Origin of the sequence: Paludifilum halophilum, assembly GCF_002245355.1 — a bacterium.
Taxonomy (GTDB): Bacteria; Bacillota; Bacilli; order Thermoactinomycetales; family DSM-45169; genus Paludifilum; species Paludifilum halophilum.
In genome coordinates, this window is the sequence record NZ_NOWF01000010.1 from 1 (window position 1) to 57671 (window position 57671).

Consider the following 57671-nt stretch of genomic DNA (forward strand, 5'->3'; position numbering starts at 1 on the left):
ATTGAGGGGAGTATGGGGGGGGACCGTGGCGTGTTCATGGGGGAGTATCGGCATTCCGTCGATGAAAAAGGACGCCTCATTATTCCGTCCAAATACAGAGAGGATTTGGGACCGTCCTTTGTCGTCACCCGTGGACTCGATCACTGCCTGTTCGTCTACCCTCAGTCGGAGTGGAGAAACCTGGAACAGAAATTGAAGGCTCTGCCCTTTACCAGAGCCGATGCCCGCGCTTTCACCCGTTTTTTCTTTTCCGGTGCAATCGTTGTGGAACTGGACAAGCAAGGACGCATCACACTGCCGAGCCATTTGAGAGACTTCGCCAAACTGGAAAAAGAGTGTGTCATCATCGGAGTCTCCAATCGTGTGGAAATCTGGAGTAAAGAAGCGTGGGCAGCGTATTATGAAACCTCGGAGGATTCCTTTAACGAAATCGCTGAAAAAATCGTGGATCTGGACTTGAACTTGTAGAGAGGTTGAAAAAGGTTGTTTCGTCATGAAACGGTATTGAAACAGGAAGCGGTGGACGGGCTGAAGATCCGGTCCGAAGGGATTTATGTGGATTGTACACTGGGTGGGGCGGGTCACAGCCGGATGATTGCGGAACAGTTGGGGCCGGCGGGAACGCTGGTCGGATTGGATCAGGACGATCAGGCCATGGCTGTCGCCGGTAAAAGGTTGGAAGGGTCATCCTGCCGTCTCAGTCTGGTGAAGAGCAATTTTCGCCACCTGGAGAATGTGTTGGACGGTTTGGGAATCGGAGAGGTGGATGGTGTGCTGTTCGATCTGGGTGTTTCCTCCCCCCAGTTGGACGAGGAGGAGAGGGGATTCAGCTACCATCAAGACGCCCCTTTGGATATGCGGATGGATCGATCGGGTGAGCGAACGGCTTTCGAAATTGTTAACCGGTGGTCGGTTGACGCGATTTCCCGCATTCTTTCCCAGTATGGGGAGGAGAAATTCGCTCGGCGGATCGCCCGGCGCATCGTCCAAGCCCGGGAGCGAAAGAGCATCGATTCCACCCGGGAGCTGGCGGAGATCATCAAGGACGCCATCCCTGCTCCGGCCCGGAGGAAGGGGCCCCATCCCGCTCGGAGGAGCTTTCAGGGAATCCGCATTGCGGTCAACGATGAACTGAACGCTTTTGAAGAAGCGTTGGAGCAGGCGATCCGCCGGTTGAAGCCTCAAGGCCGGTTGAGTGTGATCACCTTTCATTCCCTGGAAGATCGGATCTGTAAGCGAATGTTTCAAAAGAAAGCGCGCGGGTGCGTTTGCCCGCCGGATTTTCCCGTCTGCACTTGCGGCCGGACGCCAATCCTTCAAATCATCAATAAGAAACCGGTACTGCCGTCAACGGAGGAGGTGGAGAATAACCCTCGGGCCCGGTCGGCCAAGTTGCGGATTGCGGAGAAGCATGAGGAGGGTCAAATATAAATGAGAGAGAACCGGGGAAATGTTTCGGTTGCTTACCAACTGGAGCAACCGGATCGAGCGGCGAAGAGAGAGAAGCAGCCGCTTCGACGAGGACTTCCCGCCGGAGAAAAACTGTTGTACCTGTTGAGTGTGTGCCTCTGCGTGGCGATCGCTTCTCTCGTGTTATCCCGTTACGCGGTGATGACGGAGTTGAATATGCGGGTTTCCGACTGGGAGCAAAAGACCGTACAGCTTCAAGAGGCGAACCGGCAATTAGAGACTGAGCGGAAAGAGCTGGCCAGTGCCGAGCGGATTCGTCGGTTCGCCGAGGAGAATGGAATGATTCTGATGGAACAAACCCGAACCCTGTCAGATTCGCCGAGAGCGGAGGGACCGAAAGAAAAGGCGGCTCCCCGGGATGAAAGAGGGTGAGGAGTGGGGGAAGTGGGTTTAACAAGAACGAGAAAAATGCGATCACTGGTCGTCGGCATGATCTTTGTTGTGTTCCTGGCAGCAGTGGTCGTTCGGTTATTCTGGATTCAAACGGTTGATGCTTCTTTTCTGAGGGACCGTGCGGAAAAGACCTGGGAACAAAATGAAGTCATCAAGCCGGAGCGAGGAATGATCACGGACCGCAACGGCAAGACATTGGTGGAAGAGACGGATGCCTATATTATCGCCGCCGATCTGAGTCAGGTGAAAAATCCGAAGCAGACGGCGGAAAAACTGGCTCCTCTGATGAAGATGCCGAAAGAGGTCATCTACAACCGGTTGACAAAAAAGGATGTTGACCAGGTGGAATTGCGGGACGGCGGTCATTTCAAGATGTCCCGGAAGACCAAAAACCGAATCATGAACCTGGATTTGGACGGGATTTACGCGATCCGGACCTCTGACCGAAACTATCTGGAGGGAAAGTTGGCCGCCCATGTACTGGGGTTCGTCAACGAGGCCGGGAAGGCTGCCGGAGGAGTGGAGCATCAGTATGACAAGCTTCTGCGAGGAAAAGCGGGGGCTCTTCGCTTCAAACAGGATGCCTACGGGAATAAAGTGCCCAACGGCACCGAGAAATTTCATCCTCCGGATCAGGGAAAGGACCTGGTACTGACATTGGACAGCCGCATTCAATACCAGGTGGAGCGGATCCTGGACCGTGTGACGGCCCAACACCGAGCGAAAGGAGCTACGGCGATCGTGGCCGATCCCCGTACGGGAGAGGTTTTGGCCATGGCCAACCGTCCGTCCTTCAATCCCGATCAATACAGAACCACGTGGAAGGCCGGTTCCAATGATACGAATACCGCGGTCAGCTCCCAGTACGAACCCGGATCTACCTTCAAGATCGTGACGTTGGCGGCGGCGATCGAAGAGGGGAAATTTGACCCCGATAAGAGATTTCAATCCGGTTCGATCGAGGTTGGGGAGAAGACGATCCGCGATTGGAACGATTGGGGTTGGGGGGAGATTTCCTATGCGGAGGGGATTTATCTCTCCAGCAACGTCGCTTTTGTCCGTCTAGCCGAAAAATTGGGAGCGGAAAAGCTGATCCGGTATATCGAGCGGTTTGGCTTCGGACGAATCACCGAACAGACGGGACAGCCGACAGGGATCGACCTACCTGCTGAAGGGCGGGGCTATTTCTTCGGTCACGAACCCCTTCATGAACTGGAGTTGGCTTCCACGGCCTTCGGTCAAGGGATCGCAGTCACACCGATCCAGCAGGTGATGGCCGTTTCCGCCATCGCCAACGGGGGTACGCTGTATCGGCCCCATGTATTGAAGGAGGTACTGGAGCCGGATTCGGACCGGGCGATCAAAAAAGTGAAGCCCTATAAGATTCGATCCGGGGTGGTCTCTCCGCAAACCGCCCGACAAGTGAGAGAACTTCTGCGTGGTGTTGTCGTTCAGGGAACGGGGAAAAAAGCGGATGTACCGGGTTATCCCGTCGCCGGAAAGACGGGAACGGCCCAAAAGCCGAAGACGGATGGACAAGGCTATGCATCCGGACAATACATGGTTTCCTTCATCGGATTTTCTCCCGCTGACAATCCCCGAGTCGTGGTGTATGTGGCCGTTGATGAGCCTCAGGATTCGAGCCACGGAGGGACGGTGGCCGCTCCGGCGGCACGGGAAATCATCAAGGACTCCCTTCGGTTGATGGGGGTGAAGTCCCGCTCATCCAACGGTAAAAAGGAAAAGAGGACGGATACCGACCCCTCCGCCGCTATTGCCGGTGATTGGGTGAAAAAATCCGTCGATGAAGTCAAAGAGAAGCTGAAGGAGACGGACATTCAAGTGGAAGTATTGGGTGGCGGGAAAGAGGTGAGCGCACAATACCCGACCCCGGGAGCCCAAATAACCCATGGGAGGGTTTATCTCCTCACGGAGTCTTCCAAATCTGTGAGCATGCCCGACCTGCGGGGAAAATCCCTCCGGGAGGCGATGGATCTATGTCGGCTGCTTGAGCTGAACCCGCAAGTAGACGGCGAGGGGTATGTTGACTCGCAATCCATCCCCCCGGGGGACCGGATCATGGACAAAAAGGAGATCCAGCTCCGGTTACAATCGGATCCGCCTTCGTAAAACAGGTTCCCGGGAGAGGAACCTGTTTTCCTTTTTGGTTGAAGGCCGGTTTGTTTCCTGGCGAAGTTCTCTCCCGGTTTTCTTTCGGGCGGCTTGTTCTATTCGCGATCCAGTGGGAATAGGTTGGTCAATAGAAAACCTGTCTCACGGGAGGAGTGCGGTCATTGCCTGTTGCCGGCAATCGGGTGCGGAAGCGCCTTTTTATCGCTTTGCTGGTCGGTTTGTTGTTGTTTGCCGGCCTGCTCGCCCGGTTGGGCTATGTTCAGTTGGTCCAGGGAGAATGGCTGAACGACAAGGCCCAGGATCTGTGGAACCGTGATATCCCTTTTGAGGGCAAGCGGGGTCGGATGCTGGATCGGAACGGAGAGGTTTTGGCCTATAATATCAGCTCTCCGTCGGTTCTGGCTGTTCCGGCGCAGATCAAAAATCCGGCGGAAACGGCCCAAAAGTTGGCGGGTGTATTGTTAGCACCGGAAGAAAAAGTGTACCGGCAGGTTACCAAAAAACAACTGATTGTTCGGATTACGCCGGAAGGAAGAAAGATCTCTGAGGAGAGAGCCCGACAGATCCAGGGGCTCCACCTTCCCGGGATCGTGGTGGCGGAGGACAATAAACGCTATTATCCCGAAGGGAGTATGGCGGCCCATGTCTTGGGATTTGCGGGGATCGATAACCAGGGATTGGCCGGTTTGGAATTGGTGTATGATGAGTATCTGCGGGGCAAGCGGGGACATGTTTCCTTTGGAGCGAATGCCAAAGGGGAGCGCTTACCCGGGGGAAAAGACCAGTATACACCGCCGAAGGACGGGATGGATCTCGTCCTGACACTGGACCGGGAGATTCAGGGCATTCTGGAGAGGGAACTGGATCAGGCGGTGGAACAGTACGACCCGGAAAATGTGCTGGGAATCGCAATGGATCCGAAAACGGGGGAAATTCTGGGGATGGGCAGTCGCCCCACCTTTCAACCGGATCAGTACAGGAATGTCGACCCCGAGATCTACAACCGGAATCTGCCCATCTGGCGAACGTATGAACCGGGCTCCACCTTCAAGATCATTACTTTGGCTGCCGCTTTGGAAGAGAATCAGGTCAACCTGAACGATTCCTTCTTTGATCCCGGCTATGCCAAGGTCGGTGGTGCCAGGCTCCGGTGCTGGAAGCACGGGGGGCATGGGAGTCAGACCTACCTGGAGGTGGTGGAGAACTCCTGCAACCCCGGCTTCGTCAACCTAGGGCAGCGTCTGGGAGAGGAAAAACTCTTTTCCTATATTCGGAAGTTCGGATTCGGTCAAAAAACGGGGATCGATCTGAACGGGGAGGCTAAGGGTATTTTGTTCCGTCCGGAGCAGGCAGGACCCGTGGAGTTGGCCACCACTTCCTTCGGTCAAGGGGTTTCCGTTACCCCTCTGCAACAGGTGACGGCGGTAGCGGCGGCCGTCAACGGCGGCAAGCTGATGACCCCGCATTTGGAAAAAGCGTGGAAGGATCCGGAAACGGGAGAGACGGTACAGGAATATCAACCGAAGGTAAAGCGGAAAGTGATTTCAGAGTCCACTTCCCGGCAGGTGCGCAGAGCCTTGGAAAGCGTGGTAGCCCGGGGAACAGGGCGAAAGGCGTTTATCGACGGTTACCGGGTTGGCGGGAAGACGGGTACCGCTCAAAAGGTAGGGCCTGATGGCCGCTATCTGCGAAACAATCACATCGTTTCCTTTATCGGATTCGCTCCGGCGGATGATCCGCAGGTGGTGGTTTATGTAGCTGTTGACAATCCCAAAGGGATCCAGTTCGGAGGTGTGGTGGCGGCGCCAATCGTCCGAAATATTATGTATGACAGCCTTCGCCATCTGAAAGTGAAAAAGCGAAAAGATCAAATTTCTCCGGAAAAGACCCCCACATCGACACCGATTGTGGAAGTGCCTGATCTGATCGGTCGGGAAGTGGACGATCTTCGAAACAGTCTTTACGATTCTCAGCTTCAGGTATACGGAACAGGGAAAACGGTGATCAATCAGGCGCCCAAACCCGGAGAGCGTGTAAAAAAGGGGACACCGATCCGGATCTATCTGGGTGACAAATCAACCAAAGCAGATTAAAATAGGGATGATAAACGTATCGATGCCAGGAGGTTCCCTGGCATTTCTCGTGTCTTTTCCCCATTTTTTACGATGGGAAGGTGCGCTGAAGGAGGACTTCGCATGAAACTGAGCACACTGATCGACTCTCTCGTACTGGCCAGAGTAACAGGTGATGCAGAAGTTGAAATCACTGGAATAGAAACGGATTCCCGGAAACTGAAGCCGGGGGATTTATTTATTGCGTTAAGGGGTTTTTCTGTCGATGGGCACCGGTTTGTTTCCCAGGCCGTTGAGCGGGGAGCGGCGGCCGTCATGGTGGAGGAAGATGCGGAGGTCCCGGCGGATGTACCCCAGGTTTGCGTGCCGGATACGAGGCGGGCGATGGCGGTAGTCGCTGCTGTCTTTTTTCGCCATCCGACCCGGGATTTGAAATTACTCGGAGTGACCGGAACCAACGGCAAGACGACGACGGCCCACTTGATTCGGCATCTTCTTCAAAGCGGGGGGGATGACACGGGGTTGATCGGCACGATCCATATGCAGATTGGAGAGGACATTTATCCAGTAAAAAACACAACGCCGGAATCGGTGGATCTGCAGAGGAGTTTTCGGAAGATGGCCGATGCCGGCTGCCGGTATGCGGTGATCGAAGCTTCCTCCCACGCCTTGGATATGGGTCGGACATGGGGATGTGAGTTTCGTACCGCTATTTTCACTAATTTGACACAGGATCATTTGGATTATCATGAGACGATGGAAAGGTACCGGGATGCCAAAGGATTGCTCTTCAGCCAGCTGGGCAATCGGTATGAGGACAGCGGCGATGACGGGAACCTGGCCGTTCTCAACGCCGACGACCCGGTATCCGCTCACTACGCTCGGATGACGCCGGCCCAGGTTATTACATACGGCATCGAGAAGAAAGCCGATGTCCGGGCGGAAAATATTCGTTTTCACCCCGGGGGGACTTGCTTCACCCTGAGCACTTGGATGGGGGATGTCGAGATCGATATGAAGCTGATGGGGACATTCAGCGTCTACAATGCACTAGCCGCTTCCACTGTCGCACTGGCCGAGGGGATGACCCCGGATGCGGTGCGCGACGCTCTCCAGCGGATGGAAGGGGTGGACGGCCGGTTTCAGCGAGTGGATGCCGGACAGTCGTACACCGTGCTGGTGGATTACGCTCATACGCCGGACAGCCTTAAAAACGTTCTCGCTACCATTCGTGAATTTGCGGAGGGAGCAGTCACCTGTGTGGTTGGCTGCGGCGGTGATCGGGATCGAACCAAGCGACCGCTGATGGCGTCGATCGCCGCTGAGTACAGCGATAAGGTGGTCATTACCTCGGATAACCCCCGCACGGAAGATCCCCAAAGGATTATTGAGGATATGATGGAAGGGTTGAAAGAGGTACCGGAGGAAAAGTACACGGCGGTTTTGGACCGAGAGGCGGCGATCCGCCGGGCGGTCGAGGAAGCAGAAGACCGGGATGTGATTCTTATCGCCGGGAAAGGACATGAGACTTACCAGGAAGTGAACGGGGTCCGCTACGATTTTGACGATCGGGAAACGGCCCGAAAAGCGATTCAACAGAGGGGATCGAGGCGAACATGATGCAAATGACCTGTCAGTCTATCTGTCAGTCGGTTCAAGGGAAACTCCAGGGGGAAGTCTCCGATGCTTATCGGCTCGTGCAAGGAGTTTCTACGGATACGCGGACGATCCGGGCCAATCAGCTTTATGTCCCCTTAGTGGGTGAGCGTTTTAACGGCCACGATTTTCTGCAGGATGCGGCCCAGGCAGGAGCCGCAGCGGCCCTGTGGCAGGCCGATCATCCCTTGCCCGCTTCTTTTCCGATCCCCCTCCTGGTCGTGGAAAACACCCTGAAGGCCCTTCAGAAGTTGGCCGCCGATTACCGGCGGGAAACGGGGGTTCAAGTGGTGGCCGTTACCGGAAGTAACGGTAAGACAACGACCAAGGATCTGATCGGAGCTGTTTTGGGGGAGAGGTTTCGGGTTCATCGCACCCGGGGCAATCTGAACAACCACATCGGAGTACCTCTGACCTTGCTGTCCATGCCGCAGAATGCGGAAGTGGCTGTATTGGAGATGGGGATGAACCACGCCGGGGAGATTGCTCGGCTTTCCCGGATCGGGTTGCCGGATTTGGCGGTGGTGACCAATATTGGAGAAGCCCATCTGGAGTTTTTGGGAAGCAGGGAAGCCATTGCTGACGCGAAACTGGAAGTACTTGAGGGGTTGTCCCGGTCGGGGGTTCTCCTGATCGACGGAGACGAACTGTTACTCCGGAATCGGCTTTCCGGGGAGAATCGCAGGGTCGTCGGCGTCGGCTGGGAGGAAGGCAACGAGGATGTCATTCAGGATATCGAGCTGAAAGGAACAGAAGGGATTGCTTTTACTTCTTCGATGTCCGGAATTCGTTTCCAATTGCCGCTGATCGGGCGGCATAACGCCTTGAACGCCCTTCTGGCCGCCAATGTCGGCCGTTGCTTCGGCTTGACGGAAGCGGAAATTCAACGGGGGCTGGGCAGGGTGGAACAGTCGGGGATGCGCCTGGAAACCCTGACCGCCGGCAATGGTATGATGGTGATCAACGATGCGTATAACGCCAGTCCCACAGCGATGCGGGCTACCATCGATCTGCTGATGTCCTTGCAGGAGGGAGCGGAAAAATGGGTCCTCCTGGGCGATATGTTGGAGATGGGGCCCGAAGAGGCTGCTTATCACCGAGAGGTGGGCCGTTACGCCGCTGAACAGGAAGTCTGTCGGGTCTATACGATGGGGGACCGGGGACGGTGGATCGCTGAGGGAGCGAGACAGGCGAAGGAAAGCTTGCCGGTCCGTCATTTCGAATCCGCCGAAGAGGCGGCGGCCGTCCTGTCCGATGAGGGGGGAGAAAACGCGATTCTCCTGGTGAAAGCTTCCCGGGGGGCGCATTTGGAAACGGTCGTTGAGCTTTTAATAAAAGGAGAGAGTAAGGGCTAAATGGATATGCGGATCATATTGGTCCCTCTGGCTGTAGCTTTCGGGCTCGGCGTGTTACTGGGGCCCTTTGTTATTCCGATATTGAGAAGGTTGAAGTTTGGTCAGGCCATCCGGGAGGAAGGACCCAAAACTCACCAAAAAAAGGCCGGTACTCCCACCATGGGGGGGACCATCTTTCTTACGGCCCTGGTTTTGGCCGCTGTACCGCTGAGCAATCCGTTGAGCAATATTCTGCACTTTAATAGTCAACTTCAGTTGTCGGATTTATTCTTTCTGCTCTTCGCTACGTTAGGTTACGGGATTCTCGGCTTTTTGGACGACTATATCAAAGTCGTCATGAAGAGAAACCTGGGCCTGACTTCGAAGCAGAAGCTGTTGGGCCAGCTTTTTATTGGTCTGGTCCTGTTCTGGGTTTTGCTGGAGGTCCGGGTGTATCGGGGGGAGTATTCATCCATCTCCACGATCAGTATCCCGGGAACCGAAATCCAGTTTGAACTCAATTGGATGTACCTTCCCCTTCTGGTTTTGATCATGATCGCCGCTTCCAACGCCGTCAATCTGACTGACGGGCTGGATGGTCTGGTAGCGGGAACCGCCGCAATCGCTTACGGTGCTTATGCCGTTATCGGATTGGTGCAGAGCAACTACATGGTTGTCATCTTCGCCGCCTCTGTTGTCGGAGCCTTATTGGGCTTTCTGGTCTTTAACGCTCATCCGGCGAAAGTTTTTATGGGGGATACCGGCTCTCTCGCTCTGGGCGGTGGACTGGCCGCATTAGCGGTGATTACCAAAACAGAGCTTTTATTGGTGATCATCGGCGGGGTGTTCGTGATTGAAACACTGTCTGTCATGATCCAGGTAAGCTCTTTCAAGTTGAGGGGGAAGCGAATGTTTCGGATGAGCCCTCTTCACCACCATTTTGAACTGATCGGTTGGTCGGAGTGGCGGGTGGTTTCTACCTTTTGGATAATCGGTTTTCTTTGTGCCGGGTTGGGTATCTATCTGGAGGTGTTTCTGCGTTGATCGCTGAAGATTGGTCCGGCCGTTCCGTCATCGTTCTGGGATTGGCCCGGAGCGGAGTCGCCGTCACCAAACTGCTTCATCAGTTGGGAGCCAAGGTGACAGTGAACGATCGCAAACCGCGTTCGGAAAGTCCGGAGGCGGAAGAACTGGAACGAATGGGGATTTCCGTTGTTTGCGGCGGTCATCCCGAGAACCTGATCGGAGAGGGAGTCGATCTGTTGGTGAAGAATCCCGGAATTCCCTACTGGGTTCCCCCGGTGCAACAGGCGATCCAACAGGGGATTCCGGTGGTGACGGAGGTGGAGGTCGCCTATCGAACAACTGCATCTCCGATGATCGGAATCACGGGTTCCAACGGGAAGACCACGACGACCGCTCTGGTCGGTCGTATGCTGTCGGCCGGCGGTGTCAGATCCAGAGTCGCCGGTAATATCGGAAGGGCTTTAACGGAGCTCGTCCGGGAAATGGATCCGAATGAAAGGTTGGTAGCAGAGCTTTCCAGCTTTCAGCTGAAGGGTGTGGAAACATTCCGCCCCCGGATCGGGGCCTTGCTCAATGTGGTTCCGGCCCACCTGGATTACCACGGGACGATGGAGGACTATGTCCGGTCCAAAGAAAAGATGTTTGTCAATCAAACCACCGATGATATTGCGGTATTAAACCGGGATTCCACCGAATGCCGTGAGACTGCGCGACGGCTGAAGGGCAAGGTCTGGTGGTTTAGCCGTCGGGAACCGGTGGAATGCGGTGTTTTCATCCGGGACGGCTGGGTGATTCACCGGACGCCGGAGGCGGTTGAGCGGAAGGTTATCCACTCGTCGGAGATCCGGTTGCCCGGGGTCCATGTGGAAAACGCTCTGGCCGCCGCCACGATCGCTTTGGCCGCCGGTTGTCGCTTGGAGGCGGTGCGCCAGGAACTTCGCACTTTTTCCGGGGTGGAGCATCGTCTGGAATATGTGACCGACGTCAACGGCGTTCGCTATTACAACGATTCCAAGGCGACCAACGCCAAAGCAACGATCGCCGCCCTGGAGTCCTTTGAAGAGCCGATCGTGCTGATCGCCGGGGGATTGGATCGAGGGACGGACTTCCGAGAGTTGATCCCCGCTTTCGGACAACGTCTCAAAGGGATTGTCACTTATGGTCAGGCGGCCACTGTCCTCTCCGCCCGGGCCGAAGATGCCGGAATCTCCCGGCGAATCCGGACGGAGGATGTGACGGAGGCGCTTCATGCCGCTTCCCGGATGGCCGAAGCGGGAGATATTGTTCTCTTGTCACCGGCCTGTGCCAGTTGGGATCGATACACCTCTTTCGAAGAGCGGGGGAGCATTTTTAAACAGGCTGTGCATAGTCTGTAGAAAGGGCTTGCCCCAAACTTCTTTTCGAGGTGAAACGCCCATGCCGAAACCGCGGAACTCGCCGGATCCGGTGATCATTGCCGTGATTCTTTTGTTGCTCACGATCGGAGTTATCATGGTGTACAGCGCAAGCGCCGCTTATGCCCAAGATAAATTCGGCGACAGTTTTTTCTACGCGAAGCGGCAGATGTTGTTTGCCGCCCTGGGCGTTTTTTTGATGATGCTCATTTCCAGGTTGGACCCGGAGCTGTTTTACCGCTGGGCCAAGCCCGGTCTGTTCATCTGTTTTGCGCTTTTGGTATTGGTATTGATTCCCGGAGTGGGAGTTCTGCGCAACGGAGCTCGAAGCTGGTTGGGGATCGGTGCCTTCGGCATTCAGCCGTCGGAGTTTACCAAACTGGGAATCATCCTGTTTCTTTCCCGATATCTCTCCATCCATGCAGACCGTGTTCAAACCTTTTCCAAAGGGTTACTCGCTCCGCTGGGGATTGCAGGGGCGGCCTTCGTCTTGATTATGCTACAGCCGGATTTGGGAACCGGTACGGTCATGATGGGAACGGCGTTGGTTTTGGTTTATGCCGCAGGGGCGCGGATCAAGCATTTAGTCGGATTGTCCCTGGCCGGTGTGCTTGCTTTTGCCGGTCTGGTACTGGCGGCGCCCTACCGGATTGCCCGGATCACCGCCTTTCTCAACCCGTGGCAAGATCCCCTCGGTGCCGGATATCAACTGATCCAGTCCCTCTTTGCCATCGGCCCCGGCGGTCTGGTTGGTTTGGGTCTGGGCATGAGCCGACAGAAGCATTTATACTTACCTGAGCCTCATACGGATTTTATCTTTTCCATCCTGGCTGAAGAATTGGGTTTTCTCGGTGCAGGTACCGCCATCGTCTTGTTCGCCGTTTTGGTGTGGAGGGGTTTGAAGGTGGCCATTACCGTACCCGACCTGTTTATGAGTCTCATTGCTGCAGGGGTCACCGGTATGATTGTGATCCAGGCGGTGATCAACATCGGTGTCGTTTCCGGAGCATTTCCGGTGACGGGGATTACGTTGCCCTTCCTCAGCTATGGAGGCTCTTCCCTGACGTTGACCCTGATGGCGGTGGGTCTGCTGCTCAATCTCTCCCGCTACTCCGAGTAGAATCGACACTTCAGAATAGAACGGGTGATCGAATGATGAAAAAAGTGTTACTCTCCGGGGGAGGGACGGGAGGACATATCTACCCGGCTCTCTCTATTGCAAAGGCTTTTCGCGGACGTTTTCCGGAAGCGGAGATCGGATACATCGGAACCAAGAACGGATTGGAATCCCGTATTGTCCCCAAAGCCGGGGGCATCACCTTTTTTGATGTGGAAATTCAAGGATTTAAGCGGAAACTGTCCCTGGACAACCTCAAGACCGTCTCCAAATTTATCGGTGCGGTCAGGGACTGTAAGGAAATTATCCGTCGCTTTGAGCCGGATGCGGTGGTGGGAACCGGCGGGTATGTGAGCGGTCCCTCCCTCTATGCTGCAGCCCGGCTGGGGGTTCCGACCCTGATTCTGGAGCCGGATGTGCTGCCGGGATTGACGACACGTTTTTTATCCCGGTATGTGAATGTTGTCGCCATCAGCTTGAGCGGATCTGAACAGTATCTGTCCAAGGCGAAGCGGGTTCTCCATACCGGCAATCCCCGGGGAACGGAAGTTGTCCGGGCTGATGGACAGGCGGGCCGGAAATCGTTGGGGCTGGAGGGATCTGACAAACCGATCATCCTTTTCGTCGGGGGAAGCCGGGGAGCCAAACCTCTCAATGACGCGGTGTTTCAGCTTTTGCCCCGACTGGCGGAGGCACAGCGGTGGCACTTCGTTTATGTAACGGGAGAGGTGCATTACGAAGAAGTAATTGCTAAACTGAATAAGGAACAGTATCCGAATCTGACGGTAAAACCGTTTATCTATAATATGCCGGATGTACTCGCGGCCACTTCCTTGGTCGTGGGTCGTGCCGGTGCGTCGACCCTGGCGGAGCTGACGGCTCTCGGTGTACCTTCCATCCTGATTCCTTCCCCTTATGTCACGAACAACCATCAGGAAGTGAATGCCCGCTGGATCGAAGAACAAGGGGCGGGTCGCATGATCCTGGAACGGGATTTGACAGGGGACGGGCTTTGGTCCGTCATATCGGAAATGACGGAAGACGACGCGGGGCATGAGAAGATGAGCCAGGCGGCCCGCGAGTTGGGTCGACCGGATGCAGCGGAGGTGATCATCGATGAACTGGTTCAATTATCCCGTTCCAAGCAATGATTCCGACAAGGCTCCGGCTGGGCTTCCGTCACACAAAAACAGCAGGGGCATAGACTATCATATACCGCACCCGGATCGGACACTCAGGCGCGGTGTCCCGGAAAGGAGGTCCCGACTGTGGAGGAAATCGCTCGCGAACTGAAAAGAGCCGGTGTGGAAGACGTGCGAATCGGTGAACCCCTTTCCCGGCACACCACGTGGAAAGTGGGGGGACCGGCGGATGTGTTGATCTATCCGCACGCCAAAACCGAGCTGGAACGAGCGATGGCGGTCGTCTCCAAGCACCGGATTCCTTGGCGTATAATCGGACGCGGATCCAATTTGTTGGTCCGTGATGGAGGGATTCGGGGAGCTGTGATCAAGATGGGTTCCGGTCTGGACGGTCTGAAGGTGGATGGGGACCGTGTCACTGCAGGCGGGGGCTATTCCTTTGTTCGGTTGTCGGTGATGGTGGCCAAATACGGTTTGACCGGTTTGGAATTTGCCGGAGGCATCCCCGGAACAGTGGGCGGGGCGGTATTCATGAATGCCGGCGCCCACGGATCCGAAGTATGCAAAGTGTTGGAATCGGCTGAGGTCCTTTTGCAAGAGGGGAAATGGGTTCGCCTGACCAATGAGGAGTTGCGGTTTAGTTACCGCACTTCCGTCCTTCAGTCGGAGATGAAAGGGGTCGTCGCGGAGGCCACCTTCCAACTGAAAGAGGGCGATCGGGAAAAAATAAGTACTTCACTGGCTCAGTTTAAAGACCGGCGCAGGCAGACACAGCCCCTCCAATTTCCGTGTGCGGGAAGCGTCTTTCGTAACCCGACCGGTGATCATTCCGGTCGGTTGATTGAAGAGGCCGGTTTAAAGGGGTACCGAATCGGCGGCGCCGAGGTATCTACCCAACATGCCAATTTCATCATCAATCGAGGGCATGCCACGGCAAACGATGTTCTCACCCTGATTCATCACATCATTCGGACCATCGAAGAAAAATACGGCGTTTCATTAAAGCCGGAAGTACAGGTGGTGGGCGAAGGGTAGACGGAGGTGGAACATTGGAGCAGTTTGTCATCAAAGGCGGAAAACCTCTGTACGGAACCGCTCGTGTTCAAGGTGCCAAGAACTCGGCTCTTCCCATCTTGGCCGCCGCTCTACTGGTGGAAGGTGTCCATGAGATCCGGGATGTTCCCCATCTTTCGGATACGGATGTCATGGGCAAAATCCTGAAAACACTCGGTATCAGGCTGAGATGGGATGGAAATACAGTCCGGCTGGAGACGTCCACCCTGAAAAGCTCCCGTATTCCGGAGATCCTGATGCGGCAGATGCGTTCCTCTATTTTTTTGATGGGTCCGCTTTTGTCCCGGTTGGGTGAAGTAAGTATTTCCCGTCCCGGGGGGTGCGCGATCGGAGCCCGGCCGATCGATCTCCACCTGAAGGGGTTGATTCTGCTCGGAGCCGACATCGAAGAGAAAGACGGATGGATACACTGTTCGGCCCGAAAACTGACCGGGACCGAAATCCATTTGGACCTGCCCAGTGTGGGGGCGACGGAAAATATCATGATGGCTGCGGTTCGGGCCGAAGGGGAGACGGTGATCAAAAATGCGGCTCGTGAACCGGAAATTATCGATCTGCAGCACTTTCTCAATCGGATGGGCGCCGAGGTAAAAGGGGCCGGAACAGATCGAATCGTGATTCGCGGTGTGAAACGCCTTCATCCCGTTTCCTACGAGGTGATTCCCGACCGGATCGTGGCCGGCACCCTGGCCGCTGCGGCTGCAACGACAGGCGGGGAAGTCCTTCTGACCCATGTGAACCATGAACACATGGCCTCCACGCTGGACCTTTTGCGAAAAGCGGGAACGGAATTAAGGTCCGAAGGAGATGCTCTCTGGGTGCGGGGAAAGCCCCGCTTGAAAGCGGTGGGCGACGTGGTTACGAAGCCTTACCCCGGGTTTCCTACGGATATGCAGCCACAGATCATGACCTTGCTCTCCTTGACAGAAGGCAAAAGTTCTATTTCCGAGGAAATTTTCGACGGGCGGCTCAGGCATGTGGGTGAGCTGATTCGTATGGGCGCTGATTTGTCAGCTAAAGAGAGCCGTGTTGAAATCCGGGGGGTTCCGTGTTTGACAGGGACGACGGTAGAGGCGACCGACCTGCGGGCCGGGGCGGCGTTGGTTATTGCCGGACTGGCGGCTCAGGGAACGACACTTGTCAGAGGTTTGTCACACATCGATCGGGGATATGAACGGTTGGATCAAACCCTGCTCCAATTAGGCGGTCAAATCCAGCGCTATTCCGGAAAAATCGCATCCTGTTAGCGACAGCAGCACCTCGGTGCCGCTGTTTTTTTATGTAAAGGGAGACCGGTATTCGGCAGAGATGGGTGCAGTAAAACACGCATTTCGACAGACGTTATGTTGGATCCCGGAAAGCGAAGGTTTGGAGGTTATCTGGTCAATCGCCGAAAAAAGCTGGGGCACTGATTCCAGCATAGCGACGTTTACACAGGGGGGCACATGTCTCGCCTTGGTCGCTTCGCTCCCGGGTCTCGCTATGCACCCATAGGGCACAAGTCTCGCCTTGGTCGCTTCGCTCCCGGGTCTCGCTATGCCCGACAATCTAGCGGAGTTTTCGGAGGAGCGGAACTGTTCGGCGGCCATCTTGTTTTTCCTCATGTATGCTGGTTCGATCCGAAGAAAGGTCGCGAACCGTTTTGCATCTACAGGAGGGCAATCCGGCGCGGAGTCGGGAAATCGGCTCCTGCCAGGTATCCTTCATTACAGACACCCTACGCTCTTTCATCGAGGAGTCGTTCACGTGATTTCTATCACGGTTTCCGCGGTTTTTGTGGTATCATAGATGAAGATTCCTAGGAAGAACCGCTTCAATCGACTGGTATTGGAAGGAGATGTCGCCATCGATGGAGCAACGGGTGCCAACCTACCGACCTTCCACCCGTTCCATAAAGCCACCTTCGCGCAAGGCGATCTTCTTCATCCTTATCTTTTTTCTCGGGGTCCTGTTTGTCTTGTTTTTAGAGTCCCCGCTGGGTGAAATCAAGAAGATACGCGTCACGGGCAACGAATGGGTCCCGGATCAAGAGCTCTTGGAGAAGTCCCGTTTGGCGAAGGGGAGCTCTTATTTTCGTTGGGACGCGTCGGAAGCGCAAAAGCGATTGCGGCGTCTGCCCGAAATCCGCGAGGTGAAGGTGACCAAATCTTTTCCGGGGGAAGTTCATATCCAAGTCTGGGAAAAGGATCGTGTCGGCTACTGGCTCGATGACAAGAAGATGCATCCGGTATTGGCGGACGGAACCGTTCTTACCGACCGGCTGTGGACGGGATCTGTCGACCGTCCCCTGTTGAAGGGCTGGTCCAGGCGGGAACTTAAAGATGCCTTGATATCGGGATTGGCTCGAACTCCAAAAAAAGTGCTGGCTGACATCTCCGAAATCCGTCCCGGTAAGGATGAGTCTTATCCAGACCTGGTCAAGGCATACACCCGGCAAGGACATGTTGTTCGGGTTCGTGCCGGTGATTTCGGTCGTAAGATGAAATACTATTCCGCTTTTCGAAATCATCCTCCGGGAACGCTCAACCTGCTTGAGAGCACTTGGTTTGTGCCCGAGAACAATGAATCTGGATGAAGCAGGGCGCCCCCTTTCCTTCCAAGAAAAAGTTGGGTGGGAAAAAGGGGAAATCTCCCCGGATGTTGAATATTTGTGGTACAAGCGAAATTTTCCCTTCGCTTCTCCCCTCACGATAGAGAGAAACACCATTTCCACCACAGGTAAAAGATTCTCGGGCAAGGAGGTGCCCAGGATTTGAGCAGTGGAGAGTTTATCGTCAGCTTAGATATAGGAACATCCAAGGTTCGTGTGATCGTCGCCGAGGTGACGGAGGAAAGTACGCAGATTGTCGGCGTCGGATCGGCGGTCGCCAAGGGGACGAAGAAAGGGGCTATCATTGACATCGACCAGGCTGTCCAATCAATTCGCGAGGCGGTTGACCACGCGGAGCGGATGGTCGGCATCGAAATATCGAAGGTATTTGTGGGTATCTCCGGTAACCATGTTTCCTTGCAACCGAGCCACGGGGTGGTGGCTGTCTCCAGCGAAAACCGGGAGATCGGCATCCAGGATGTGGAGCGGGTCATGCAAGCGGCTCGGGTGGTGGCCCTGCCTCCGGAGCGGTCGATCATCGAGGTGGTGCCGAAACAGTTCGTTGTCGACGGATTGAGCGGTATTCAAGATCCTCACGGGATGATCGGGGTCCGTTTGGAAGTGGAGGCGATCATCGTTACCGGATCGAAAACCATTATCCATAATATGCTTCGTTGCGTCGAAAAGGCTTCCTTAAGAGTGGCAGGAATTATTTTGCTTCCTCTGGCGGCCAGCGAGCTCTGTCTTTCGACGGACGAAAAAAACATGGGCGTGGTGTTGGCGGATATCGGAGGTGGCGCTACCTCTTTGGCCGTTTTCCAACAGGGGCACATGGCTGCGACGGCGGTTTTACCCGTCGGAGGCGATTATATTACGCATGACATCGCGATCGGCCTCCGTACGCAGACGGAGACGGCGGAAAGGTTGAAACGGAAATACGGCGTTGCCTTGGTGGAGGAGGCATCCGAAGATGTAGTGTTTCAGGTTCCCACCATCGGGAATCATCAGGAGCAAACGGTCAACCAGGAAGAGCTGGCCCATATCATCGAACCCAGGGTGGAAGAAACCTTTGAGCTGATTCGGGAACAGGTGGAATCCTTGGGGTTTTCGGGGGAGCCGGCAGGGGGGTATGTGCTCACCGGCGGGGTCATGTCGACTCCTCATATCCTCGGGGTGGCACGGAGCCAGCTGGGACAAGCGGCACGGATCGTTTCACCGGAACATATCGGTGTACAGGATCCCTCCTTTACCAGCGGCGTCGGTATGATTCACTACATCCGAAAGCGCTGGATGCTCCGTTTGATGGAGGAGGCTTCCCAAAACCGTGCTCCGCAAAAAAGCAAGCGGGGATCTTCCGCGCTGGAACGCGTGAAAAACTGGTTTAGCGAGTTTATTTAACAAGAGAGATTGATATTGGAGGGACAATCGATGTTGGAGTTTGATATGGAAGTAGAACAAATCGCCCAAATCAAGGTCATCGGTGTGGGAGGCGGCGGCAGCAATGCCGTTAACCGCATGATCGAAAGCGGTGTCCAGGGAGTCGAGTTCATCGCGGTAAATACCGACGCTCAAGCGCTTAACCGCTCTCATGCACCGGTCAAACTCCAGATCGGTGAAAAACTGACCCGCGGCTTGGGAGCCGGTGCTAATCCCGCCGTTGGTAAAAAGGCGGCGGAAGAGAGCCGCGAGGGTGTCGAAAATGTGTTAAAAGGCTCCGATATGGTTTTTGTGACTGCTGGAATGGGTGGCGGTACCGGTACCGGCGCTGCACCCGAAATCGCCGAAGTGGCCCGGGAAGCGGGTGCTCTCACGGTGGGCGTGGTCACCCGTCCCTTCACCTTTGAAGGTCGAAAACGTTCCCTGCAGGCGGATGAAGGGATTGCCGAACTGAAGGAAAAAGTGGATACACTGATCGTCATTCCCAACGATCGGTTGCTGGAAATCGTCGATAAGAATACGCCGATGCTGGAGGCCTTCCGGGAAGCGGATAATGTACTGCGTCAGGGTGTTCAGGGTATCTCCGACCTAATCGCCGTACCCGGATTGATCAACTTGGATTTCGCCGATGTGAAGACGATTATGACAGAGCGGGGTTCCGCCCTGATGGGAATCGGGACCGCCACCGGAGAATCCCGGGCGACGGAGGCGGCCAAAAAAGCGATCTGCAGCCCGCTTTTGGAAACCTCCATCGACGGGGCCCGGGGTGTGCTGATGAACATTACCGGCGGTACCAATTTGAGCTTGTACGAAGTCAATGAGGCGGCGGATATTGTCGCTTCAGCCTCCGATGAAGAAGTGAACATGATTTTCGGTGCCGTAATCAACGAGGACTTGAAAGATGAGATCCTGGTCACGGTGATCGCAACCGGTTTCGACCATAAGGAAGCGGAAACGGCGAAGGGCAAGCCGCAGTTCGGGCTCAAAGAGAGGGAGAAGCAGGAAACCACTTCCTCCACACAACGCAATGTGCTCGATCTGAAACCCATCAATACCGAGGATAATCTGGATATCCCCACTTTCCTGCGCCATCGTCGAAAAAAATAAGACCGACAAAGGTGCTCCGTCAGGAGCATCTTTTTTATGGGGAAAATATCCATAGCGGAAGTTGCCGACCTTCGACAAAAAAAATAACGGGTAATCAGCAAGTTTAGACAGACATTGAAATAGGATTCATATATACTAGTGACACATTGAACAGGGAAAGGGAACCAAAGATGGTTGTTTATGCCGATATGGTCTTCCTTCTCAACCTTTGTATCGATTTCTTGCTTTTGTGGTTGACAACGGCGATTCGGCGCCAACGCACATCTTTTTGGCGTATTCTGTCAGCGGCTTTTTTAGGTGCTTGTTATGCAGTCTTTCACCTATGGCAACCGTTGATTCTCTCAACCTCTTTCTTCGGAAAACTTCTTTTTTCTCTTGTGATGGTCTGGGTAGCCATGGGTTTTCAAAGCCTTGTTGCCTTCCTCCGCAATCTGGGTGTCTTCTATCTCGTTTCCTTTGTGACTGGAGGAGGGATGTTTGCCTTACATTACTTTTTGTCGGGGGATGTGGATGCCGCAGGCGGGCTGTTTCTTTCCCGCGTATCCGGTTGGGGATCGACCGTCTCCTGGGTGTTCGTCTTGCTCGCTTTTCCTCTGGTATGGGGGTATGCCCGCATCAGTTTTCGATCTTTACAGGAACGTCAAGCGGTCAACGAGTATCTGGCGGAGGTGGGGATCCAGTTGGGAGAGAAGCGGTTGGAATGCACCGGTTTGATTGATACCGGAAATCAGCTTCGGGATCCTTTGACCCGGATTCCAGTGATGATGGTGGAGCTGGAGGAGTTGATCCCTTATCTTCCCGAAGGGGTCGTGTCGATGGCGAAGACCCGGGACTGGACCGGAATGGACCCTTCACTTCCGGAAGAATGGGCGACTCGGGTGCGGCTGGTTCCTTTTCGGGGAGCGGCCAGCCGGGGAGGGGTGATGCTCGCGCTGAAACCGGACCGGGTGGAGGTATTTCAGGGCGGCTTGTGGCATGAAGCGGGTAACGTCCTGATCGGACTGGATACGGGGAAGTTGTCATCCGACGGGACCTACCAAGCGATTCTTCATCCCTCTTGTGTGTCCGCTGTCGGATAAAGTGACCTGAATATGAACGAGGAGGTTTCATTATGGTCGTCAAGTGGAAACTGGCGCTTCAATTGATCTGGTATCGTATCCTTATGCAGATCGGACTGAAAGGAGAAGAAATATATTACATAGGGGGAAGTGAAGCGCTTCCTCCTCCATTGACACGGGAGGAGGAGCAGCATCTTCTCAGCCGGCTGCCCAGCGGGGATGCAGCGGTACGGGCGATGCTGATCGAACGCAATCTGCGCTTGGTCGTTTATATCGCCCGCAAATTCGAGAATACCGGGATTAATATCGAAGATCTGGTTTCCATCGGGACGATCGGTTTAATCAAGGCGGTGAACACCTTCGATCCGACGAAAAAAATCAAGTTGGCCACCTATGCGTCCCGGTGCATTGAAAACGAGATCCTGATGTTTCTCCGGCGCAATAACAAGATCCGTTCCGAAGTCTCCTTCGATGAACCCCTGAATATGGACTGGGACGGAAATGAACTGCTCCTCTCCGATGTGATGGGAACAGAAAACGATATCATTTACCGTAATATCGAGGAGCAGGTTGATCGTAAAATCCTGAGGGAGGCGCTGATGAAGCTTTCCGAGCGGGAGAGAAGGATTATGGAACTCCGTTTCGGCCTCAACGGCGGAGATGAGAAGACTCAAAAAGATGTCGCCGATCTGCTGGGCATTTCCCAATCCTACATTTCTCGCCTGGAAAAACGGATCGTTAAAAGGTTAAGGAAAGAGTTTAACAAAATGGTGTAAGACCGATCCTTACCGGCCGTGGGCCGGTTTTTTACCTTCAATCCTGTTGGAATCCACGAGTATCTTCCATGCCTTTTCGTCTGATGGATTATAAATTTCCCTCCGAAGGAGATACTTAACAGTAGCTTGTCGTAGGAGGGGAATCCATGGCGCGAAACAAAGTGGAGATCTGCGGTGTCGATACATCGAAGCTCCCCGTTTTGAAAAACGAGGAGATGCGAACCTTGTTTCGCTCACTGCAGACCGCGGGGGACCGCTCGGCCCGGGAAAAGCTTGTCAACGGAAACCTCCGCCTGGTGCTCAGCGTGATCCAACGGTTCAACAATCGCGGGGAGAACGTGGACGATCTTTTTCAGGTCGGGTGTATCGGCTTAATGAAAGCGATCGATAACTTTGATCTGAGCCAGAACGTGAAGTTTTCCACCTACGCGGTTCCGATGATTATCGGAGAGATTCGCCGGTATCTTAGGGATAATAATCCGATCCGGGTATCAAGATCGTTACGGGATGTAGCTTACAAGGCACTTCAGGTAAGGGATACCCTGACCTACAGATACTCCCGGGAACCCACCATCCATGAGATCTCCGAAGCTCTCAACGTCTCCAAAGAGGAAGTCGTTTTCGCCTTGGATGCGATCCAGGATCCGGTTTCTCTCTTTGAGCCGATATATCAGGATGGAGGAGACCCCATCTACGTAATGGACCAGCTCTCCGATGATCAAAATAAGGATCTTCACTGGGTGGAGGAAATCGCTCTTCGGGAAGCGATGGGGAAACTGAATAACCGTGAGAAGCTGATTTTATCTATGCGCTTTTTTGAAGGAAAGACACAGATGGAAGTGGCTGATGAGATCGGTATCTCACAAGCGCAAGTTTCTCGCCTGGAAAAAGCGGCCATTCAACAGATGAATCAATTTATTCAATAAACACAGGGTCCGCGCGGTGGAGCCGACGGCATTCGTTCCCATGATCTTTTCCCGGTAACCGACGAGGTGAGGCGCCGGAACGATGAGAAAAGCTCCTCCCCCGGGCCTTTGCTGTTAAAAAAGGAAATAAATGATTCCGGGGGCGGTTTTTTCCTCGGCAAACCTCTTGGACATAATCAGAACTCGGCTCATATACATGAAGTAAAAACCCATTGAGGGTGAAATGTCATGATCAAAATCTCCGATTTACAATCCAAAGATGTGGTGAACATCAGCGACGGGCGAAAACTGGGGCAGATTCACGATTTGGAGGTGGATTTGCGACAGGGGCAGGTGAAGGCGCTGGTCGTACCGGGAGAGAGTCGTCTATTCGGATTGTGGTCCGGTGGAAAAGAGTGGGTGATTCCCTGGAGCCAGGTTCTTAAGATCGGTACGGATGTGATTCTGGTTCGGCTGGATCTTCATCGCGACCATTCCGAGGATTTTTGGGAATCGCGTCCCCTTTTGACCCACCATGCAGAAAGCGGGCGCTAGGCGAACAAACTCCTCTTGTCTCCCTTAGTGGGTGTGGTAAACTGTAGTGGGAGGGGAGGAAATGGAACCGTTTCAGCATCGAGAAGATAGTGGCATCCCCTATTTCTCCCTCACCCTTTGGGAAAGGGAGTTTCCTCATTTAATAGCAGGGATGAGCGCTCGAGATAGAGAATCCATTCAACATCCGAATCAAAGCAATTATGCATGGACCAGGTCAGGCTCCGGAAACGGGGTCATCGCCAACCGTCGGCGTTTGGTCGAGACTTTGGGTGTTCCCCTTTCTTCATGGACCTGCGGGAACCAAGTTCACGGTACAGTGATCAGGGAAGTGGACGCGGATGCCCGCGGTCGGGGCCATCAATCCCGGGATACCGCGTTTCCGGAGACGGACGGCTTGCTGACCCGGGAGGAGGATGTTTTACTTACCTCCTTTTATGCGGATTGCGTACCTCTGTTTTTCTACAGTCCCGATATGGACATGATAGGTGTAGCCCATGCGGGTTGGCGGGGAACCGTTGGAGGAATCGGTCCGAAGATGGTGCGGGAGTTTGTGCGCCGCGGGGCTGACCGAAAACGAATTCGTGCGGTGATCGCCCCCTCGATTGGAGCTTGCTGCTACGAAGTGGATGCCAAAGTGGCCGATCCCCTTTGCAACATTTTACCCGAAGCGGATCGGACCGTGTTGAAATCCGTTGCCGAAGGTCGATGGAAGCTGGATTTAAAAGAGGCTAACCGGCGTTTGTTGCGAGGGGAAGGATTGCTGGAGGAACACCTTTCGGTGACTCACTGGTGCACCAGCTGTCATCCGGATTTGTTCCACTCCCACCGTCGGGATCAAGGGAGAACAGGACGCATGGTCGCCTTTATCGGGAAGCGGAAAGGGTGATCGATATGGACGCGATAACAAAACGGTGGGAAGAGATTCAAAGAAAGATTTCCGAAGCCTGCCGCCGCAGCGGAAGGGATTCCTCCGAGGTGAATGTAGTCGCCGTGACCAAGTACGTGAATCGGGAAACGACTCGCCGGGCCCTGGACATCGGCTTGCATCACATCGGCGAGAGCCGGGTGCAGGAGGCGGTTCCGAAGTGGGAAGAGTTGGGAGATCGTGGCGAGTGGCATTTCATCGGACACTTGCAGCGGAATAAGGTGAAGGCGGTAGTGGGTCGTTTTACATACCTTCATTCCCTGGATCGTCTTTCCCTGGCAAAGGAACTGAACCGCCGCTGTGAACAGGATGGGCGACCGATGGGCTGTTTCCTCCAGGTCAATGTATCCGGAGAAGATTCGAAACACGGCCTGAAACCGGATGAGTTGTTGGACTTCGCCCGGGAAGTGGCGCAAATGCCCTATATCCGCTTGGAGGGGTTGATGACGATGGCTCCTTATGCGGAGAATCCGGAAGAGGTCCGTCCGGTGTTTCGCCGTTTGAAATCCCTTCAGTCGGAATTGAGGGAGATGGGTGACCCTCGGTTGAAGGTTCCTCATCTGTCGATGGGAATGTCCAATGATTACGAGGTTGCTGTAGAAGAAGGGGCTACTTACCTGCGGTTGGGGTCGGCGCTGGTGGGTCGCGACTTCTGATCAGGCGGTGAAGGAGGCGGTATCCTTTGGGTTTTATGGATCGAATGATGGGTTTTCTCGGGTTCAATGAGGAGGATGATTGGTACCGGGATGACCCGGAATCGGAAGCGGATACTTCCGCGAATCGCGGAAGAAAAAACGTACTTTCCCTGCACACTCAGAAAAATGTGCGTGTGGTACTCGTTGAACCGAGGTCCTATGACGAGGCTCAAGATGTCGCCGATCATTTGAAAAATCACCGTCCCGCCGTCGTCAACCTCCAGCGCATATCCAGAGACCAGGCCATGCGAATCGTCGATTTCCTGAGTGGGACGGTTTATGCCATCGGAGGAAGCATCAATAAATTGGGAACCCACATCTTCATCTGCACCCCTGCCAACATCGATATCCAGGGATCAATTACTGAAATGATATCCGACGAAGCGAATGATATTTTGAGGTGACCGAATGAGTATCTTTGGAATTGTAAGCACCCTATTTACCATTTACCGGTTTCTGATCTTCGGCTATATCCTCCTGTCCTGGTTTCCCGGAGGCAGGGACTCTCCGATTGCCGCTTTTCTGGCACGGCTGGTGGAGCCCTATCTGTCTATCTTCCGCAGCTTCATCCCGCCCTTAGGCATGATCGACATCTCACCGATCGTCGCTTTACTCGCTCTCTGGCTGATTGAAAACGGGGTTTTCTTCATTCTGCAGCTGATTCTGGGGGCGTTGTAGTGGCTCGGAAAGAGGATTTGTTCCATCATTTTCGCCCTGAAGAGCGGATGTTGGTGGAGCGTGTGCTAGACTGGGCGGACCGGGCAGAACGGGATTACCGGCCTGTTTTTACCCCCTTTCTCAATCCCCGGGAACAAAAGATCACGGAAGTTCTTGTGCGACGAGCCCCCGAATTGAGCGTCTCCTTTGACGGGGGCTTTTCCGGTGCCGAGCGGTGTCGGGGACGGATTGAACCGCCTTTCTTTCAACCGGAAGGGGAAGGATACGGTTTGGCCTTTCTGGAGGTGAAGGCTCATACATCCCTCTCCCATCCGGATGTGCTGGGGTCTCTTCTCGGTCTGGGAGTCAAGCGGGAGAAGATCGGTGACATCCTTTCTGTTAAAACCGGTTGTCAACTCGTTATCACCGAAGAGATGGCCGATTTTGTCCGAACTCAACTGGTCCGAGTAGGCAAGGTTTCAGTCCGGGTGGAGGAAATCAGCAAAAACGAAATCCTCGCTTCGAATCCGCCTGTGAAATCGGTGACGGTTTCTGTGGCTTCCCTCCGGGTGGACGCGGTGGCCTCCGACGTTTTTCGGTTGTCCAGAACGAAAGCGACCTCCCTCATTCGGCAAGGGAAATGTCACATCAATTGGAAAGTGACGGAAAATCCGGCGGAACAGGTCGCCCGGGGAGATGTTATTTCTCTTCGGGGATACGGGCGAGCTCGTGTAGGAGAAATGCTGGGCACGTCGAAAAAAGGGCGTTTTCTATTGAATATGATGCGGTATATATGAAACTATCCGAGGTTTTATCGGATTCGAGAGCCGGTTTCTCAATTGGACAAGTAGTCCTAGCCTTTCGGGAGGAATTTTGCTACCATTGTAGAATAGAAAGTGGCGAAGCCAATTCTGAGGAGGTGTCAATATGCCGCTTAGTCCTTTGGATATACACAACAAAGAATTTAAACGATCGTTTCGCGGCTATGATGTAGATGAAGTAAACGACTTCCTCGATCAGATCATCAAAGATTTTGAGTTTCTCATTCGTGAGAAACAACAGCTGGAACAACAGGTTGAGGAATTGCAGCAGGAGTTGGAACAAGCGATGGAGGAGGACATGTCAGCGGTTACCCAGCCGCCGTCACAACCGCCGCAACCGCCGCAAGCACCGCAAGCACCACAGGCGCCGCAGCCCCCGCAGCCTCCTACTCCTGCTTCGGCACCTCCGCAGCCTCATTATCAGGCTCCGGAACCGCCGTCTTCGGCACAACCGTCGCCCTCCAGCCTCTCATCGATGGAGCAGAGCATCCACAAATCGATTCGAGTGGCTCAGGAAGTGGCGGAAGAGGTGCGCTTGAACGCGAAAAAAGAAGCGGAACTGATCGTTCAGGAGGCCGAAAAGAACGCGGACCGGATTATCAACGAAGCTCTGCAGAAAGCTCGGGCGATCCACAGCGAACTTCTGGATCTGAAACAAAAAGCGACGGTTTACCGGGCTCGTTTCCGCACGCTGGTCCAATCCCACCTCGATGTTTTAGAAAGCTCCGATTGGGAGTCTCTGGAGGATCTGGAGGAAGGGTTGGAAGAAGCCGGCCAGCAGTTGGATCAATATGCGGAACATACTCCCAGCGGCTTGGAACAGCAGCAGGAGGATTATCATAACCAGACCGGACATGTTCACGATGAGTACGGAGGGCCGATGGAGGGAGTCGATCATTCCTATATGGAGGAAGAAGACGAACCGCGGCGCGAACTTCGCAGAACGTCCCGCAAGATGAAGCGAAAAGCGATGTTTTAACCCCCCGGTATGGGGTGAGCCTCATTCAGCCGCACAGGATTGACTTTTATTTCTACGGCAGGTATAATATAAAAAATTTCGTCAACCTTTTATAACAAGAATGAGCGGGCAAGGTTGAATCAAAAAAGGGATCGGGTCGGCGCGTCCACCCGCGTTAAAACAGAGACCCTGTGTTGGCTGGCACGGGGTCTCTCCATAGCCGGCGAAGAACGGGAGAGTAGACAGATGTTGGAACGGTTCAGCGAATTAGGGAAGGTGGAAGCCTAATCCGTTTACTCTGTTGAAGATCACCCGGGAGCCTGTCCCCTGAAATGATCATGAAAAGTAGGGCGGACCGTGTGATTCGCGATAAGAATCATGGAGAGAGCCAACCAACCTTTACTGAGGTTGGATCCGGGCTTATCAGGGTGGTACCGCGGGAAACTTCTCGTCCCTATCAGGGATTGAGGAGTTTTTTTATTGGAAGGAGTGAAACCGTACATGGATTACAAAAAAACCTTGAATCTTCCCCGAACGAAGTTTCCGATGCGGGGGAATCTCCCCAACCGGGAGCCGGAGATGCAGCGGTGGTGGGATGAGATCGACATTTACGGGCAAGTGCGGAGAAAGCGGGAGGGGCAACCGAAATTTATTCTGCATGACGGCCCCCCCTATGCCAACGGTGATATTCACATCGGCCATGCCTTGAATAAGGTATTGAAGGATGTGATTGTCCGGTTCAAGTCGTTACAGGGATATGATGCCCCGTATATTCCGGGGTGGGACACTCATGGACTGCCGATCGAGCATGCGGTGACCACCAAGAAAAAGGTGGATCGCAAGAAAACGGATCCCGTTACCTTCCGGGATCGGTGCAAAGATTATGCTTTGTCCTTTGTGGAAAAACAGAAAAAGCAGTTTAAGCGTTTGGGAGTGACCGGAGATTGGGAAAATCCTTATCTCACCCTGCGCCCGGAGTACGAGGCCCAGCAGATTCGGATCTTTGGCGAAATGGTGAAAAAAGGTTATATCTATCGGGGATTTCGCTCTGTTTACTGGTCGCCTTCTTCGGAATCAGCGCTTGCTGATGCGGAAATCGAATATCATGACAAGCGTTCCCCCTCCATCTATGTCACCTTCCCTGTGGAAGATGGGAAAGGACTGCTCCCGGAGGAAAATGCCCATGTGGTGATCTGGACCACTACTCCCTGGACGATTCCGGCGAACCTGGCCATCGCCCTCCATCCGGACCTTCGTTATACCTTGGTTGAGACGGGGGACCGGCAATTGTTGATGGCGGAGGAACTGGTTGACGATGTCATGGAGTTGGCGGGGATGCAAAATTACAAAAAAGGACGGACCTTTCAAGGTTCGGATTTGGAAGGCGTCACCTGCCGTCATCCCTTCTACGATCGAAAGAGTCCTCTGGTCCTGGGGGACCATGTTAATCTGGATGCCGGTACCGGTTGTGTCCACACCGCTCCCGGTCACGGAGCCGAGGACTTTGAATTGGGCCAAAAATACGATCTCGGCGTGCTGTGTCCGGTGGACGGCAAAGGGAGGTTTACTGCAGAAGCTCCCGGTTTCGAAGGAACCTTTTACGACGACGCCAACAAGATGGTTGCACAAAAATTGGAAGAAGCCGGACATCTGTTGAAACTCTCTTTCATCACGCACCAATATCCCCATGATTGGCGGACAAAGAAACCGGTGATCTATCGGGCGACGGAACAGTGGTTCGCTTCCATCGACGGCTTCCGGGAACAGTTGCTGGATGCGATCAAGGATGTCGAGTGGTTTCCGGCCTGGGGGGAAGTTCGTTTGTCCAATATGGTGGCGGAGCGGAGCGACTGGTGTATTTCCCGACAACGGGTATGGGGAGTTCCTCTTCCGATTTTCTACTGCGAATCTTGTGGTCATCACCATATTACTGACACTTCCGTCGGACATGTGGCGCATATTTTCGAGAAAGAAGGATCCAACGCCTGGTTTGCCCGGGAGGCCCATGAACTTCTCCCGGAGAGGGCGGTCTGTTCCCGGTGCGGCCATGACAGCTTCCGAAAAGAGACGGACACCATGGATGTCTGGTTCGACTCCGGCAGTAGCCATGCTTCGGTGCTGATGCAACGGGAGGAGACCGCTTGGCCGGCGGATATGTATCTGGAAGGTTCCGATCAGTACCGGGGTTGGTTTAATTCTTCCCTGTCCACAGCGGTGGCGACGAAAGGAACGGCTCCGTATCGCCAGGTGTTGAGTCACGGATTCACCCTGGATGGTGACGGTCGGAAGATGTCCAAGTCTCTCGGTAATGTGATCGACCCCCTGAAAGTGACGAAAACCTACGGAGCCGACATTTTGCGTCTATGGGTGTCTTCTGTCGATTACCAGGCCGATGTACGGGTGTCTGAGGAAATACTGAAGCAAATCGCTGAAGTTTACCGGAAACTCCGCAACACTTTCCGCTTTTTGCTCGGCAATCTGTCCGATTTTTCCCCGGCGGCCCACCGGATCCCTTACAATCAATTGAACGAATTGGACCGCTATGCCTTGCTGAAATTACAGCGGTTGGTGGAACGGGTGACCCGAGCTTATGAGAGGTATGAGTTCCACTCGGTGTATTCCGACATTCACCACTTCTGCACAGTCTTTTTAAGCCAGTTCTATCTGGATGTGCTGAAAGACCGCCTGTATACGGAGCCGGAGAATTCCGGCAAGCGGCGATCCTCTCAAACGGTGATGTATGAGATCCTGCAGGCCGTGGTCAAGATGCTTCACCCGCTTTTGCCCCATACGACGGAGGAAGTTTGGACGTATGTTCCGGAAGCGGATTCGGTCAGCATTCAACTGGAGGAATTCCCGACGGTGCGGGAGGAGTGGCAGGATCAAAAGTTGGAATCCAAATGGGATGCTCTGATGAACCTGCGGGATACCGTTCTCAAAGCATTGGAACAGGCCCGAAACGAGAAAGTGATCGGCAATTCTCTGGGGGCGGCGGTGAACATTTTCCCTTCGGAGGAGAACTTTCAACTGTTGAACAGTATCGACAGTCTGGAGGAATTGTTGATTGTGTCCCATGTGCAACTTTATCAGCCCGGAGATCAGCCGGTCGGCGAAACGGTGGAGGGCGACGGTATCCGGGTACAAATCCGCCCCGCTGAGGGCGAGAAATGCCAGCGTTGTTGGGTGATCAGCCCCCATGTCGGCCAAAATGCCGATCACCCCGATTTGTGCGCCCGTTGTACAGAAATCGTTGAAAAACATGATAAAGAAGTGGAATAAGGAGAAGTGCCTTTGACAGAAAAAGCCCCGGTGCGAGACGGTCTTTCAGGCCGTTCCTTGCACCGGGGTTTATTCTGGGGAAAATGAGCCGGAGGAGGAACCCGATTTCAGTAGCAGGGTTAATCAATATATTGGTTAGTCACCCTTTTTGGAGTGTCATGAACGTTTGGCGGTGACGGATTCAAAACGGGTGGAGGTCCCATCGCAGTAGGATGAGAAACATATTCAAACTCTGCTTGCCCATCCAGACTTTTTCCCTTTGCCCAGCGTCCTTTCTTGCTTTCTTCGCCTTCTGAGAAGTTCATAAAGGAATAGGAAACCTCCTGTTTTTCCAATTCCTGCGGAAATGTTGCAGGGACCACGGCTTTTTGTTGTTGCTCCAGGTCTTCAATGGCGGCCATCCACTGATTTTGGTGCATCGTATCCCGGGCGATAAGGAAGGAAAGCATATCGCGAACCCCCGGGTCGGTAGTTGACTCATATAAACGAACGGCTTGGAGTCTCCCCTGAGACTCCGCATTCAAATTTGCTCGGAAATCAGCTAAAAGGTTACCACTACTAATGGTGTAACGGGAATTCCAAGGATATCCGACACTGTCTGTAGGAGTAGCCCCTAATCCGGATACAATCACATGCTGGGGATTCATACCACCTAAAATGGATCCGATCAGGGGATCCTTTACGGCTTCTTCTTGATCCTGGATTGGAGCATTGTCCAGCAACCGGGCGATCATGGTGGCTATCATCTCCACATGAGCCATCTCTTCCGTTCCAATGTCTAAAATCATATCCCGATATTTTTGGTCCGCACGACAGTTCCAACCTTGAAATAAATATTGCATCATAACGGTTATTTCGCCGAATTGACCCCCCAGAATCTCTTGCAGCTTCTTGGCATAAACCGGATCCGGTCGATCAGGTTTGGCTTCATACTGCAATTCTTTAATGTGATAAAACATCAAATCGCTCCTTATCCATGTCCACTTTTTTCTCATTATCTGACCGGCAGTTACTTGTTATTCATGCGAACCCAACGGGATGATCTATACAAATTCCCCGCAAGTATTCGGAGAAAACGGGTTACGCTATGATTGAACCATGCGATTGGCTAAATACGGAGTGAAAGGAGACGGAACAGGTGACGGAAGAAGAGCGGGCCCAGTTGCAAAACAAGCTGGAGAGCAAGCGGAGACGATTGAAAAGGAAACTGGAGGGAAACCGCCATTACGGGATGGAGGAGGGGATGAATCGGTCCATCGGGGAACTTTCCGGTTATGATAATCATCCGGCGGATATCGGAACGGAGCTTTATGAACGGGGCAAGGATTTGGCTTTAAACGAGGAAGACGAAGAACAGCTGGAAGAGGTGGAGATGGCTTTGGCCCGGATGGACACCGGCGAGTACGGAACTTGTGTGGTGTGCGACAAAGAGATCCCTTTGGAACGTTTGGAGGCGGTTCCGGAAACCGCCTATTGTGTGGAGCATCAGCGGGACCGGGATATTTCCAACCGCCGTCCCGTCGAAGAGGATTTATTAAACCCTCCCTACGGTGAACCATTTAACGACCGCAAAGGTAAAAACTTTTACGACGGAGAAGATGCTTGGCAGGACGTGGAGCGTTACGGTACCTCCAACCCGCCGGATTATTTCCGGGAGGGAACGGATTACAACGACTTGACCATCGATCAAAACGAGCGCCGAGGATATGTGGATGATATGGAAGCAATCGCACTGGCTGATCGGGATGGACGTCCGCAGGACCCGATTCCGGAAGTGACCCGGAACGACGCATACCGCCGCAAGCAAGAGGAAGAGGATGAGGATCCGACGGACTAATCCACCTTTTCCTGCGCAGTTGTGGGCCTATTTGGCCTGTGATAAAATATAAAAATGTGAAGTTTGACAGCACAGCTGATGCTGGAAGGGACAGGGGGAGGGGAATTTTGAGGTATTACTTGGCGGCTTTGGCGGTTTTACTGCTGGACCAAGTGACGAAATGGTTCGTCCTGCAAAGGATGAGTCTTTACGAGTCCATCCCTTTGTGGGACGATGTTTTTTATATTACGTCCCACCGGAATCGAGGAGCGGCTTTCGGTATTCTCCAAAACCAGCAATGGTTGTTTATCATTGTGACCCTTGCTGTGGTGGTTGGAATCGTGGTCTATCTGACAAAAATTCGCCGCGAGCCGCCTTTGATGTCCTGGTCCTTGGCCTTGATCCTGGGAGGAGCCGTTGGCAATCTGATCGACCGGGTCCGTTTGAGGGAAGTGGTGGACTTTTTGGATTTCCGTCTGATCAACTATCCCATTTTTAATATCGCCGACTCAGCGATTGTGATCGGAGTGGGTATTTTAATGGTGATGACATTGCGGCAATCCGGAACCGATCGGGAAGAGGGCTTATCCGAGGAAATGAGGGACGACCGCTGATGAAGCATTCAAGGTCTCATGCATGGACGGTGGAAGGGTCCGCCGACGGGGAACGGGTGGACAAATTTGTCACAATGATGGGGGAGAACTGGTCCCGCATGGCTGTCCAATCCTGGATCAGGGAAGATCGTGTCCGGGTGAATGGTCGTCCTGTAAAGGGAAACTACCGGTTGAAAATCGGAGAGCGAGTAGAGGTGTCGGAGCCTCCTCCTGTGGAATTGAAGGTGGAGGCGGAATCGATTCCCCTGGATGTGGTTTATGAGGATTCTGATGTGATCGTGGTGAATAAACCCCGGGGAATGGTGGTTCATCCGGCGCCGGGAAACCTTTGCGGAACGCTGGTAAACGCCCTGCTGGCGCATTGTGAGGATTTATCGGAAATCGGCGGGGTGATTCGACCGGGGATCGTCCATCGCATCGACAAGGATACTTCCGGCCTGATTATGGCCGCCAAAAACGATCGGGCCCATCGCTCCTTGGCGGAGCAGTTGAGACGGCACGAAGTGGACCGTTCCTACATAGCACTGGTTTATGGGAACCTCCCCCACGATCGGGGAACCGTGGATGCCCCCATCCGGCGAGACCCCCGCCATCGACAACGGATGGCGGTGGGATACAAAAACGGGAAAAGTGCCGTTACTCATTTCGAGGTGTTGGAACGGTTTGACAAGGCCACTATGCTGCGGTGTCGGCTGGAGACGGGACGCACCCACCAGATCCGGGTTCATATGAAATACATCGGTCATCCCTTGCTGGGAGATCCGGTCTATGGTTCCCGCAAGCAAAAGGATCCGATTCAAGGACAGGCTCTTCACGCTCAGGAGCTCGGTTTCGATCATCCCCGAACCGGAAAACGGATCCGCCTGGAGGTCGATTGGCCTGAGGATATGAAGCGACTGGTGAATCAATTGAGAAAAAACACCATCTGAATCGGCATTGACAGATGGGTCGGGTTGAGGGATAATAGGAGCAACTGAACAGGAACCTTTTAATTCAGTCCGGAGAGGCTGGCAAAGGGATGCGATTTCATATGGTGATGATTGATGCGCTTTCGCCCCTCTCTCGGCGAAAGCGCATTTTTGGTTTGGTGGAAGGAGGTTCCTCGATGTCGAGGGAAAAAACCATTCTCGATGAAGCGGCTATCCGTCGGGCACTGACCCGGATCGCTCATGAAATAATCGAACGCAACAAGGGTGTATCGGAGTGTGTGCTGATCGGGATTCGCACCCGGGGTATTTACCTCGCCCAACGGCTGGCGGAACGGATTCGGCGGATCGAAGGGGAGGAGGTTCCGGTCGGGGAACTGGATATCACCCTGTACCGCGATGATCTCACCGAACGATCGGAACAGCCGGAAGTCCGGGAAACGGAACTCCCGATTGATATTCACGGCCGCACGATCATTCTGGTGGATGATGTTTTGTACACCGGGCGTACCGTCCGAGCGGCGATGGATGCTTTGATCGATCGAGGACGCCCCAGGATGATTCAACTGGCGGTCCTGGTGGACCGAGGCCATCGGGAACTTCCGATTCGCCCGGATTATATCGGGAAAAATGTCCCCACTTCCAGAAGTGAAATTGTCGCCGTGACCGTATCCGAAATCGATCAGCGGGATCAGGTCAACCTGAAAAAGTAGAAAATCCGTCGCCCTTTAAGGTGGTCCCGTGAGGCCGGCAAGGGGGACGCTTTCCTGTGGTACCCGTCGCCTGTGTGCGGTGTATTCCGGGACGCGCCTCTCTGCCGGTAGGGCAGAGAGTTTTTTTATAGGGAAAGGGAGTGAAAAATGAAACCTTCCATGGTGTTGGACGTACACGAAAAACCGGAAAAAACGGCAAAATGGTTGGCTCTCAGTCTCCAGCACTTGTTCGCCATGTTTGGTGCCACCATTCTGGTACCGCTGTTGACAGGGTTGGAGCCGGCGATGGCTTTGCTGACCAGCGGGATCGGTACCATCGCCTATCTATGGGTCACTCGGGGGCAAATCCCCGCCTATCTGGGATCTTCTTTCGCCTTCATCGTTCCGATCATCACCGTATCGCAAACCCAGGGAACCGGAGCCGCCATGTTCGGCTGTCTACTGGCAGGTATCATCTACGGGGTCGTCGCCCTGATCATCTCGCGCTTCGGAGCCGGCTGGCTTCACTTTCTGCTTCCTCCGGTGGTGATCGGATCCGTGGTGATCGTGATCGGTCTCTCCCTGGCGGGTACCGCCATCGATATGGCCAGTACGGAGCAAGTGGTGAAGGAAGCTCCGAAAACGGTACAAGAGTATCAGGATCTGCCCGGAACGGTGGAAAATCTGGATCAGGAAGCGGGAACCGTTACGCTGAAGGTTTATTCCCTGAAGCATTTTGGTGTCGCCTTGGTCACTCTGGCCATTGCGATCGCCGCCACCCTCCTCTTCCGGGGATTTCTCCGGCTGATTCCGGTTCTTTTGGGGGTTGTCGGAGGTTATACGGTCGCTTATTTCACTGGACTCGTCGACCTGACCGCGGTGAAGGAAACCCCCTGGCTGTCGGTTCCTGCCTTTACCACGCCTGAAGTTTCCGCCTCTGCCGCTTTGATGATGATCCCGGTGGCCTTGGTTACGATGGCGGAGCATATCGGTCACCTGATGGTTACCGGAGAAATGATGGACCGGGATTTGGCTAAAAACCCGGGCTTGCATCGCTCGGTTCTCGGGGACGGAGTGGCTACCGGTATCGCGGCGATGCTGGGCGGACCGCCGAACACCACTTACGGTGAAAATATCGGGGTGATGGCGATCACGCGGATTTACAGTGTTTATGTGATTGCCGGAGCGGCCGCCTTGGCTATCTCCTTCTCCTTTATCGGGAAACTGTCCGCATTGATTTCCACCATCCCCCAAGCGGTCATGGGAGGTGCCTCCATCCTCCTGTTCGGGATCATCGCTTCCGCCGGTCTGCGGATGCTGGTGGATAACGGAATTGATTTCAGTGACAAACGCAATCTGGTAATTGCTTCCGTTGTGCTGGTGATCGGTGTAGGAGGGGCGGCCCTGAAATTCGCCGGTATTCACTTTGAACTGGAGGGAATGGCTCTGGCAACCCTGGCGGGAATCCTGTTAAACCTGATTCTCCCCAAAAACAGTGCCGCCGGGGAACAGGACACAACCTTCCGAGAAGCGGCATAGTTCCGTTTCGTGCTCCATATTTCGTATCCTTTAAATCCGGTCCTGTGAGGCCGAGGAAGGTGCTTCTCATGACAGCCTGTATCACAGGTTGACTTTTGTGCAAGCAGAGATTGAGATGACTCCTTCCTCTTCCGGAAGGAGTTTTTTCATATCCGAAGGAGGGATCGACATGATTCCAACCAAAATCGATACCGGTCATCTGATCGATACGGATCGCCTGGACCGGCGGGAGATTGTAGAACTGCTGGACCGGGCGGCGTTTTGGAAAAAGAACCCTGAAGCCGGTCACACCATGTATCAGCGGTTTTTTGCCGCCAACCTTTTTTTTGAACCGAGCACCCGTACCAGGATCTCTTTTGAAGTGGCACAAAAGAGACTGGGGATGGAGGTGCTCCACTTGGACGGGGAGACCGCCAGCACCGTCAAGGGAGAGTCTTTTTACGACACCCTCCGCACCTTGTCTTCCATCGGTGTCAAGGTGGCGGTGGTCCGGCATCGGGGGACCGGACTCCTCGCCAGGATGGCGGATCGGGATCCCGGGCTGTGTCTGGTTAACGCCGGAGAGGGTGACGGAGGTCATCCGACTCAAGCACTGTTGGATCTGTATACCATCAGACGATGTTTTGGCGACCCGGGCCGCCTGACCGTCTCCATCATCGGGGATCTTCAGCACAGCCGAGTAGCCCGGTCCAATCTGTGGGCGTTGCAGAAATTTGGAACCCGGGTCATCTTGAGCGGACCGGAGTCGATGCGGGATCCGGTTCTGGAGGAACAGGCCGAATACCGGTCGATCGATGAGGCGATCCGGCAGGCGGATGTGGTCATGATGCTCCGGGTTCAGTTGGAGCGGCACGAAGAAGCTCTTTACTCCGGCAGAGAGGCCTATCACCGGGATTACGGCCTGACAGTGGAACGGTTGGATCAAATGCAGTCCCATGCGGTCATTATGCATCCGGGACCGGTCAACCGGGGAGTGGAACTGGCGCCGGAGTTGGTGGAACATCCCCGATCCCGGATCTTTGAACAAATGTCCAACGGAGTATGGGTCCGTATGGCCGTATTGGAACGAGCCATTCGAGGGGGAATGAACGGATGAAAAAATGGCTTCTGAAGAACGGGCGGATTCTGAACGGGAACAGCAGTGAACAGGTTCCTGCGGATATTCTTCTTAACGGAGAAAGAGTGGAGCGAATCGGTAGGAACATGACTGAGAATGGCGCCGAATGGATTGACTTGGCGGGAAAGCTGGTCATTCCGGGTCTGATCGACATGCATGTTCACCTTCGCTCCCCGGGTTTTGAAGAGAAGGAGACGATCGCCACCGGAACCCGGGCAGCGGCCAGAGGGGGTTATACCGCAGTCGCCTGTATGCCCAACACCCGGCCGGTGACCGACAGCCCTGAGGGAATTCGCTGGATCAAGGAGACTTCCGAGAAGGAAGGGTATTCCCGTGTGTTGCCCATCGCCGCGATCACCAGGGAATCCTCGGGGAAGGAACTGACGGATATGGCGGCCCTGAAGGAAGCCGGGGCAGTAGCGGTCTCCGACGATGGTGTCGGCGTCCAAAGTTCGCGAATGATGAAGGAAGCGATGCGGCTGGCCAGCGCTGTGGGTCTGCCGGTGGTGGCCCACTGCGAGGAGGAAGACCTTCTGGTGCCCGGAGCCTGTGTTCACGATGGCCGGTTTGCTGAACGGTACGGACTGCCGGGGATTCCCGGAGAATCGGAGGCGGTTCATGTCGGTCGGGATATCCTGCTGGCGGAGGATACCGGAGTTCACTACCATGTCTGTCACATTAGTGCCGAAGCATCGGTCCGTTTGGTACGGGAGGCCAAAGCCAGGGGACAGCGGGTAACGGCGGAGGTTACTCCTCATCATCTGCTCTTGTGTGAGGATGATATTCCGGGGTTGGATTCCCGGTTTAAAATGAACCCGCCATTGCGTTCGGTCCGGGACCGGGAAGTCCTATTGGAAGCGTTGAAGGATGGCACGATCGATTTTATTGCCACAGACCACGCCCCTCACACCACCGAGGAGAAGGCGCAGCGTATGGAAAAAGCCCCCTTCGGCATTGTCGGTCTGGAGACGGCTTTTCCCTTGCTGTACACCCATTTGGTGCTGACTGGAGAACTGACTCTGGCCCAGCTTGTGGATCGGATGACCCGAATCCCGGCGGAATGTTTCGGATTGTCCCGGGGAGTGCTGGAGGAAGGGATGACCGCCGACCTGACGGTGATTGATTTAGCGGAGGAACGGACGGTCGAGCCGGATACCTTTGCTTCCCGAGGAAAAAACACTCCCTTCGGCGGGTGGAAAGCGAAGGGGTGGCCGGTTATGACCTTTTCGGAAGGAAGGATTGTCTGGGAAGAAGCCAGGGTCAGGGTGTAACATCTGCGAATGGAATCGAACAGCTGCGACGGGGACCTGCCGCTTGAAAATAGCTACTATAACCCCAGCAAGGAAGACAGATCAAAGTGGCCTGAAGGGAAACGAGTAAATGTTGGCTTTTGGACATGGAAGAAGGACTGAGGGAGGGGAATGGCATGAAAGCAAAATTGCTGTTGGAAGACGGAACGCGTTTGACGGGACATTCCTTTGGGGCGGAAAAGGCCTCGATCGGAGAGGTAGTTTTTAATACCGGGATGACCGGTTACCAGGAGGTTTTGACGGACCCCTCCTACTGCGGGCAAATCGTGATGATGACTTACCCCTTGATCGGGAATTACGGAATCAACCGCAACGACATCGAATCCCGGAGTCCCTTTGTCCAGGGTTTTATTGTCCGGGAGCACGCTGAACATCCCAGCCACTGGCGCAGTGAACAGAGTCTAGCATACTGGTTAAAGGAATTCGGCATCCCGGGAATTTCGGGGATCGATACCCGGATGTTGACCCGCAAACTCCGGGCTCATGGAACGATGAAAGGGGTTCTTTCCACCCGGGATGAGGGGTGGGAATCCCTGGCGGAAAGCTTGGAAGCTCCCTTGATGCGGGATCAGGTGGCACGGGTCAGCACCCGAAACATCCATACCTCCCCCAGTTACGGAAAGCGCGTGGTCTTGATGGACTTCGGTGCCAAGTACGGTTTACAGCGGGAGCTGGTCAGACGGGGATGTGAAGTGGCAGTGGTCCCTTACGATACTTCGGCGGAGGAGATCGACCGGTTGCGTCCTGACGGGATCCTTTTGTCCAATGGGCCTGGCGATCCCAAGGATGTGCCGGAGGCCATAAAAACGGTAGAAAAGTTGCTTCCCCGTTACCCGATTTTCGGTGTTTGCCTGGGACATCAACTTTTCGCTCTGGCCTGCGGTGCCGACACGGAAAAAATGAAGTTCGGCCATCGGGGAAGCAATCATCCGGTGAAAGAGTTGACCACCGGCCGCACTTATATTACCTCTCAAAACCACGGTTACGCGGTTCAGGAGGAATCCCTGAAAAAAACCGCTTTGCAACTGACTCATATCGCCTTGAACGATGGGACCTGCGAAGGTCTCAGTCACAGGGAGGTTCCTGCTTTTTCCGTCCAGTACCATCCGGAAGCCGCCCCCGGTCCCCATGATTCCGGCTACTTGTTTGATCAGTTTATCGATCAGATGGGATCCAAGTCCAAAAAGGAGGGAACTGCAAATGCCTAAGGATACAACCCTGAACAAGATATTAGTGATCGGTTCCGGACCGATTGTCATCGGCCAGGCCGCCGAATTTGATTATGCGGGAACCCAGGCTTGCCAATCTCTGCGGGATGAGGGAATGGAAGTCGTATTGATCAACAGCAACCCCGCCACGATTATGACGGATACCGATATCGCTGACAAAGTTTATATCGAACCGATGACCCCGGAATTTGTCACCCAGATTATCCGCAAGGAACAACCCGACGGTCTTCTGCCCACGTTGGGCGGGCAGACCGGTCTCAATCTGGCGGTGGAACTGGCCCGATCGGGAGTACTGGAACGGGAGGGGGTCCGTCTGCTGGGCACCGAACTGCGAGCGATAACCTGCGCCGAAGACCGGGAACAGTTTCGTCAGTTGATGAGGGAAATCGAAGAACCGGTTCCGCAGAGCGAAATTGTCCATTCGGTGGAGGAAGCGGTTCAATTTGCCGACCGGACAGATTATCCCGTCATCGTTCGGCCCGCTTACACACTGGGGGGGACCGGAGGCGGTATCGCCAAAAATGAGCGGGAACTCCGAGAGACAGTGGAAAACGGGATTCGCTACAGTCCCATCGGCCAATGTCTGATTGAAGAGAGCATCGCCGGTTATAAGGAATTGGAATATGAAGTCATGCGGGATGCCGAGGACAACTGCATCGTTGTCTGTAACATGGAAAACTTTGATCCCGTCGGCGTGCACACCGGGGACAGCATCGTTTTCGCTCCGTCTCAGACCTTGTCCGACCGGGAGCACCAAATGCTCCGAAGTTCCGCATTAAAGATCATCCGGGCTTTGGATATTCGGGGCGGATGCAATATTCAGTTCGCTTTGGACCCGGAAAGCTCTCAATACCACGTGATCGAAGTGAATCCCCGGGTGAGCCGCTCCAGTGCTCTGGCTTCCAAAGCAACGGGTTATCCCATCGCCCGGATCGCCGCCAAAATCGCCGTCGGTTACAACCTGGACGAACTGACCAATCCGGTGACGGGGAAAACGGGTGCTTGCTTTGAGCCGACACTGGATTATGTGGTTAGCAAGATTCCCCGCTGGCCCTTTGATAAGTTTGTTACCGCCAACCGAAAGCTGGGTACCCAGATGAAAGCGACCGGAGAAGTGATGGCGATCGGGCGGACCCTGGAGGAATCCCTTCTCAAGGCGGTCCGCTCTCTGGAAATCGACTTGGATCACATCCGATTGCCGGAGGCGGAAGAACTGACGGAGGATCAGCTGATCCGCCGGTTGACCGTTCCCGACGACGAGCGGCTGTACTTGTTGGCGGAGTGGTTGCGCCGGGGTAAAGATCTGGAGGAAGCTCACCGGTTGACCCGAGTGGACCGTTTCTTCCTGGAAAAGATCAAAAAGGTGGTTCAATGCGAAAAGAAACTGGCTGGTGGGCCATGGCCGGATGTAGATACACTCTCCGAGGCCAAACAAATCGGGTTCACCGATGCCGCTATCGCCCGTCTGACAGGAGCGGAAGAAGGAGAAATCCGGCATTTGCGCCGTAAACACAGACTGATGCCTGTCTACAAGATGGTGGATACCTGTGCCGCCGAGTTTGAAGCCGAAACCCCTTATTATTACTCCACCTATGACAGGGAAGATGAAGTGGAGAAATCGGGTCAACCGACTGTGGTTGTGTTGGGTTCCGGACCGATCCGGATCGGTCAGGGAGTAGAGTTCGACTACGCGACGGTTCACGCCATCCAGGCGATCCGGCAGGCGGGGATGGAAGCGGTAATCATCAACAATAACCCGGAGACGGTGTCGACGGACTTCAACATTTCGGATCGGCTTTATTTTGATCCACTCCATCGCGAAGACGTTCTTCATATGATCGAAAAAGAAAATCCGGTGGGTGTGATTGTCCAGTTCGGTGGTCAAACCGCCCTTAATCTGGCCCGGGACTTAAAGGATTTCGGGGTTCCGATTTTGGGGACAGCGCTGGAGGAGATCGATCGGGCCGAGGACCGCAAAAAGTTTGAACAACTGGTGCAACGAGTGAATGTCCCGCAACCCCCGGGAACGGCGGTCACTTCTACGGAGGAGGCGGTACGGGAATCCAAGCGCCTCGGTTTTCCGGTCCTGGTCCGGCCTTCCTATGTTCTCGGCGGACGGGCGATGGAAATCGTTTATACTGAAACGGAACTCCGTTCCTATATGGAGCAGGCGGTGCGAATCAATCCGGAGCATCCCGTCCTGATCGACCGCTATCTCCGGGGCAAAGAGATTGAAGTGGATGCTGTTTCCGACGGAGAACGGGTACTGATCCCGGGAATCATGGAACACATCGAACGGGCAGGGGTTCACTCCGGTGACTCCATCGCTGTCTATCCGCCACGGTCGGTCACTCCCGACCAGAAAGAGCGATTGGTGGAGATGACGACGCAGATTGCCAAAACCCTTCAGATTCGAGGTCTGATCAATATCCAGTTCGTCCTGCACGAGGATGAAATTTACGTGTTGGAAGTCAATCCGAGGGCTTCCCGAACCGTCCCCTTCCTAAGCAAGGTAACCGGGGTCCCCATGGCCCGGATCGCGACGCGGATGATGCTGGGCGAGTCCTTGGCATCACAGGGATATGATGCAGGGCTGTGGCCGGAAGGCTCTGAAGTGGCGGTGAAAGTTCCGGTCTTCTCTTTTGCCAAACTGCGCCGAGTCGATGTAACTCTCGGGCCGGAGATGAAATCCACCGGCGAAGTGATGGGCCGCGATCAGGATTATGCCCGTGCGGTGTACAAAGGACTTTTGGCCGGCGGTGTTTCTCTGCCCCGTTTCGGGACGGTAGTCGCCACGATCAGCGACAAGGACAAAGAAGAGTCGATCCCGCTGATGCGCCAGTTTCACCGGTTGGGATACCGAATCGTCTCCACCAGCGGCACGGCGGAAATGTTGGAAGCGGAAGGACTGCCCGTTCAGCGGATCCATAAATTAAAAGAGGGGTCTCCGCACATTTTGGACTTGATCCGGCAAGGAAAAGTCGATTTGGTTGTCAACACTTGGACCCGGGGCGGAACACCGGAGCGGGACGGCTTCCGTATTCGCCGGGAAGCGGTGGAACATGAAGTGGCCTGTCTCACGTCGCTGGATACGGTGGAAGCCCTGTTGTCCACATTGGCCTCCATTTATCTGACGGCTGAGCCGATCCGCCAACCGGCGGAACAGAAGGTCAGCAGTCGGGAGGGGGTTCTAGCCCGGTGACAACCGCGACTGCCGACCGTACTCATGTTGTAATCGCCTTGGATTTTCCCGAACCGAATGAAGCGGAACGTTTTCTCTCCCTGTGGCGGGACCGGGAGAAACCCTTTGTCAAGGTGGGTATGCAGCTTTTTTATGCCGCCGGTCCCCGCTGGGTGGCTTCCTTGGTGGAGACGGGATACTCTGTCTTTCTGGATTTGAAGTTGCATGATATCCCCCATACCGTCGCGGGAGGCATCGGTTCCCTGACGGGATTGGGAGTCGATTGGATCACCCTTCACGCCGGGGGCGGAAAGGCGATGATGGAAGCGGCGAAGGCCGCCGCCTCCGCCGCCGGTTCCCGGCGTCCCCGCCTGTTGGCGGTGACTCAGCTGACCAGCATGGATCGTCGGGCGATGAATGACGAACTGGGCATTCCCGGGACGGTGCGGGATGCGGTTCTCCGTTATGCCCGTTTGGCAGAGCAAGCGGGGATGGACGGAGTGGTCTGCTCCGGAGAGGAAGCGGGTTGGATCAAGGAAAAGGTGGGCCGATCCCTGATGACGGTTACGCCGGGGATTCGTCTGAACGGTCAACGCACAGGGGACCAAAAACGAGTGATGACACCGGAAAAGGCGGTTCGCTCAGGAGCGGACCACTTGGTTGTCGGTCGTCCGATCACTCGCGCTCAACACCCTGTCGAAGTCTATGAGGAAATGGTCAAATGTGTACAACAAACGAGGAGGGAGAATGATGTCTGATCACTGGGAAGAGTGGACGGTCGAAGGAGCGATCCGGCGTACCGGAGTCCTGAAGGAAGGCCATTTTGTCCTTTCATCCGGTCGTCACAGCGGACAATTTATGCAATGCGCCCAGATGCTTCAATATCCCCGGGAGGCGGAACAAGCCGGCAGGGCCTTGGCAAAGCGGTTCCGGAGTGCAAAAGTGGACGCAGTGGTCGGTCCCGCTCTGGGCGGTGTTGTTATCGCTCATGAGACCGCCAGGGCCTTAAATGTTCGCTGTCTCTTCGCCGAGCGGAAGGAGGGACAAATGACCCTTCGCCGCGGTTTTACCATTCGACCCGGTGAGCGCGTGTTGGTGATTGAGGATGTCGTCACTACCGGCGGTTCTGTGCAGGAAGTAGTCACCCTGATGAAAAACACAGGGGCCGAGATCGTCGGGATCGGTTCTGTGATCGACCGCAGCGGGGGTCGAGCTTCCTTTGATCCTCCTTTCCAATCCCTCCTTCAACATACGATTACCAGTTATTCGCCGGAGGGTTGTCCTTTGTGCCGGCAGGGAATTCCCGTTGAAAAACCCGGTACCCGTCAGACGCTGAAGGGATGAATTTCTTCACTGCGTTTTCTGTGTGAAAAAAGGCGATGGCGGCTACGGATGTAGCCGCCATCGCCTGATTGTATTTCGGGGAAAAGAAGGGAGGATTCATTTCCGGGAGGGCGTTTTCGTTTTGAAACGGAGTGACAAGGGGCCCTTATTCGGCGGTTTTGACCGCTTCCAGGGCCGCTTGATCATTCGAATGCTTCGTAACTTCCGGTACATATTCGACATAGGTGATCCGACAAGGTTTGCATGCGATCGATTCCGGACTGTATCCATTGAATCAGTTATGGTGGACAAGGTCTCAGCCTCCCTTCCGGGAAACTCGATTGCATTGTAAAACAGATTGCTATTGATTCATTAGACAAATCAGACCATTCCATATAAACTTGATGGTACACTGGCGGCCCAACGTTTCGGACTCTATCCCCGTAAAGGTATGCTCACTGTCGGAGCCGATGCCGATCTGGTTCTGGTCGATTTGAATCAAGGTTATATCCTCGGGATGAAGGAGTGGTGGGAGAGCCGACCGGACAATGGTTGCGAGCGGGTCAAGCCTTGAAAGATAAAGATCATCTCCACACATAGGTTTTATCAGCGATCCGGGTTGACTAGGGCGTGTCCGACCATGAACCATACGGGGTGTGAGACCCGATTCCGACTCCGCGCGGGGTTGCCCTCCCGTACGGTCGCTCCGCTTTTATGCGGAAAAACATCGTGCCCGCTAAACGGTTCGGTCCCCCGAAAACTCCGCTCGATTTGTCGGTAAAGGTTGAATGGAGGGGTGGATATGACTGAAAAAATCGGATTTATCGGACTCGGGATCATGGGTAAGCCTATGGCCCGGAACTTGATCAAAGCAGGATATCGTCTGGTGGTGTACAACCGAACCCGGGAAAAGGCGGAATCGCTGATTGGGGAAGGGGTTGAGATAGCGGCAACCCCCCGGGATGTCGCTGAAAGGAGCGATGTGGTGATCACGATGCTTCCCGATTCCCCGCAAGTCCGGGAAGTGATTACTGGTGAGGACGGCCTTTTTGAAGGAGCTGGGGAAGGTTCGCTTCTCGTCGATATGAGTACCATTTCTCCGGTTGTTGCTCGGGAGTTGTCGACTCAGGCCCGCGAGCGCGGCCTGGGAATGCTCGACGCCCCGGTCAGCGGCGGAGAGTCGGGGGCTGAGAAGGGAACGTTGTCGATCATGGTCGGGGGAAGTGAAGGTGAATTTGAACGGGCCCGCCCCTTGTTTGAAGTGATGGGAACAACGATGACACATGTGGGTGAGGCGGGGGCCGGCCAGGTGGTCAAGGCTTGCAACCAGATTGTAGTCGCTCTGACGATAGAGGCTGTTTCAGAGGCGCTCGTTTTAGGGTCCAAGTCCGGAGTGAAACCGGCTTTGATCATCGATGTTCTTTCCGGTGGACTTGCCGGTAACAGAATCATGGAGACGAAAAGATCCAACTTCCTGGAGCACGACTTCAACCCCGGATTTAAAATGGAACTTCACCATAAAGATCTGGGCATCGCTCTCGCTTCAGCCAGGGAATACGGAGTCTCTTTGCCGCTGACCGCCCTTGTCGATCAGATTCAGGGATCCTTGGTTGCCAAAGGGGAGGGTTCGCAAGACCATTCGGCCTTGTTGACCTGGGTGGAGGACCTGGCACAGCATCGGATCAAGGAGGAAAAACAGCATGATTATCGTGACTACTGAAGGAGTACCCGGCAAAAAGGTTGTTGAATTTAAAGGATTTGTGCGGGGGAGTATGATTCAGTCCAAACATATCGGCAAGGATGTCATGGCCGGGTTGAAAAATATCGTCGGGGGCGAAATCAAGGATTATACCGAGATGATGGATCAAGCCCGGCAGAAAGCTATCGGGCGAATGGTGGAACATGCGGAGCAATCGGGGGCCAACGCGATCGTGGCCTGTCGGATGGAAACGTCATTCGTGATGGGTAACGCATCGGAGATTATCGCCTATGGAACAGCGGTCCGGGTGGAGTGATTGATTGTACCCTTGATTTTGACTCGGGGTGAATTCCAGACAAGGAAACACGTTGACTAACCGGCTGGATCAAACGAAAAAACTCGGTCCCCCCTTGGAGGGAACCGAGTTTTTCGTTTGATGATTGATCGTTGAAGAGTCGAGGCATCCATCTGTCTTTGGCTATCCTTCAGACTCTTCCCGCTGACCGGCCAACTTCCGGACTGTGTACTCATCCGGGGTGGGGAAAAGGGTTTTCTGCCCTTCGTAGGTGACGAATCCCGGTCGGGCGCCGGAGGGCTTTTTTACGTGTTTGATCAGGGTATAGTCTACCGGAACCCGGCTGGAATCTCGGCCCTTACTGTAGTAAGCGGCCAGGATCGCCGCTTCATGAAGCGTGGTTTCCGAGAAATTTTTGCCCCGGATGACGACGTGGGAACCGGGGATTTCCTTGGTATGAAGCCAGGTATCCGTCGGAGAGGCGATTCGGTGGGTTAACCAGTCGTTTTGTTTGTTGTTTTTTCCTACCAAAATGGTAACCCCTTCCGAAGATGTGAAGGAGGTGGGCTCCGGACGCTCCGGCCGTTTCCGTTTCCGGTTTTGCGGTTTGGAGCGAAGCCACCCTTCTTCCCTCAGTTCTTCCTTGATTTGTTCCGCTTCCTGGCCGGTGGCGTTTTCCAGCTGAACCAGTACGGATTCCAAATACTCCGTTTCCTGTTGGGTCTTGTCAATCTGTTCCCGGTTCCATTTTCGGGCTGATTTGGCTTTGTTATACCGTTTGAAGTACCGCTGGGCGTTTTCCGACGGCGTAAGCCGAGAATCCAGGGGAATTGTGATTTCCGGCGCCTCCGGATCGTAATAGTTCACGGCGGTCAGGGTTTCGTCCCCCCGGTTGATTTCATGCATAAAGGCAGTAACCAGTTCGCCGCGGATCCGGTGAACGTCCGCATCTTCGGTTTCGGCCCACTCTTTTTTCAGCTTTTCGATCTTCTTTTTGTTTTTATCGATGGCGTTTTTTAACAGGCGGATCAGATCGTGGTTTTGCTGCCGAGAGCGGTCCCGTTCCGCTTTACCGTGAAAAAAGGACTCCAGACACTGGCTGATCGTGGGAAAGGTTTCGTTCTCACCGGAAAGATGGGTTAACCGGATCGCGGAAAAGGAGGCTTTCCGGTGATAGACCACGTTCGGCTGGTACTGGTGATTCTTCACCCTCTCCATCACTTGGGAAAAAGCTTCCCACAATCGCTCCCTGCTGCCGATTCCGCCGCGGTGGATGATTTCCTTAGCCGTCAGAGGGCCGAGACCGGAAAAGCGTTGAATCAGCTGTTTGTCCAGTTTTCCCCGATTGAAGTCGATCGACCGAAGGAACTCTTCTCGGTCGGCTTTCAGGGGATTTTTTTTGTTCTGTTCCGGCGGCGGCTGGTACAGAGCCCCCGGTACGACCTGGCGATGTCGGCTCATCGCCGGGGTCACCCGACGGATCCCGTCCAGAATTTTGCCGTCGGCAGGGTCGATTAGCACAATGTTGCTGTGGCGGCCCATGATCTCCACCACCAGTCGGCGAATCACTTCAAAACCCAGTTCGTCCCGGGTGCGAATGTCGATGTGGATCACTCGTTCCAGGTCCACCTGCTGCACCTGCTCGATGATTCCCCCTTCGCAGTATTTGCGGAGCAGCATGCAAAACATCGGCGGGGTGAGCGGGTTGTCCCTTCGTTCTTGAGTCCGGTGAATGCGGGGATAAGCGGGGTGGGCGGAGACCAGAAGTCGCTGGTTTTTTCCCTGTGCCCGTATATGAAGGATCAGTTCGGATTCTCCCGGTTGATAGATTTTTGCCAAGCGACCGCCGACCACAGAGGATTCCAGCTCATGGACGACGGCCCGTGCGACGATCCCGTCGAAGGACATGGGACGAGCCCCCTTTCGTACCGATTTCCCAATCGAAAGTCCTCGCCCCAGTATAGCATGTGCCGGAATCCAGAGCCAGAAAGGGGGAAGTCGGGGCTTTTCCATTACAGGTGCCGAATCCGTTGTACGGATTGCCCACAAGTGGACCGTTTGGGTCCGCTTTTGAATGTTGGCATTGGATCTGTGGGACGAAATAGCATGTTTTGAAGCCTGTCTGAATAAGGTTACCGTGAGAGGTTTTGGGACAAAGGGGGAGGGAATGTGTCAGAAGGCAGCCGTTATGTGGACTGGGACACCGAACAAGTGACATCCTACTTTGGAGTCGATCCCGCCGAGGGGCTGAATGAAGCACAGGCGGCGGAGCGCCTCCGTAAAACGGGGGCCAACCAGCTGTCCGAAGGGGCCAAGCTGTCGCCGATGGCTCTGCTCCTCAATCAGTTTAAGGATTTTATGGTACTGGTGTTGCTGGCGGCCACTCTGGTATCCGGGCTGCTGGGGGAATATACCGATGCGATCGCTATTATCGCCATTGTCGTATTGAATGCCATACTGGGCTTCGTACAGGAATTCCGGGCGGAGAAGTCATTGAGCGCCTTGAAAAAGTTGTCTGCTCCAACAGCCCGGGTGAAGCGGAGCGGGAGATGGATCCGCATCCCGGCGGCGGATCTGGTTCCCGGAGATATGATTTCCCTGGAGAGCGGCGATCGGGTTCCTGCCGATCTTCGCCTGATTCAGGCGGAAAACTTGTATATCGAGGAGTCGGCCCTCACTGGAGAATCCGTCCCTGTTAACAAAACTGATGCCAAACTGCCCGGGGGTGAAGTGCCTCTGGGAGACCGTAAGAATATGGGCTTTTTAGGAACCATGGCCGTTCGGGGGACAGGCACCGGCATTGTTGTCGCCACCGGCATGAACACGGAGATGGGCCGGATCGCCCATCTGATTCAGACGACAGAGACGATGCAGACGCCTTTGCAGCGCCGTTTGGAGCAGTTGGGTAAGATTTTGATCGGGGTTTCCCTATTCCTGACGGCCGTCGTGGTCCTGACGGGAATCATTCACGGACACGAAGCTTACAAGATGTTTTTGGCCGGGGTCAGCCTGGCGGTGGCCGCCATTCCCGAAGGGTTGCCCGCGATCGTTACGATCGCTCTCGCCCTGGGCGTTCAGCGGATGATCAAGCGGCGGGCGATCGTCCGCAAGCTTCCGTCAGTGGAAACCTTGGGTTGTGCCTCGGTGATTGGTTCGGATAAGACCGGCACCCTCACCCAAAACAAAATGACGGTCACCCATCTGTGGACGGATGGCCGCCGGATGGAGGTAAGCGGATCCGGTTACCGACCGGAGGGAGATTTCCACTGCGACGGCCGCAAGGTGACACCGGGAAAGGATCATGCCTTAAAGCAGTTGTTGGAAATCGCTGTCCTGTGTAACAATGCCGCTTTGATCCGGGAAGAAGAACGGGAAGGTCTGTTGAGGCGCAAACAGGAAAGCTGGCGGGTCGACGGAGATCCGACGGAAGGTGCTTTGTTGGTGGCGGGGGCCAAGGGCGATATGACTTCACAGGGATTGAATCGTATCTGGTCCCGGGTGAAGGAGTTTCCCTTTGATTCGGAACGGAAAATGATGTCGGTTCTGGTGGAGAAAAAAGGGGGCAAACGGATGCTCCTGGCCAAGGGTGCACCGGATGTTTTGCTCAATAAATGCACCCATATTCTGCATCAGGGACGGACGGTTCCTTTGACGGACGCCCTTCGCAGTCAGGTCAGCCGGGTCAATGAGAAGCTGGCATCGATGGCTTTGCGCAATTTGGCCTTTGCTTGCCGGGAATGGAGCGGGACGGAACCCGCTTCCGAAGCGGCGGCGGAACGGAACCTGGTTTTCGTCGGTTTGGCGGGGATGATCGATCCTCCCCGGGAAGAGGTGAGGGATGCGATTCGCACCTGCCGCCGGGCCGGGATCAAAACCGTGATGATCACCGGAGACCACCAGACCACCGCTGTGGCCATCGCCCGGCAATTAGGCATTCTGACAGGGAGCGGTTTGACCGTCAACGGAAGCGAACTTCAACAGATGAGTGATACCCAGTTTCAGAAAAAAGTGAATCACATCGATGTTTATGCCCGTGTCTCACCGGAGCACAAATTGAGGATCGTCAAGGCCCTGCAAAAGGAGGGGCATGTAGCGGCAATGACCGGAGACGGAGTAAATGATGCTCCCGCCATCAAAGCGGCGGATATCGGAATTGCTATGGGAATCACCGGAACGGATGTCTCCAAAGAGGCTTCCTCCCTGGTTCTGGCGGATGATAATTTCACCACGATCGTGTCGGCCATTGAAGAAGGTCGCAACATTTACGACAATATCCGAAAGTTTATCAGTTACCTGCTGGCCAGCAACGTGGGGGAGATTCTGGTCATGTTTTTGGCGATGCTCGCCGGGATGCCCCTGCCTTTGGTGCCGATTCAGATCCTGTGGGTCAATTTAGTGACCGACGGTTTGCCGGCGATGGCTCTCGGGGTGGATCCGGCGGAGGAGGATACGATGGATCGTCCGCCTCGCGACAGCAGGGAGAGTATTTTCGCCCGGGGAGTGGGATGGAAAATCTTGACCCGGGGGCTTTTGATCGGATTTTGTACACTGGGCGCCTTCTGGGTGGCTTATGCGGAAGCGCCGGACGACTTGGTCCGGGCACAGACCATCGCCTTTTCCACGCTGGTGCTCGCCCAGTTGATCTATGTGTTCGACTGCCGCAGTCGCCAATCCGTTTTCCATCGAAATCCCTTGAGCAATAAGCCTCTGGTATTGGCGGTATTTTCCTCCGCCCTGTTACTGCTGGCAGTGATGTACTATCCGCCGTTGCAGCCGATTTTCCATACGGTTTCATTGGGTTTCCGGGAATGGATCCTCGTCGTATCCGCCGCGTCCCTGCCCACCTTGCTGGCCGGAATGATCGACCTTTTCCGTCCCGCCCGGCGTCTGGCTCATGGCTGATACCCGCAACGGAACCCCTGATCGTTGAAAAGTGGTGCCGGCTGATGTATTCTCATAGGGAAACCGACCCGATGGTTGCTTGAAGCGCCATCGGTTTGTTTTATCTTTTGATGAAAGGACGAGGATGGCGCGTTCTTCATGGGACAGCGCCGACAGCGATGAATTTTACCAAAATGCACGGGTTGGGAAACGACTTTGTCATCGTCTCCGGGGAGGAAAGGCCGCCGGAAAATACGCCGGATTTGGCCCGGCGGATCTGTGACCGCCACTTTGGAGTGGGAGCCGACGGCCTGGTTTTTATCCTCCCTTCGGAATCCGGCGACTTTGCCATGCGGATCATCAATGCCGACGGAAGTGAAGCGGAGCAATGCGGAAACGCCGTCCGGTGTGTCTCCAAGTTTTTTTACGAGCGGATGTCCCGGGCCCGCCGGGAACTCCGGGTTGAAACAGGGGCCGGTCTGCAGCGGGTCTGGCTGGAACCCGACGGGGAGAAAGTGCGTCGTGTCCGGGTAGACATGGGTCGCCCCGTTCTGGAAGGGAAGGCGGTTCCCACGACCATCGATGCGGAATCGGTGGTGGCGTATCCGGTGGAAGTGGGAGAACGGACATTTTCTTTCACCGCTGTTTCCATGGGCAATCCCCATGCGGTCATCCCGGTGGAGGATGCCATCGCTTTTCCGGTGGAGTTCTGGGGACCCAAACTGGAAGTCCACCCCCTCTTTCCCCATCAGACCAATGTGGAGTTCGTCTCTTTCCGTTCCCGGTCGGAGCTGGATATGCGTGTCTGGGAACGGGGAGTCGGTCGGACAATGGCTTGCGGGTCCGGTGCCTGCGCTTCCGCCGTCGCTTCGGCTCTGACGGGTCGGACGGATCGGCGGGTCACGGTTCATCTTCAGGGAGGGGATTTGGAGATCGATTGGAACGAAAAAGACGACCGCGTTTACATGACGGGTCCGGCGGAGACGGTGTTTGAAGGAAAGTGGTGAGTCTCGACTGATTTTTCATTTCATGCTCTCCGCTTTCGTTGTATAATGGTTGGAAAAACAATCGGGGGCATGTTCATTGAAACAAGAGGTTGCGAATGGTGTGAAGGAGCGCAATCATCAAGACCGGCAGACGGTAACCGTCGAGGATATCATTTTCGCCAATCATTTGTTGAAAGATGTTGCCATCCATACTCCCTTACAGCGGAATGAGATCCTGTCCAACCGGTACGGGTGTGACGTGTATTTGAAACGGGAGGATTTGCAGGTCGTCCGTTCCTTTAAACTGAGGGGAGCATACAATGTGATCCGCAACCTGCCGACGGAAAGGCTGGAAAACGGGGTGGTCTGCGCCAGTGCGGGAAACCATGCCCAAGGGATCGCCTACTCCTGTCAAAGCTTGCAGATCACGGGGAAAATCTTTATGCCCAACACCACACCCAGCCAGAAGGTGACCCAAGTCAAGCGGTTCGGCGGTCCCTATGTCGAGGTAATCCTGTCCGGAGACACTTTCGATGATTCCCTGGCAGAGGCTTTGGCCTATGGTAAGAAGCACGGGATGGAGTTTATCCACCCCTTTGAAAATCCGAAGACCATCGCCGGACAAGGGACGGTAGGCCTGGAAATTTTGAACGACATGCAAAAACCGGTGGATTATCTCTTTGTCGGCATCGGCGGTGGAGGGTTGGCCGCAGGAGTCGGCTCTTACGTCAAAAGCTTGAGTCCCTCAACCCAAATGGTTGGAGTGGAAGCGACGGGAGCCCCTTCCATGAAACGTTCGGTAGAGACCGGTCAAGTGGTTTCTCTGGACCGGGTCGATAAATTCGTCGACGGAACCGCCGTTCAGAGGGTGGGAGAGATTAATTTTCAAATCTGCAGGGAAGTGGTCGATGAATTCGCCCTGGTTCCGGAAGGAAAAGTATGTACCACCATTCTGGACTTGTACAACGAGAACGCCATTGTCGCCGAGCCGGCGGGTGCTTTATCCATCGCCGCCCTGGATCAATACCGGGACCGGATCAAGGGAAAGAGTGTAGTCTGTGTGGTAAGCGGAGGGAACAACGATATCGACCGGATGCAGGAGATCAAGGAGCGTTCCCTCATTTTCGAAGGGTTGAAGCATTATTTTACGGTCAATTTTCCGCAGCGGGCCGGCGCGTTACGGGAGTTTCTGGATGAGGTGCTGGGTCCCGACGACGACATCACTCGCTTTGAGTACACGAAGAAAAACAGTAAAGAGAACGGGCCCGCCCTGGTGGGCATTGAGTTGAAACGCCGGTCGGACTATACGCCGCTGATCGAACGGATGAGAAAAAAAGGTTTTCAGTATATGGAGATCAATAAAGATCCTTATTTGTTCAATCTGTTAATCTGAGCCCAACAGCCGAGGGAGTTCCCTTCGGCTGTTTTCTTCGTGAATGAGTCTTAGCCTCAGGGTACTTGACGATAAGACCCTATTCTTTTCTTTCCTCCAGCAATCAGAAGTGTATTTGCTTTTGTGTGGATGGACCTGCTACGATGTGAATATTCAGACGTGTTCCGGACAAGCGATGGTTTCTGGATCGTTGAGGAGGTGGCACAGGTGAAAAAGGATCAGGATGCGCGGGATTCGGGATGGCGGGAAGATCCGCGATATAAGATCGCCAACCGGGAAGCGGGGACCGGCGTCGGACTGGCTCTGCTCAACTTTTTCTGGTGGTTCGGTTTTGCTTACGGGATGGGGTCGAGGCCGGTGGAGGAATATCGTTATATTCTCGGTTTTCCGGACTGGTTTTTTTACAGTTGTATCATCGGCTTTTTCGTGATTGGTTTTTTGGTTTGGGCGGTCGTTACTTTTTTATTTGAAGATGTTTCCTTGGAAGATTCCCCGGAGGAACAGGAAGGGGGTGGAGAAAGCGAATGAATGTTTCCCTTGTCTGGCCGATGCTTTTGTACTTGGCCGCTGTTTTCGTCATCGGCTATTTTTCCTCCAAACATATGGGCAAAGCCCCGCGGTTTTTGCAGGAATATTTTCTTGGGGGGAGGGAGTTGGGCGGGTTTATGCTGGCGATGACCCTGACGGCTACTTACGGGAGCGCCAGCAGCTTTCTCGGAGGTCCGGGAACGGCTTATACGCTGGGCCTCGGTTGGGTCTTGCTCGCCATGTCCCAACTAGTGACCGGATATTTTACGCTGGCGGTGCTGGGGAAAAAATTCGCCATCATGTCCCGGAAAATCGGGGCGGTCACCCTGGTGGACTTTTTACAGGCTCGCTATCGCAGTAAGGGAGTCGTCTTATGGTCCTCCTTTGCCATCCTGCTGTTTCTGTTTTCGGCGATGGCCGCCCAATGGGTGGGAGGGGGCCGTCTGATTCAATCCTTTACCGGCATTCCCTATGAGGCGGCTCTGTTCATCTTTGCCGTCACGGTTCTGGGGTATGTGGCGGTGGGAGGCTTTCGCGCCGTGGCGATCACCGATGCCATTCAAGGGGTGATCATGGTGGCGGGAACCGTTGTCTTGCTGATCGCGACCGTGGTGGTCGGTGGTGGGGTGGAGCCGATCATGGAAAAGCTGGCGGCGGAGAATCCCCGTCTGATCACACCCTTCGGAGCGGATGGTTCCTTGACCCCCTTATATGTCTCATCCTTCTGGATTCTGGTCGGGGTCGGTGTAGTCGGACTCCCCCAAGTGGCGGTCCGGGCGATGTCTTATAAAGATTCGCGGGCGATGCACCGGGCCATGGTGATCGGTACTTTTGTTATTGGCGCGATTATGCTGGGGATGCATTTGATCGGCGTCTTTGCCCGGGCCGTCGTTCCCGGGGTAGAGGTGGGGGACACGGTGATGCCTGTTCTCGCTTTGAAGGTGTTGCCGGCGTGGTTGGCGGGAATCTTCCTGGCGGCACCGATGGCGGCGATCATGTCGACGGTGGACTCCCTTCTGCTTTTAATCAGTTCCACCCTGATCAAGGATGTCTATTTGAACTATATCCGCCCGGAAGCCGATGCTCGTACCGTGAAGATCCTCAGTGTCACCGTGACGGCGGTAATCGGCGTTTTGGTATTTTTGACAGCGATAAAACCGCCGGAACTTCTCATTTGGCTCAATTTGTACGCCTTTGGTGGGCTGGAGGCCGCTTTTATCTGGCCGATTGTTCTCGGTTTGTACTGGAAGAAGGGAAATGACTGCGGTGCGATGATTTCCATCATTGTCGGTATGGCGTCCTACCTGGTTTTCGGGAGAATTTGGGAGAATCCCCTGGGAATGCACGGCGTCGTATTGCCTGTGATTTTATCGTTGCTCGGGTATGTTATTGGAAGTTGGCTGACCAGTCATCGCGACAGGGAGCGGCAGCGGGAGATTATCGTCCGTTTTTGGGGTGTCCGGTAACCGGCGGGATTCTGAGGCTTCCTTCTCCCTGCAGGCGGTATGAACCCGGATTTTTATTTCGGCGTTTTTTTGTATGGATCAATTCGGAGCAATTGACATCGTAGTTATAAAATTAGTAGAATACAAAGAAACCGATAACCAAGTAAGTTGATAAGAATTCATTCCTATTGGGTCGAATCTTGGGTTTTTGCTTTTTTAAAGGAGGTGATCGCCGGCTTCTTTCGGACCGTGTCTCGCAGCTCATCGTTCCCCGGTCGTGAGGTTGGAGTCCAACATATCCGAAGACAGGCTTGTTGATGAACCATATGGCTCATCCCATTGCTGAATCATCAACAAGCCTGACCCAAAAAGATTCACATATTAGGAGGTATTTTTCATGTCCACGGAGATCGAAACGCAAGCGACCCCCACCCTTCCGAAAATCGGCGATCCCGCCCCGCAATTTACCGCAAAGACTACACAAGGAGAGGTCAGCCTTTCCGATTATAAAGGCAAATGGGTTCTCCTCTTTTCCCATCCCGCGGATTTTACCCCGGTATGCACCACGGAGTTTATCGCTTTTGCGAAGCAGAACGATGAGTTTGCCAAGCGGGATGTTCAATTGCTCGGTCTCAGCATCGACAGCCTTCCGGCTCATTTGGCCTGGGTCAATAATATCCGCGAAAAAATGGGCGTGGAGGTTCCTTTCCCTGTCATCGCCGATCTGTCGACGGCAGTGGCTCAAAAATACGGCATGATTCACCCGGAAGCCAGTGAAACCACCACGGTTCGCTGTGTATTCGTCATCGACGACAAGCAAGTGATTCGGGCTATCATTTATTACCCGCTCAATGTCGGACGGAACATCGATGAGGTGCTTCGTTTGGTCGACGCACTGCAAACGGCGGATAAACATGCCGTTGCCGCTCCCGCCAACTGGCGGCCCGGCGAGGAAGTGGTCGAGCCGGCACCGCAGAATGACGCCGGGGTGAAGGAACGGTTGAAAGAAAACACGGAAGGAACCGACTGGTACCTCAAGAAAAAGAAACTTTAACGATTAACCCCGGAATTTTTCCGGGGTTTCTTTTTGTTTGGTTTTTATTGACGGTAAATGGTTGGTTTGGTGTAACAGTGGGCTGTTTTTTTTCGTTTATATGATTACATGGAATATTATTATTGTTTTAAGGAGAGGGAGTCTTTGTCAAAAACAATTGCTGTCGTCGGTGCGTTGGACACCAAAGGAAAGGACTATGCTTTTGTCAAGCAGGAAATCGAGAAGCGGGGCCATCATGCCCTTCTGATCAATACGGGTATTCTCGAAGCCCCTTATATTGAACCGGACATCTCTTCCGAACAGGTCGCCGAAGCCAGCGGTGTCTCCTTGGAGGAACTGAGAGAAAAAAGGGATAAGTCCCTGGCTATGTCGGCTATGACCAAGGGAGTGGCGGTTATAGTCAAGGAGTTGTTTGAAGCGGGTAAGATCGATGCCGGTTTTTCGATGGGGGGGTCCAACGGTACCATCATCGGAACGGCGGCTTTGCGGGCTCTTCCCATCGGTGTCCCCAAAGTGATGGTGAGTACGGTTGCTTCCGGAGATACGCAACCCTATGTCGGAATCAGCGATGTGGTGATGTTTCCATCCATTTTGGATGTTTCAGGGGTTAATCGATTCAGCGCCCATATCTATACGAACGCTGTCGGCGCAGTGGTCGGTATGGTGGAGGCGGAGCAGCCGAAAATCGATGGCAATCCGTTGATAACGGCATCCATGTTTGGAAATACGACGACAGCTGTCAACCAGTGTACCGAGCATCTGGAGAAAGAAGGCTACGAAGTTCTGGTCTTTCACGCGACGGGGACTGGTGGTCAGACAATGGAAGCGCTGGTGGAGAAGGGATACATCACCGGGATGCTGGATATCACCACCACAGAATTGGCCGATGAGCTGGTGGGCGGAGTCTTGTCCGCAGGTCCGACGCGGATGGATGCGGCGGCAAAGTGGGGGTTGCCTCAGGTGATTGCACCGGGTTGTCTGGACATGGTCAATTTTTGGGATATGGACAGTGTGCCCGCTGAATTCAAGGACCGGGTGATCTATCAGTGGAATCCCAATGTGACCCTGA

The 57671-nt window shown here is 54.4% G+C and carries 49 protein-coding genes, 1 pseudogene and 1 other annotated feature (1 of these 51 running past the window's edge); of the genes and pseudogenes, 48 read left to right on the plus strand and 2 right to left on the minus strand.

The genetic code is table 11. From position 1 onward, the window contains the following. Nucleotides 1–30 precede the first annotated feature (30 nt). The 28 genes and pseudogenes from mraZ to ileS all read left to right on the plus strand — a co-directional run bounded on the left by mraZ (nt 31) and on the right by ileS (nt 30574). Nucleotides 31–468, plus strand: coding sequence for a division/cell wall cluster transcriptional repressor MraZ (mraZ, locus tag CHM34_RS14975; RefSeq protein WP_094265498.1), 438 nt, complete (start codon nt 31–33; stop codon nt 466–468). A 15-nt stretch (nt 469–483) separates the two neighbouring features. Continuing rightward, nucleotides 484–1431 (plus strand): 16S rRNA (cytosine(1402)-N(4))-methyltransferase RsmH, encoded by a 948-nt coding sequence (gene rsmH, locus CHM34_RS14980; protein WP_094265421.1) that lies wholly within the window; start codon nt 484–486, stop codon nt 1429–1431. Next, a complete protein-coding gene (gene ftsL, locus CHM34_RS14985) occupies nt 1432–1842 on the plus strand; it encodes a cell division protein FtsL (RefSeq protein WP_094265422.1) in 411 nt (136 codons plus the stop codon). It begins immediately after the preceding gene. A 12-nt stretch (nt 1843–1854) separates the two neighbouring features. Continuing rightward, complete coding sequence (locus tag CHM34_RS14990; protein ID WP_141201730.1) at nt 1855–3993, plus strand: penicillin-binding protein; 2139 nt, start codon at nt 1855–1857, stop codon at nt 3991–3993. 164 nt (nt 3994–4157) lie between these two features. After that, a complete protein-coding gene (locus CHM34_RS14995) occupies nt 4158–6089 on the plus strand; it encodes a stage V sporulation protein D (protein WP_094265424.1) in 1932 nt (643 codons plus the stop codon). 102 nt (nt 6090–6191) lie between these two features. Further along, on the plus strand, nt 6192–7688 hold the full coding sequence (locus CHM34_RS15000; protein ID WP_094265425.1) for a UDP-N-acetylmuramoyl-L-alanyl-D-glutamate--2,6-diaminopimelate ligase: 1497 nt from the start codon (nt 6192–6194) through the stop codon (nt 7686–7688). Beyond that, nucleotides 7685–9079 (plus strand): UDP-N-acetylmuramoyl-tripeptide--D-alanyl-D-alanine ligase, encoded by a 1395-nt coding sequence (locus CHM34_RS15005; protein WP_094265426.1) that lies wholly within the window; start codon nt 7685–7687, stop codon nt 9077–9079. Before CHM34_RS15000 ends, CHM34_RS15005 begins: the two co-directional genes overlap by 4 nt. After that, nucleotides 9080–10102 carry a phospho-N-acetylmuramoyl-pentapeptide-transferase gene (mraY, locus tag CHM34_RS15010; RefSeq protein WP_094265427.1) on the plus strand — a complete coding sequence of 341 codons (1023 nt, stop codon included), beginning with the start codon at nt 9080–9082 and terminating at the stop codon, nt 10100–10102. It abuts the gene before it with no gap. Beyond that, nucleotides 10099–11460, plus strand: coding sequence for a UDP-N-acetylmuramoyl-L-alanine--D-glutamate ligase (gene murD, locus CHM34_RS15015; protein ID WP_094265428.1), 1362 nt, complete (start codon nt 10099–10101; stop codon nt 11458–11460). Before mraY ends, murD begins: the two co-directional genes overlap by 4 nt. A gap of 40 nt (nt 11461–11500) precedes the next feature. Continuing rightward, nucleotides 11501–12598 (plus strand): stage V sporulation protein E, encoded by a 1098-nt coding sequence (gene spoVE, locus CHM34_RS15020; RefSeq protein WP_094265429.1) that lies wholly within the window; start codon nt 11501–11503, stop codon nt 12596–12598. Nucleotides 12599–12633: 35 nt separating this feature from the next. Beyond that, the gene (gene murG, locus CHM34_RS15025) at nt 12634–13746 is read left to right on the plus strand and encodes an undecaprenyldiphospho-muramoylpentapeptide beta-N-acetylglucosaminyltransferase (RefSeq protein ID WP_338048676.1); all 1113 of its coding nucleotides are present in this window, start codon (nt 12634–12636) and stop codon (nt 13744–13746) included. A 117-nt stretch (nt 13747–13863) separates the two neighbouring features. Continuing rightward, nucleotides 13864–14772 carry a UDP-N-acetylmuramate dehydrogenase gene (gene murB, locus CHM34_RS15030; RefSeq protein ID WP_094265431.1) on the plus strand — a complete coding sequence of 303 codons (909 nt, stop codon included), beginning with the start codon at nt 13864–13866 and terminating at the stop codon, nt 14770–14772. A 14-nt stretch (nt 14773–14786) separates the two neighbouring features. Then, entirely contained in the window at nt 14787–16058 is a 1272-nt protein-coding gene (murA, locus tag CHM34_RS15035) for a UDP-N-acetylglucosamine 1-carboxyvinyltransferase (protein ID WP_094265432.1), read from the plus strand. A 602-nt stretch (nt 16059–16660) separates the two neighbouring features. Continuing rightward, the gene (locus tag CHM34_RS15040; RefSeq protein WP_169713765.1) at nt 16661–17386 is read left to right on the plus strand and encodes a cell division protein FtsQ/DivIB; all 726 of its coding nucleotides are present in this window, start codon (nt 16661–16663) and stop codon (nt 17384–17386) included. Between the two features lie 177 nt (nt 17387–17563). Further along, nucleotides 17564–18799, plus strand: coding sequence for a cell division protein FtsA (gene ftsA, locus CHM34_RS15050; RefSeq protein WP_094265435.1), 1236 nt, complete (start codon nt 17564–17566; stop codon nt 18797–18799). A gap of 30 nt (nt 18800–18829) precedes the next feature. Beyond that, on the plus strand, nt 18830–19945 hold the full coding sequence (gene ftsZ / locus CHM34_RS15055) for a cell division protein FtsZ (RefSeq protein WP_094265436.1): 1116 nt from the start codon (nt 18830–18832) through the stop codon (nt 19943–19945). Nucleotides 19946–20115: 170 nt separating this feature from the next. Continuing rightward, nucleotides 20116–21024: a sigma-E processing peptidase SpoIIGA gene (gene spoIIGA, locus CHM34_RS15060; protein ID WP_094265437.1), complete on the plus strand. Its 909-nt coding sequence runs from the start codon at nt 20116–20118 to the stop codon at nt 21022–21024. 32 nt (nt 21025–21056) lie between these two features. Continuing rightward, nucleotides 21057–21779, plus strand: coding sequence for an RNA polymerase sporulation sigma factor SigE (gene sigE, locus CHM34_RS15065; RefSeq protein ID WP_094265438.1), 723 nt, complete (start codon nt 21057–21059; stop codon nt 21777–21779). Nucleotides 21780–21925: 146 nt separating this feature from the next. After that, nucleotides 21926–22705 carry an RNA polymerase sporulation sigma factor SigG gene (sigG, locus tag CHM34_RS15070; protein WP_094265439.1) on the plus strand — a complete coding sequence of 260 codons (780 nt, stop codon included), beginning with the start codon at nt 21926–21928 and terminating at the stop codon, nt 22703–22705. Between the two features lie 228 nt (nt 22706–22933). Continuing rightward, on the plus strand, nt 22934–23239 hold the full coding sequence (locus tag CHM34_RS15075; protein WP_094265440.1) for a YlmC/YmxH family sporulation protein: 306 nt from the start codon (nt 22934–22936) through the stop codon (nt 23237–23239). A 61-nt stretch (nt 23240–23300) separates the two neighbouring features. Continuing rightward, a complete protein-coding gene (gene pgeF / locus CHM34_RS15080) occupies nt 23301–24125 on the plus strand; it encodes a peptidoglycan editing factor PgeF (protein ID WP_094265441.1) in 825 nt (274 codons plus the stop codon). Nucleotides 24126–24130: 5 nt separating this feature from the next. After that, on the plus strand, nt 24131–24820 hold the full coding sequence (locus tag CHM34_RS15085) for a YggS family pyridoxal phosphate-dependent enzyme (protein WP_094265442.1): 690 nt from the start codon (nt 24131–24133) through the stop codon (nt 24818–24820). A 26-nt stretch (nt 24821–24846) separates the two neighbouring features. Beyond that, nucleotides 24847–25263, plus strand: coding sequence for a cell division protein SepF (locus CHM34_RS15090; RefSeq protein ID WP_094265443.1), 417 nt, complete (start codon nt 24847–24849; stop codon nt 25261–25263). Between the two features lie 4 nt (nt 25264–25267). Then, nucleotides 25268–25537, plus strand: a complete 270-nt coding sequence (locus tag CHM34_RS15095; protein ID WP_094265444.1) for a YggT family protein — start codon at nt 25268–25270, stop codon at nt 25535–25537. After that, nucleotides 25537–26313, plus strand: a complete 777-nt coding sequence (locus CHM34_RS15100; protein WP_094265445.1) for a YlmH family RNA-binding protein — start codon at nt 25537–25539, stop codon at nt 26311–26313. Before CHM34_RS15095 ends, CHM34_RS15100 begins: the two co-directional genes overlap by 1 nt. A 130-nt stretch (nt 26314–26443) precedes the next feature. Beyond that, nucleotides 26444–26617, plus strand: a pseudogene (locus CHM34_RS19865) (DivIVA domain-containing protein); the annotation flags it as partial. A gap of 18 nt (nt 26618–26635) precedes the next feature. Beyond that, complete coding sequence (locus CHM34_RS19870; RefSeq protein ID WP_338048678.1) at nt 26636–27316, plus strand: DivIVA domain-containing protein; 681 nt, start codon at nt 26636–26638, stop codon at nt 27314–27316. A 196-nt stretch (nt 27317–27512) separates the two neighbouring features. Continuing rightward, nucleotides 27513–27754, plus strand: a binding site (T-box leader). 42 nt (nt 27755–27796) lie between these two features. Further along, on the plus strand, nt 27797–30574 hold the full coding sequence (gene ileS, locus CHM34_RS15115) for an isoleucine--tRNA ligase (RefSeq protein ID WP_094265499.1): 2778 nt from the start codon (nt 27797–27799) through the stop codon (nt 30572–30574). Between the two features lie 119 nt (nt 30575–30693). Here the strand turns inward: ileS and CHM34_RS15120 are convergent, their stop codons facing one another. Further along, the gene (locus tag CHM34_RS15120) at nt 30694–31533 is read right to left on the minus strand and encodes a manganese catalase (RefSeq protein ID WP_094265446.1); all 840 of its coding nucleotides are present in this window, start codon (nt 31531–31533) and stop codon (nt 30694–30696) included. Nucleotides 31534–31712: 179 nt separating this feature from the next. On the opposite strand from CHM34_RS15120, the gene CHM34_RS15125 reads away from it, so the two are divergent. From CHM34_RS15125 to CHM34_RS15190, 13 genes are all read left to right on the plus strand, one after another. Further along, nucleotides 31713–32411 (plus strand): TraR/DksA C4-type zinc finger protein, encoded by a 699-nt coding sequence (locus CHM34_RS15125; protein WP_094265447.1) that lies wholly within the window; start codon nt 31713–31715, stop codon nt 32409–32411. A 107-nt stretch (nt 32412–32518) separates the two neighbouring features. After that, entirely contained in the window at nt 32519–33004 is a 486-nt protein-coding gene (lspA, locus tag CHM34_RS15130; protein ID WP_094265448.1) for a signal peptidase II, read from the plus strand. Then, complete coding sequence (locus tag CHM34_RS15135) at nt 33004–33933, plus strand: RluA family pseudouridine synthase (RefSeq protein ID WP_094265449.1); 930 nt, start codon at nt 33004–33006, stop codon at nt 33931–33933. The genes lspA and CHM34_RS15135 overlap by 1 nt, the downstream gene beginning before the upstream one ends. 176 nt (nt 33934–34109) lie before the next feature. After that, a complete protein-coding gene (gene pyrR, locus CHM34_RS15140; RefSeq protein ID WP_094265500.1) occupies nt 34110–34643 on the plus strand; it encodes a bifunctional pyr operon transcriptional regulator/uracil phosphoribosyltransferase PyrR in 534 nt (177 codons plus the stop codon). Nucleotides 34644–34790: 147 nt separating this feature from the next. Beyond that, nucleotides 34791–36161, plus strand: a complete 1371-nt coding sequence (locus CHM34_RS15145; RefSeq protein ID WP_094265450.1) for a solute carrier family 23 protein — start codon at nt 34791–34793, stop codon at nt 36159–36161. A 169-nt stretch (nt 36162–36330) separates the two neighbouring features. Then, entirely contained in the window at nt 36331–37257 is a 927-nt protein-coding gene (locus CHM34_RS15150) for an aspartate carbamoyltransferase catalytic subunit (RefSeq protein ID WP_094265451.1), read from the plus strand. Continuing rightward, the gene (gene pyrC, locus CHM34_RS15155) at nt 37254–38549 is read left to right on the plus strand and encodes a dihydroorotase (protein ID WP_094265452.1); all 1296 of its coding nucleotides are present in this window, start codon (nt 37254–37256) and stop codon (nt 38547–38549) included. Before CHM34_RS15150 ends, pyrC begins: the two co-directional genes overlap by 4 nt. Nucleotides 38550–38704: 155 nt before the next feature. After that, on the plus strand, nt 38705–39796 hold the full coding sequence (locus CHM34_RS15160) for a carbamoyl phosphate synthase small subunit (RefSeq protein ID WP_094265453.1): 1092 nt from the start codon (nt 38705–38707) through the stop codon (nt 39794–39796). Beyond that, nucleotides 39789–43019 (plus strand): carbamoyl-phosphate synthase large subunit, encoded by a 3231-nt coding sequence (gene carB, locus CHM34_RS15165; RefSeq protein ID WP_094265454.1) that lies wholly within the window; start codon nt 39789–39791, stop codon nt 43017–43019. The genes CHM34_RS15160 and carB overlap by 8 nt, the downstream gene beginning before the upstream one ends. After that, on the plus strand, nt 43016–43756 hold the full coding sequence (gene pyrF, locus CHM34_RS15170; protein WP_094265455.1) for an orotidine-5'-phosphate decarboxylase: 741 nt from the start codon (nt 43016–43018) through the stop codon (nt 43754–43756). Before carB ends, pyrF begins: the two co-directional genes overlap by 4 nt. Beyond that, complete coding sequence (gene pyrE, locus CHM34_RS15175; protein ID WP_206093820.1) at nt 43749–44342, plus strand: orotate phosphoribosyltransferase; 594 nt, start codon at nt 43749–43751, stop codon at nt 44340–44342. Before pyrF ends, pyrE begins: the two co-directional genes overlap by 8 nt. A 781-nt stretch (nt 44343–45123) precedes the next feature. Next, nucleotides 45124–46041: a 2-hydroxy-3-oxopropionate reductase gene (locus CHM34_RS15185; RefSeq protein ID WP_094265458.1), complete on the plus strand. Its 918-nt coding sequence runs from the start codon at nt 45124–45126 to the stop codon at nt 46039–46041. Then, nucleotides 46022–46336 (plus strand): YbjQ family protein, encoded by a 315-nt coding sequence (locus CHM34_RS15190; protein WP_094265459.1) that lies wholly within the window; start codon nt 46022–46024, stop codon nt 46334–46336. The genes CHM34_RS15185 and CHM34_RS15190 overlap by 20 nt, the downstream gene beginning before the upstream one ends. Nucleotides 46337–46498: 162 nt before the next feature. Here CHM34_RS15190 and CHM34_RS15195 read toward each other — a convergent pair whose 3' ends face one another. Then, on the minus strand, nt 46499–48223 hold the full coding sequence (locus CHM34_RS15195; RefSeq protein ID WP_094265460.1) for an Rqc2 family fibronectin-binding protein: 1725 nt from the start codon (nt 48221–48223) through the stop codon (nt 46499–46501). Between the two features lie 261 nt (nt 48224–48484). On the opposite strand from CHM34_RS15195, the gene CHM34_RS15200 reads away from it, so the two are divergent. The 7 genes from CHM34_RS15200 to CHM34_RS15230 all read left to right on the plus strand — a co-directional run. Next, nucleotides 48485–51217, plus strand: a complete 2733-nt coding sequence (locus CHM34_RS15200; RefSeq protein WP_240512048.1) for a calcium-translocating P-type ATPase, SERCA-type — start codon at nt 48485–48487, stop codon at nt 51215–51217. Between the two features lie 158 nt (nt 51218–51375). Beyond that, the gene (dapF, locus tag CHM34_RS15205; RefSeq protein ID WP_094265461.1) at nt 51376–52203 is read left to right on the plus strand and encodes a diaminopimelate epimerase; all 828 of its coding nucleotides are present in this window, start codon (nt 51376–51378) and stop codon (nt 52201–52203) included. A 100-nt stretch (nt 52204–52303) separates the two neighbouring features. After that, complete coding sequence (gene ilvA / locus CHM34_RS15210; protein WP_094265462.1) at nt 52304–53575, plus strand: threonine ammonia-lyase IlvA; 1272 nt, start codon at nt 52304–52306, stop codon at nt 53573–53575. Between the two features lie 207 nt (nt 53576–53782). Then, entirely contained in the window at nt 53783–54103 is a 321-nt protein-coding gene (locus CHM34_RS15215; protein WP_240512049.1) for a YhdT family protein, read from the plus strand. Next, entirely contained in the window at nt 54100–55569 is a 1470-nt protein-coding gene (gene panF / locus CHM34_RS15220) for a sodium/pantothenate symporter (protein ID WP_094265463.1), read from the plus strand. The genes CHM34_RS15215 and panF overlap by 4 nt, the downstream gene beginning before the upstream one ends. A gap of 376 nt (nt 55570–55945) precedes the next feature. Beyond that, nucleotides 55946–56602: a peroxiredoxin gene (locus tag CHM34_RS15225; protein ID WP_094265464.1), complete on the plus strand. Its 657-nt coding sequence runs from the start codon at nt 55946–55948 to the stop codon at nt 56600–56602. 144 nt (nt 56603–56746) lie between these two features. Beyond that, a protein-coding gene (locus CHM34_RS15230; protein WP_094265465.1) for a Tm-1-like ATP-binding domain-containing protein crosses the window boundary here: on the plus strand, nt 56747–57671 show its 5' portion. 281 nt of this gene lie beyond the right edge of the window; only the first 925 of its 1206 coding nucleotides appear in the window; the start codon lies at nt 56747–56749; its stop codon lies off the right edge, out of view.

Excerpts from the sequence above, each read along its gene's own strand:
- sigG (WP_094265439.1), top strand. The coding sequence starts at position 21,926 with ATGGCGCGAAACAAAGTGGAGATCTGCGGTGTCGATACATCGAAGCTC.
- panF (WP_094265463.1), top strand. The coding sequence starts at position 54,100 with ATGAATGTTTCCCTTGTCTGGCCGATGCTTTTGTACTTGGCCGCTGTT.
- CHM34_RS15005 (WP_094265426.1), top strand. The coding sequence starts at position 7,685 with ATGATGCAAATGACCTGTCAGTCTATCTGTCAGTCGGTTCAAGGGAAA.
- pyrR (WP_094265500.1), top strand. The coding sequence starts at position 34,110 with ATGTCGAGGGAAAAAACCATTCTCGATGAAGCGGCTATCCGTCGGGCA.
- CHM34_RS15160 (WP_094265453.1), top strand. The coding sequence starts at position 38,705 with ATGAAAGCAAAATTGCTGTTGGAAGACGGAACGCGTTTGACGGGACAT.
- ftsZ (WP_094265436.1), top strand. The coding sequence starts at position 18,830 with ATGTTGGAGTTTGATATGGAAGTAGAACAAATCGCCCAAATCAAGGTC.
- CHM34_RS15150 (WP_094265451.1), top strand. The coding sequence starts at position 36,331 with ATGATTCCAACCAAAATCGATACCGGTCATCTGATCGATACGGATCGC.
- dapF (WP_094265461.1), top strand. The coding sequence starts at position 51,376 with ATGAATTTTACCAAAATGCACGGGTTGGGAAACGACTTTGTCATCGTC.
- CHM34_RS15190 (WP_094265459.1), top strand. The coding sequence starts at position 46,022 with ATGATTATCGTGACTACTGAAGGAGTACCCGGCAAAAAGGTTGTTGAA.
- pgeF (WP_094265441.1), top strand. The coding sequence starts at position 23,301 with ATGGAACCGTTTCAGCATCGAGAAGATAGTGGCATCCCCTATTTCTCC.
- CHM34_RS15195 (WP_094265460.1), bottom strand. The coding sequence starts at position 48,223 with ATGTCCTTCGACGGGATCGTCGCACGGGCCGTCGTCCATGAGCTGGAA.
- CHM34_RS15075 (WP_094265440.1), top strand. The coding sequence starts at position 22,934 with ATGATCAAAATCTCCGATTTACAATCCAAAGATGTGGTGAACATCAGC.
- CHM34_RS15095 (WP_094265444.1), top strand. The coding sequence starts at position 25,268 with ATGAGTATCTTTGGAATTGTAAGCACCCTATTTACCATTTACCGGTTT.
- ileS (WP_094265499.1), top strand. The coding sequence starts at position 27,797 with ATGGATTACAAAAAAACCTTGAATCTTCCCCGAACGAAGTTTCCGATG.
- mraY (WP_094265427.1), top strand. The coding sequence starts at position 9,080 with ATGGATATGCGGATCATATTGGTCCCTCTGGCTGTAGCTTTCGGGCTC.
- pyrE (WP_206093820.1), top strand. The coding sequence starts at position 43,749 with ATGTCTGATCACTGGGAAGAGTGGACGGTCGAAGGAGCGATCCGGCGT.
- CHM34_RS15120 (WP_094265446.1), bottom strand. The coding sequence starts at position 31,533 with ATGTTTTATCACATTAAAGAATTGCAGTATGAAGCCAAACCTGATCGA.
- pyrC (WP_094265452.1), top strand. The coding sequence starts at position 37,254 with ATGAAAAAATGGCTTCTGAAGAACGGGCGGATTCTGAACGGGAACAGC.
- CHM34_RS15000 (WP_094265425.1), top strand. The coding sequence starts at position 6,192 with ATGAAACTGAGCACACTGATCGACTCTCTCGTACTGGCCAGAGTAACA.
- spoIIGA (WP_094265437.1), top strand. The coding sequence starts at position 20,116 with ATGGTTGTTTATGCCGATATGGTCTTCCTTCTCAACCTTTGTATCGAT.
- sigE (WP_094265438.1), top strand. The coding sequence starts at position 21,057 with ATGGTCGTCAAGTGGAAACTGGCGCTTCAATTGATCTGGTATCGTATC.
- ftsL (WP_094265422.1), top strand. The coding sequence starts at position 1,432 with ATGAGAGAGAACCGGGGAAATGTTTCGGTTGCTTACCAACTGGAGCAA.
- murG (WP_338048676.1), top strand. The coding sequence starts at position 12,634 with ATGAAAAAAGTGTTACTCTCCGGGGGAGGGACGGGAGGACATATCTAC.
- CHM34_RS15185 (WP_094265458.1), top strand. The coding sequence starts at position 45,124 with ATGACTGAAAAAATCGGATTTATCGGACTCGGGATCATGGGTAAGCCT.
- CHM34_RS15040 (WP_169713765.1), top strand. The coding sequence starts at position 16,661 with ATGGAGCAACGGGTGCCAACCTACCGACCTTCCACCCGTTCCATAAAG.
- CHM34_RS15085 (WP_094265442.1), top strand. The coding sequence starts at position 24,131 with ATGGACGCGATAACAAAACGGTGGGAAGAGATTCAAAGAAAGATTTCC.
- CHM34_RS15135 (WP_094265449.1), top strand. The coding sequence starts at position 33,004 with ATGAAGCATTCAAGGTCTCATGCATGGACGGTGGAAGGGTCCGCCGAC.
- CHM34_RS15145 (WP_094265450.1), top strand. The coding sequence starts at position 34,791 with ATGAAACCTTCCATGGTGTTGGACGTACACGAAAAACCGGAAAAAACG.
- CHM34_RS19870 (WP_338048678.1), top strand. The coding sequence starts at position 26,636 with ATGTCAGCGGTTACCCAGCCGCCGTCACAACCGCCGCAACCGCCGCAA.
- spoVE (WP_094265429.1), top strand. The coding sequence starts at position 11,501 with ATGCCGAAACCGCGGAACTCGCCGGATCCGGTGATCATTGCCGTGATT.
- CHM34_RS15225 (WP_094265464.1), top strand. The coding sequence starts at position 55,946 with ATGTCCACGGAGATCGAAACGCAAGCGACCCCCACCCTTCCGAAAATC.
- carB (WP_094265454.1), top strand. The coding sequence starts at position 39,789 with ATGCCTAAGGATACAACCCTGAACAAGATATTAGTGATCGGTTCCGGA.